At 65.1% G+C, this 45,009-nt stretch carries 43 protein-coding genes and 1 riboswitch (1 of these 44 cut by a window edge); of the genes, 28 read left to right on the forward strand and 15 right to left on the reverse strand.

The annotated features are described in order from the left end of the window. The 6 genes from DSD28_RS05840 to DSD28_RS05865 all read left to right on the forward strand — a co-directional run. A protein-coding gene (locus DSD28_RS05840) for an ABC transporter substrate-binding protein (protein ID WP_119255397.1) crosses the window boundary here: on the forward strand, positions 1-1,303 show its 3' portion. 323 nt of this gene lie to the left of the window's left edge; the window shows 1,303 of its 1,626 coding nt (coding positions 324-1,626); its start codon lies beyond the left edge, outside the window; its stop codon occupies positions 1,301-1,303. Next, a complete protein-coding gene (locus DSD28_RS05845; protein ID WP_119255398.1) occupies positions 1,293-2,237 on the forward strand; it encodes an acetamidase/formamidase family protein in 945 nt (314 codons plus the stop codon). Before DSD28_RS05840 ends, DSD28_RS05845 begins: the two co-directional genes overlap by 11 nt. A gap of 52 nt (positions 2,238-2,289) precedes the next feature. Next, entirely contained in the window at positions 2,290-4,083 is a 1,794-nt protein-coding gene (locus tag DSD28_RS05850; protein WP_119255483.1) for an ABC transporter ATP-binding protein, read from the forward strand. 51 nt (positions 4,084-4,134) lie between these two features. Continuing rightward, positions 4,135-4,383, forward strand: a riboswitch (cobalamin riboswitch). 165 nt (positions 4,384-4,548) lie between these two features. Then, positions 4,549-5,565: an ABC transporter substrate-binding protein gene (locus tag DSD28_RS05855; protein ID WP_119255399.1), complete on the forward strand. Its 1,017-nt coding sequence runs from the start codon at positions 4,549-4,551 to the stop codon at positions 5,563-5,565. After that, positions 5,562-6,602, forward strand: a complete 1,041-nt coding sequence (locus DSD28_RS05860) for a FecCD family ABC transporter permease (RefSeq protein WP_245424757.1) — start codon at positions 5,562-5,564, stop codon at positions 6,600-6,602. Before DSD28_RS05855 ends, DSD28_RS05860 begins: the two co-directional genes overlap by 4 nt. Further along, entirely contained in the window at positions 6,599-7,363 is a 765-nt protein-coding gene (locus DSD28_RS05865) for an ABC transporter ATP-binding protein (protein ID WP_119255400.1), read from the forward strand. The genes DSD28_RS05860 and DSD28_RS05865 overlap by 4 nt, the downstream gene beginning before the upstream one ends. 68 nt (positions 7,364-7,431) lie before the next feature. On the opposite strand, the gene speB is transcribed toward DSD28_RS05865, so the two are convergent. The 6 genes from speB to DSD28_RS05895 all read right to left on the reverse strand — a co-directional run bounded on the left by speB (position 7,432) and on the right by DSD28_RS05895 (position 13,651). Further along, positions 7,432-8,385 carry an agmatinase gene (gene speB, locus DSD28_RS05870; RefSeq protein ID WP_119255401.1) on the reverse strand — a complete coding sequence of 318 codons (954 nt, stop codon included), beginning with the start codon at positions 8,383-8,385 and terminating at the stop codon, positions 7,432-7,434. Between the two features lie 177 nt (positions 8,386-8,562). Further along, the gene (locus DSD28_RS05875) at positions 8,563-9,495 is read right to left on the reverse strand and encodes a phosphatidate cytidylyltransferase (protein WP_119255402.1); all 933 of its coding nucleotides are present in this window, start codon (positions 9,493-9,495) and stop codon (positions 8,563-8,565) included. Further along, positions 9,492-10,148, reverse strand: coding sequence for a lysophospholipid acyltransferase family protein (locus tag DSD28_RS05880; protein ID WP_119255403.1), 657 nt, complete (start codon positions 10,146-10,148; stop codon positions 9,492-9,494). The genes DSD28_RS05875 and DSD28_RS05880 overlap by 4 nt, the downstream gene beginning before the upstream one ends. Further along, complete coding sequence (locus DSD28_RS05885) at positions 10,145-10,576, reverse strand: hypothetical protein (protein WP_119255404.1); 432 nt, start codon at positions 10,574-10,576, stop codon at positions 10,145-10,147. Before DSD28_RS05885 ends, DSD28_RS05880 begins: the two co-directional genes overlap by 4 nt. Further along, positions 10,573-11,907 carry a phosphatase PAP2/dual specificity phosphatase family protein gene (locus DSD28_RS05890; protein WP_119255405.1) on the reverse strand — a complete coding sequence of 445 codons (1,335 nt, stop codon included), beginning with the start codon at positions 11,905-11,907 and terminating at the stop codon, positions 10,573-10,575. Before DSD28_RS05890 ends, DSD28_RS05885 begins: the two co-directional genes overlap by 4 nt. Before the next feature lie 7 nt (positions 11,908-11,914). Beyond that, positions 11,915-13,651: a bifunctional alpha/beta hydrolase/class I SAM-dependent methyltransferase gene (locus tag DSD28_RS05895; RefSeq protein WP_119255406.1), complete on the reverse strand. Its 1,737-nt coding sequence runs from the start codon at positions 13,649-13,651 to the stop codon at positions 11,915-11,917. A 122-nt stretch (positions 13,652-13,773) separates the two neighbouring features. Here DSD28_RS05895 and DSD28_RS05900 point away from each other — a divergent pair, with 122 nt between their 5' ends. After that, positions 13,774-14,370 carry a CDP-alcohol phosphatidyltransferase family protein gene (locus DSD28_RS05900; RefSeq protein ID WP_119255407.1) on the forward strand — a complete coding sequence of 199 codons (597 nt, stop codon included), beginning with the start codon at positions 13,774-13,776 and terminating at the stop codon, positions 14,368-14,370. Positions 14,371-14,374: 4 nt separating this feature from the next. Here the strand turns inward: DSD28_RS05900 and DSD28_RS05905 are convergent, their stop codons facing one another. From DSD28_RS05905 to DSD28_RS05915, 3 genes are all read right to left on the reverse strand, one after another. Continuing rightward, positions 14,375-15,691, reverse strand: coding sequence for a replication-associated recombination protein A (locus DSD28_RS05905; protein WP_119255408.1), 1,317 nt, complete (start codon positions 15,689-15,691; stop codon positions 14,375-14,377). A 139-nt stretch (positions 15,692-15,830) separates the two neighbouring features. Next, a complete protein-coding gene (locus DSD28_RS05910) occupies positions 15,831-16,373 on the reverse strand; it encodes a flavin reductase family protein (RefSeq protein WP_119255409.1) in 543 nt (180 codons plus the stop codon). Positions 16,374-16,511: 138 nt separating this feature from the next. Further along, entirely contained in the window at positions 16,512-16,901 is a 390-nt protein-coding gene (locus tag DSD28_RS05915; protein WP_119255410.1) for a RidA family protein, read from the reverse strand. Positions 16,902-17,064: 163 nt separating this feature from the next. On the opposite strand from DSD28_RS05915, the gene DSD28_RS05920 reads away from it, so the two are divergent. From DSD28_RS05920 to DSD28_RS05940, 5 genes are all read left to right on the forward strand, one after another. Then, positions 17,065-17,694: a hypothetical protein gene (locus DSD28_RS05920; RefSeq protein ID WP_119255411.1), complete on the forward strand. Its 630-nt coding sequence runs from the start codon at positions 17,065-17,067 to the stop codon at positions 17,692-17,694. 263 nt (positions 17,695-17,957) lie between these two features. Next, positions 17,958-19,160 carry a plasmid partitioning protein RepA gene (repA, locus tag DSD28_RS05925; RefSeq protein WP_409529971.1) on the forward strand — a complete coding sequence of 401 codons (1,203 nt, stop codon included), beginning with the start codon at positions 17,958-17,960 and terminating at the stop codon, positions 19,158-19,160. Positions 19,161-19,162: 2 nt separating this feature from the next. Further along, entirely contained in the window at positions 19,163-20,188 is a 1,026-nt protein-coding gene (repB, locus tag DSD28_RS05930; RefSeq protein WP_119255485.1) for a plasmid partitioning protein RepB, read from the forward strand. A gap of 156 nt (positions 20,189-20,344) precedes the next feature. Then, the gene (repC, locus tag DSD28_RS05935; protein WP_119255413.1) at positions 20,345-21,667 is read left to right on the forward strand and encodes a plasmid replication protein RepC; all 1,323 of its coding nucleotides are present in this window, start codon (positions 20,345-20,347) and stop codon (positions 21,665-21,667) included. A gap of 89 nt (positions 21,668-21,756) precedes the next feature. Continuing rightward, positions 21,757-22,044, forward strand: coding sequence for a DUF6074 family protein (locus DSD28_RS05940; protein WP_119255414.1), 288 nt, complete (start codon positions 21,757-21,759; stop codon positions 22,042-22,044). Here the strand turns inward: DSD28_RS05940 and DSD28_RS05945 are convergent, their stop codons facing one another. Further along, positions 22,045-22,626 (reverse strand): LysE family translocator, encoded by a 582-nt coding sequence (locus DSD28_RS05945; RefSeq protein WP_119255415.1) that lies wholly within the window; start codon positions 22,624-22,626, stop codon positions 22,045-22,047. It abuts the gene before it with no gap. 132 nt (positions 22,627-22,758) lie between these two features. On the opposite strand from DSD28_RS05945, the gene DSD28_RS05950 reads away from it, so the two are divergent. Then, positions 22,759-23,259 (forward strand): heme-degrading domain-containing protein, encoded by a 501-nt coding sequence (locus DSD28_RS05950; RefSeq protein ID WP_119255486.1) that lies wholly within the window; start codon positions 22,759-22,761, stop codon positions 23,257-23,259. A 22-nt stretch (positions 23,260-23,281) separates the two neighbouring features. On the opposite strand, the gene DSD28_RS05955 is transcribed toward DSD28_RS05950, so the two are convergent. After that, on the reverse strand, positions 23,282-24,043 hold the full coding sequence (locus tag DSD28_RS05955; RefSeq protein ID WP_119255416.1) for a DeoR/GlpR family DNA-binding transcription regulator: 762 nt from the start codon (positions 24,041-24,043) through the stop codon (positions 23,282-23,284). Between the two features lie 225 nt (positions 24,044-24,268). Between DSD28_RS05955 and DSD28_RS05960 the strand changes: the two genes are divergently transcribed. The 3 genes from DSD28_RS05960 to DSD28_RS05970 all read left to right on the forward strand — a co-directional run bounded on the left by DSD28_RS05960 (position 24,269) and on the right by DSD28_RS05970 (position 29,189). Then, positions 24,269-25,177, forward strand: a complete 909-nt coding sequence (locus DSD28_RS05960) for a choline/ethanolamine kinase family protein (protein WP_119255417.1) — start codon at positions 24,269-24,271, stop codon at positions 25,175-25,177. Next, positions 25,174-27,615: a GcvT family protein gene (locus DSD28_RS05965; protein ID WP_119255418.1), complete on the forward strand. Its 2,442-nt coding sequence runs from the start codon at positions 25,174-25,176 to the stop codon at positions 27,613-27,615. The genes DSD28_RS05960 and DSD28_RS05965 overlap by 4 nt, the downstream gene beginning before the upstream one ends. Positions 27,616-28,061: 446 nt before the next feature. Beyond that, the gene (locus DSD28_RS05970; protein ID WP_119255419.1) at positions 28,062-29,189 is read left to right on the forward strand and encodes an RHE_PE00001 family protein; all 1,128 of its coding nucleotides are present in this window, start codon (positions 28,062-28,064) and stop codon (positions 29,187-29,189) included. Between the two features lie 113 nt (positions 29,190-29,302). Here DSD28_RS05970 and DSD28_RS05975 read toward each other — a convergent pair whose 3' ends face one another. Next, positions 29,303-30,193: a LysR family transcriptional regulator gene (locus DSD28_RS05975; RefSeq protein WP_119255487.1), complete on the reverse strand. Its 891-nt coding sequence runs from the start codon at positions 30,191-30,193 to the stop codon at positions 29,303-29,305. A 120-nt stretch (positions 30,194-30,313) separates the two neighbouring features. Here DSD28_RS05975 and DSD28_RS05980 point away from each other — a divergent pair, with 120 nt between their 5' ends. The 6 genes from DSD28_RS05980 to DSD28_RS06005 all read left to right on the forward strand — a co-directional run bounded on the left by DSD28_RS05980 (position 30,314) and on the right by DSD28_RS06005 (position 35,926). Continuing rightward, positions 30,314-31,054, forward strand: coding sequence for an SDR family oxidoreductase (locus DSD28_RS05980; RefSeq protein ID WP_119255420.1), 741 nt, complete (start codon positions 30,314-30,316; stop codon positions 31,052-31,054). A gap of 399 nt (positions 31,055-31,453) precedes the next feature. Then, on the forward strand, positions 31,454-32,476 hold the full coding sequence (locus DSD28_RS05985; RefSeq protein ID WP_119255421.1) for an ornithine cyclodeaminase family protein: 1,023 nt from the start codon (positions 31,454-31,456) through the stop codon (positions 32,474-32,476). A 317-nt stretch (positions 32,477-32,793) separates the two neighbouring features. Then, positions 32,794-33,153 carry a hypothetical protein gene (locus DSD28_RS05990; RefSeq protein WP_119255422.1) on the forward strand — a complete coding sequence of 120 codons (360 nt, stop codon included), beginning with the start codon at positions 32,794-32,796 and terminating at the stop codon, positions 33,151-33,153. A 183-nt stretch (positions 33,154-33,336) separates the two neighbouring features. Next, the gene (locus DSD28_RS05995; RefSeq protein ID WP_119255423.1) at positions 33,337-33,867 is read left to right on the forward strand and encodes a YcnI family copper-binding membrane protein; all 531 of its coding nucleotides are present in this window, start codon (positions 33,337-33,339) and stop codon (positions 33,865-33,867) included. 57 nt (positions 33,868-33,924) lie between these two features. After that, positions 33,925-35,523 carry a copper resistance CopC/CopD family protein gene (locus tag DSD28_RS06000; RefSeq protein ID WP_245424758.1) on the forward strand — a complete coding sequence of 533 codons (1,599 nt, stop codon included), beginning with the start codon at positions 33,925-33,927 and terminating at the stop codon, positions 35,521-35,523. A 79-nt stretch (positions 35,524-35,602) separates the two neighbouring features. Continuing rightward, the gene (locus DSD28_RS06005) at positions 35,603-35,926 is read left to right on the forward strand and encodes a hypothetical protein (RefSeq protein WP_119255425.1); all 324 of its coding nucleotides are present in this window, start codon (positions 35,603-35,605) and stop codon (positions 35,924-35,926) included. Between the two features lie 21 nt (positions 35,927-35,947). Here DSD28_RS06005 and recX read toward each other — a convergent pair whose 3' ends face one another. Continuing rightward, entirely contained in the window at positions 35,948-36,508 is a 561-nt protein-coding gene (gene recX / locus DSD28_RS06010) for a recombination regulator RecX (protein WP_119255426.1), read from the reverse strand. Between the two features lie 277 nt (positions 36,509-36,785). Between recX and DSD28_RS06015 the strand changes: the two genes are divergently transcribed. The 4 genes from DSD28_RS06015 to DSD28_RS06030 all read left to right on the forward strand — a co-directional run bounded on the left by DSD28_RS06015 (position 36,786) and on the right by DSD28_RS06030 (position 40,860). Continuing rightward, entirely contained in the window at positions 36,786-37,613 is an 828-nt protein-coding gene (locus tag DSD28_RS06015) for a transporter substrate-binding domain-containing protein (protein WP_119255427.1), read from the forward strand. A gap of 65 nt (positions 37,614-37,678) precedes the next feature. Then, on the forward strand, positions 37,679-38,959 hold the full coding sequence (locus DSD28_RS06020; RefSeq protein ID WP_119255428.1) for an NAD(P)/FAD-dependent oxidoreductase: 1,281 nt from the start codon (positions 37,679-37,681) through the stop codon (positions 38,957-38,959). A 52-nt stretch (positions 38,960-39,011) separates the two neighbouring features. Then, complete coding sequence (locus DSD28_RS06025; protein ID WP_119255429.1) at positions 39,012-39,983, forward strand: amino acid ABC transporter permease; 972 nt, start codon at positions 39,012-39,014, stop codon at positions 39,981-39,983. After that, the gene (locus tag DSD28_RS06030; protein ID WP_119255430.1) at positions 39,973-40,860 is read left to right on the forward strand and encodes a DMT family transporter; all 888 of its coding nucleotides are present in this window, start codon (positions 39,973-39,975) and stop codon (positions 40,858-40,860) included. Before DSD28_RS06025 ends, DSD28_RS06030 begins: the two co-directional genes overlap by 11 nt. Before the next feature lie 3 nt (positions 40,861-40,863). Here the strand turns inward: DSD28_RS06030 and DSD28_RS06035 are convergent, their stop codons facing one another. Beyond that, on the reverse strand, positions 40,864-41,691 hold the full coding sequence (locus tag DSD28_RS06035) for a PfkB family carbohydrate kinase (RefSeq protein WP_119255431.1): 828 nt from the start codon (positions 41,689-41,691) through the stop codon (positions 40,864-40,866). A gap of 139 nt (positions 41,692-41,830) precedes the next feature. Next, positions 41,831-42,844, reverse strand: a complete 1,014-nt coding sequence (locus tag DSD28_RS06040) for an SIS domain-containing protein (RefSeq protein ID WP_119255432.1) — start codon at positions 42,842-42,844, stop codon at positions 41,831-41,833. A gap of 196 nt (positions 42,845-43,040) precedes the next feature. Here DSD28_RS06040 and DSD28_RS06045 point away from each other — a divergent pair, with 196 nt between their 5' ends. After that, complete coding sequence (locus tag DSD28_RS06045; protein WP_119255433.1) at positions 43,041-43,772, forward strand: GntR family transcriptional regulator; 732 nt, start codon at positions 43,041-43,043, stop codon at positions 43,770-43,772. A 106-nt stretch (positions 43,773-43,878) separates the two neighbouring features. Then, a complete protein-coding gene (locus DSD28_RS06050) occupies positions 43,879-44,775 on the forward strand; it encodes a CHAD domain-containing protein (RefSeq protein WP_119255434.1) in 897 nt (298 codons plus the stop codon). The last annotated feature ends 234 nt before the right edge of the window (positions 44,776-45,009 follow it).

Raw genomic sequence — 45,009 nt, forward strand, 5'->3', positions numbered from 1 at the left:
GACTGCCGACGACGTCAAGTATTCCATCGAGCGCGTGGTGAACCCGGCGACGCAGAGCCCCGGCGCCGGCTTCTTCGGCTCCATCGCCGGCTTCGAGGAAGCGTCCGCCGGCAAGGCAGACCATCTTTCCGGCATCACCGTGACCGATCCCTACACGATCAAGTTCGAGCTGAGCCGTCCCGACGCGACCTTCCTGCATGTGCTGGCGCTGAACTTCGCCCATGTGGTCCCGAAGGAGGAGGTCGAGAAATACGGCGCCGACTTCGGCAAGCATCCGGTCGGCTCCGGCGCCTTCAAGATGGCCGAATGGACGCTCGGCCAGCGCATCGTCTTCGAGCGCTTCAAGGACTACTACAATCCCGAACTGCCCAAGCTCGACCAGATCACCTTCGAGGTCGGCCAGGAGCCGGTCGTCGCGCTGTTGCGCCTGCAGAACGGCGAGATCGACATTCCCGGCGACGGCATTCCGCCGGCCAAGTTCATCGAGGCGACGCAGGATCCGAAGCTCAAGGAGCTGATCATCCAGGGCGGCCAGCTGCATACCGGCTACGTCACCATGAACGTGAAGATCAAGCCGTTCGACAATGTGAAGGTGCGCCAGGCCGTCAACATGGCCATCAACAAGGACCGCATCGTCCGCATCATCAACGGCCGCGCCCTGCCGGCCAACCAGCCGCTGCCGCGCTCCATGCCGGGCTATGCGGAAGACTACAAGGGCTATCCCTACGATCCGGAAAAGGCCAAGGCGCTGCTTGCCGAGGCCGGCGTTCCGGATGGCTTCGAGACCGAGCTGTTCGTCGCCAACACCGACCCGCAGCCGCGCATCGCACAGGCCATCCAGCAGGACCTCGCCGCCATCGGCATCAAGGCGTCGATCAAGTCGCTGGCGCAGGCCAATGTCATCGCGGCCGGCGGCGAGCCGGACGGCGCACCGATGGTCTGGTCCGGCGGCATGGGCTGGATCGCCGACTTCCCGGACCCGTCCAACTTCTACGGTCCGATCCTCGGCTGCGGCGGCGCGGTCCAGGGCGGCTGGAACTGGTCGTGGTACTGCAACGAGGAGCTCGACAAGAAGGCGCAGGAAGCCGACTCGATGGTCGACCCCGCCAAGAAGGCGGAGCGCGAGGCGCTGTGGCGCGACATCTACCTGAAGATCATGGACGACGCGCCCTGGGCACCGATCTTCAACGAGGAACGCTTCTCCGTGCGCTCCGAGCGCCTCGGCGGCCCGGATGCGATCTTCGTCGATCCCGTTCACATCCCGGTCAATTACGACGAGGTCTATGCAAAAGATGTGCAATAACTGCCAGTACACCATCCATGGCCGGCATCATCACTTCGGCTGGGACAATTCGTTCCAGCCGGCAGAGACGGTGGCTCCGGGCTCGACGCTGAAATTCGAATGCCTCGACAGCGGCGCCGGGCACTATCATCCCGGCAGCACGGTCGCGGACGTGTCGACGATGGATTTCTCCAGGGTCAATCCGGTCAGCGGCCCCATCTTCGTGGATGGGGCCAGGCCCGGCGACGTGCTGAAGGTCACCATCCATCAGTTCGAGCCCTCGGGTTTCGGCTGGACGGCCAACATTCCCGGTTTCGGCCTGCTCGCCGACGACTTCAAGGAGCCGGCGCTGGCGCTGTGGAACTACAATCCCTCAACGCTGGAGCCGGCGCTGTTCGGCCAGCATGCCCGCGTGCCGCTGAAGCCGTTTGCCGGCACCATCGGCGTCGCGCCGGCCGAGAAGGGCCTGCATTCCGTCGTGCCGCCGCGGCGCGTCGGCGGCAATCTCGACATCCGGGACATCGCCGCCGGGACCACGCTCTACCTGCCGGTCGAGGTGGAGGGCGCGCTGTTCTCCATCGGCGACACGCATGCCGCGCAGGGTGACGGCGAGGTCTGCGGCACGGCGATCGAAAGCCAGATGAACGTCGCGCTGACGCTCGACCTCATCCGGGACACGCCGCTGAAGATGCCGCGCTTCACCACGCCCGGCCCCGTGACCCGTCATCTCGATGCCAAGGGCTACGAGGTCACCACCGGCATCGGCCCGGACCTGTGGGACGGCGCGAAGGCGGCCCTCTCCAACATGATCGACCTCCTCTGCCAGACGCAGAACCTCAACCCGGTGGACGCCTACATGCTCTGCTCGGTCTGCGGCGACCTGCGCATCAGCGAGATCGTCGACCAGCCGAACTGGGTCGTATCCTTCTACTTCCCGCGCTCGGTCTTCGAATAGGCATGCGGGGGGCGGCTCCGGCCGCCCCTCCCACAATCCAGAAAGCATGGACATGAATACGGCTTCTCCGCTCTTGCAGGTCAGGGATCTGGTGACGCAGGTCGCAACGCCCGACGGTGCGCGCACCGTCGTCGACCGGCTATCCTTCGACCTCAAACGCGGAGAAACGCTGTGCATCGCGGGGGAAAGCGGCTCGGGCAAGTCGATGACCGTGCTGTCGCTGATGCAATTGCTGCCGAAGAACCTCGCGCGCGTGGCCGGCGGCTCGGCGATCATGAACGGCCGCGATATCCTGAAACTCGACGAAGGACAGATGCGCGGCGTGCGCGGCCGCCATATCGGCATGATCTTCCAGGAGCCGATGACCTCGCTCAATCCCGTCCTGACCATCGGGCGGCAATTGGCCGAGGCCGTCGGGTCGAGGTCGGGTCTTTCGGGCGCGGCGATGGCGCAGCGCTGCAAGGAACTGCTCGACGAGGTCCAGATTTCCGATGCCGCGCGCCGCCTGTTGCAATATCCGCATGAACTGTCGGGCGGCATGCGCCAGCGCGTGATGATCGCGATGGCGCTCGCGCAGAAGCCGGAAATCCTGATCGCGGACGAGCCGACCACCGCGCTCGACGTCACCGTGCAGGCGCAGATCCTCGCCCTCATCCGCAAGCTCCAGGCCGAAAACGGCGTCTCCGTGATCCTCATCACCCACGACATGGGCGTGGTGGCGGAAATGGCCGACCATGTGCTGGTGATGAACAAGGGCAAGGACGTGGAGCACGGCCCGCTGCGCGAGGTCTTCCACCATCCGAAGGACGACTATACGCGCAAGCTGCTCGCCGCCGTGCCGCGGCTCGGCGAGATGACCGGGACGGACAGGCCCAAGCGCGCGCCCGCGCAGGCCAGGGCGGAGGAAGAGGCGGAGAAGGCAGCACCCGTGCTCGAAGTCGACGATCTCGTCGTCCGTTTCGACATCAAGGGCGGCATCCTGCAGCGGCCGGTGCGGCGCGTCCATGCGGTGGAGGGCGTGTCCTTCACCGTCGGGCGCGGCGAGACGCTGTCGCTCGTCGGCGAATCCGGCTGCGGCAAATCCACGACCGGGAAGGCGCTGCTCAACCTCGTTCCGTGGAGCGGCGGCATCCGTATCGGCGGAAAAAGCACGCGAGGGCTCAGCCGCGCGGCCATGCGGCCGGTGCTGCGCGATATCCAGATGATCTTCCAGGATCCCTATGCTTCGCTCGACCCGCGCATGCGGGTGGGCGACCTCGTCGCCGAGCCGCTCGTCATCCACGGCCTCGCCGCCGGCAGCGAGTTGAAGGACCGCGTCGAATATCTCTTCCGCCGCGTCGGCCTGTCCGCCGAGCAGATGCGGCGCTATCCGCACGAATTTTCCGGCGGCCAGCGCCAGCGCATCTGCATCGCCCGCGCCCTGTCGCTGTCGCCGAAGCTGATCGTCGCCGACGAGAGCGTCGCGGCGCTCGACGTCTCCATCCAGGCGCAGGTGCTCGACCTGTTGCAGGACATCCAGAACGAGACCGGCATCTCCTACCTGTTCATCAGCCACGACATGGCGGTGGTGGAACAGATCAGCCATCGCGTCGCGGTGATGTATGCCGGCCGCTTCGTCGAGATGGGCACGCGCGCCCAGGTGTTCGAGAACCCGCAGCACGACTATACGCGCAAGCTGATGGATGCGGTGCCCATTGCCGACGCCGACCGCGAACGCCGCCTTTTCATCCCGAACGAGGGCGAGCTGCCCAGCCCCGTCAAGCCGCTCGACTATGCCCCGCCCCTCTCCATCCGCAGGGACGTCGGGAACGGGCATGTGGTCTGGCACGAGGCGAAGGTCGCCTGAGACCCGGGATCGGGATCGGGCAGGACGCCACTTGACGCCGCGCGGACCGGCGTCCTAATTGAGCCCGACGGTTCCCGGAGGAAGGCTCCGACGGGATTAATAGGGAACACGGTGCGGACGACCCAACAGGGACCAAGACCGTGGCTGCCCCCGCAACTGTAAGCGGATTGCCGATCATCACGGGAAGGGCCGGCAAGGCCTTTTCCGGGCCAAGGGCCATGCCACTGCGGATGTCGCGGGAAGGCAGGTGATCGACAGATATCCGCGAGCCAGGAGACCTGCCGTCGAACACGATCCAATCAGCCGGGCGGGGATGCCTGGAAGGGAGCAGACATGTTTGACCTGAGCCTTCGCCGATATACGGCCTTCATCCGCCTCGATTGGGCTTTTCCCGTCCACGAGGCGTGAGCAATCCGTCGCGCACCGCCGCGCCGTATTGCCGCCCTCCCCGAGATCGAGGCTCCCATGCGCCAGACAATCGCAACCATCACGTTCGCCCTCGGCCTTACCGGCCTTGCCGGCACGGCTTTCGCCGCCACCCAGTATCCGCTGACGCTCGAAAATTGCGGCCGGCAGATCACCTTCGAGAAAGCGCCGAAGAAGATCGTCTCCATCGGCCAGGGCATGACCGAGGTGCTTTTCTCGCTCGGCCTTGCCGACAAGGTCGCGGGAACGGCGGTCTGGGTCGGGCCGGTGCTGCCGCAATATGCCGAGGCCAATAGCAGGATCAAAAGACTGGCGGACAACGATCCGAGCTTCGAGGCCGTGGTCGGGCAGGAACCCGATCTGGTGGCCGCGGAATTCGAATGGCATGTCGGCGCGCAGGGCTCCGTCGGCAAGCGCGAGCAATTCGCCGATCTCGGCATCGAGACCTATATCGCGCCAGCCGATTGCGTCGCCAAGATCAACACGGACGGCGGAGACGGCGTGCGCGAGACGCTGTTCACCATGGACCTGGTCTATCGGGAAATCGCCGAGCTCTCCGAGATCTTCGACGTGAAGGACCGGGGCGATGTGCTGATCACCGAGCTGAAGAAGCGCGAGGCGGATGCCGTGGCGTCCATCGCCGGCGCGGCCGGCAAGAGCCTGCCCGTGGTGTTCTGGTTCTCCAGCAAGGAGGTCAACGGCGATGCCTTCATCGCCGGCAAGAACAGCGCGCCGGCCTATATCCTCAAGACCATCGGCGCGAAGAATGTCGTGACGACCGAGGAGGAATGGCCGCTGGTCGGCTGGGAGACGATCGCGCAGGCAAACCCCGCCGTCATCGTGCTCGCGACCATGGACCGCCGCCGCTATGCCGCGGACGATCCGAAGGTGAAGATCGACTTCCTCGAAAACGACCCCGTCACCAGGGAACTCGACGCCGTCAAGAACAGGCACTTCGTGATGATGGACGCCCAGTCGATGAACCCGACGATCCGCACGATCGACGGCATCGAGACGCTGGCGAACGGCATCAAGGCCTTCGGCCTCGCGCGGTGAGGATTACCGCTTCGTGGCGGTATCGGTGGTGGGTGCTTGCGGCACTTGCCATCGCCGCCAGCCTTCTCCTCACCCTCATGATCGGCCTCGCGGTCTCCATCGGCGAGATCGCGATTCCCGTTTCCACGACCGCAAGGGCCGTGTCGAACCGGCTTTTCGCAACGGCGTTCGAGCTCAATCGCATCCATGAGGGCGTCATCTGGGATTATCGCCTCAGCCGGGCGCTGGTGGCGGCCAGCGCGGGGGCCTCGCTCGCGCTGTGCGGCGCCATCCTCCAGGCATTGCTTCGCAACCCGCTGGCCGAGCCCTATGTGCTCGGCATATCGGCCGGCGCGTCGACCGGCGCCGTCTGCGTGATGATCCTCGGCCTCGGCTACGGCGTCCTCTCGCTTTCCGGCGGCGCCTTCGCCGGCGCGCTGGTCGCCTTCCTGCTGGTGGGCATCCTTGCCTCGGGCACGGGCGGGTCGAGCGAACGGATCATCCTGTGCGGCGTCGCCGGCTCGCAGCTCTTCAATGCGCTGACCTCCTATATCGTCACGACGTCGGCGAATGCGGAACAGGCCCGCGGCGTGCTGTTCTGGCTTCTCGGCTCGATGAGCGGCGTGCGCTGGCCCGATGTCTACCTCTCGGTGCCCATCACGCTTGCCGGGTTTGCCGCCTGCCTGTTCCATGCCCGCGCCCTCGATGCCTTCGCCTTCGGGACGGATGCCGCGGCATCGCTGGGGATCGCCGTGCGCAGGACCCAGATCGTTCTCTTCGCCGTCACGGCGATCATGACCGCGGCCGTCGTCAGCATGGTCGGCTCGGTCGGTTTCGTCGGGCTCGTCATCCCGCATGCCGCCCGCTTCCTCGTCGGGCCCTCGCATGGCCGTCTCCTTCCGGCCACGGCGCTCGGCGGCGCGATCTTCGTGGTCGCCGCCGACATCGTCTCGCGCATCATCATTCCGCAGCAGATCCTGCCCATCGGGGTGGTCACGGCGCTGTTCGGCGCACCGGCCTTCGCCATCATCCTCTATCGCGTCCGGAAAAGCGCATGAGCATCTCCATCGAAGACGTATCCTATTCGGCCGGGAACACCTTGATCATCGACGGGGTCACGCTCTCGGTGACGCAGGGCAAGGTGCTCGGCCTGCTGGGGCCGAACGGATCGGGCAAATCCAGCCTTCTGCGCCTGATCTGCCGCCTGCGCCGCGTCGAGAGCGGGGTGATCCGGCTGGGCGGGGACGACGTCTCCACGCTCTCGCGCGCCGGCCTTGCCCGCCGCGTCGCCTTCGTGGAGCAGCAGTCGACGACCGATATCCCGCTGACGGTGCGCGACATCGTCCAGCTCGGACGCACGCCCCATCGCGGCCTTCTGTCCTCATGGACGCCCGAAGGGGATGCGGCGGTGGACATTGCACTCGAACGGGTCGACATGAGCCACCGGGCCGGCCAGCTCTGGCAGACCCTTTCCGGCGGCGAGCGCCAGCGGGTTCACATCGCAAGGGCGCTTGCGCAGACACCGAGCGAGCTGCTGCTCGACGAGCCGACGAACCACCTCGACATCCAGCACCAGCTCGACATCCTCTCCCTGGTATCGAAGCTCGGCATCACCTGCATCATCGCCATGCACGACCTCAATCTCGCAGCGATGTTCTGCGACAGCCTCGCCGTGCTCGACAAAGGCAGGATCGTCGCTGCGGGAACGCCGCAGGCGGTTTTGACGGAAGAGTTGATCGCGCGCGTCTTCGGCGTCCGGGCCCATATCGAACGGTCGGCGGTCCATGGCCGGTACAATATCCAGTACGCGATGGACTGAAGGACGGCGGCGCTCTTGCGGAGTGCCGACGATCGTTCGGCACTCCGGGTCTTCGGAAGAAGGACGGGCTATCGCCTCTGCACGCCCGGCAGGACGCAGAGCATTTCGAACAGCAGGTTCGCCGCGGTGATCGCCGTGTTGCCGGACGGATCGTAGGGCGGCGAGACCTCGACGAGGTCGCAGCCGACGAGGTTGAGGCCCCAGCAGCCGCGGATGATCTCCAGCGCCTGGATCGTGTTGAGGCCGGCGATTTCCGGCGTGCCGGTGCCGGGCGCGATCGACGGGTCGAGACTGTCGATATCGAAGGAAAGATAGACGGGACGGTCGCCCATCTGTGCGCGCACCTCCTCCATCAGCGGGGTGAGCGACTTGTGCCAGCACTCCTCCACCTGCACGACGCGGAAACCCTGCTCGCGCGGCCAGTCGAAATCGTCCGCCGCATAGCCGGTGCCGCGCACGCCGATCTGGATGCAGCGGCTGGTGTCGAGCACGCCGGCTTCGACGGCGCGGCGGAAGGGCGTGCCATGGGCGATGGGTTCACCGAACATGTGCTCGTTGATATCGGCATGAGCATCGACATGGATGAGGCCGACGGGGCCGTATTTCTCGGCCATGGCGCGCAGGATCGGGTAGGAGAGCGTATGGTCGCCGCCGAGCGTCAGCGGCTTGCAGCCATCCCTGATGATATCGCGATAGGCATCGGTGATGATGTCGACGCATTTCGGCAGGTTGAACGTGTCGATCGCCACATCGCCGATATCGGCGACCTGCAGGCTGTCGAAGGGCGCGGCGCGTGTCGCCATGTTGTAGGGGCGGATCATGCAGCTCTCGGTGCGGATCTGGCGCGGCCCGAAGCGCGTGCCCGGCCGGTTCGAGGTGCCGATATCCATGGGGATGCCGACGAAGCAGGCGTCGAGCCCTTCCGTCGTCGGCTGCGTCGGCAGGCGCATCATGGTGGCGGGACCGCCGAAGCGCGGCATCTCGTTGCCGCCGAGCGGCTGGTTGAAGGTCTTGGTCGTCATCTGTCTTCCTCCGGCGGGGCACCTGTTTCTATTGTTTGCCCCATCCTGAACATCACTTTACGAAACTTGCCCGGGCGCCCGGAATACCCCTTTTCGATTATTCACCGGCTGGGAGAGAATCAGGCAGGCACCGGCGCATTGTGCATCATTCTGCGCATATCCGATGCAGGATACTCGCTACGTCCAGGCATAACGCACGATATGGAAGAAGACCGGCGCGGCGAAGACCAGGCTGTCGGCGCGGTCGAGCATGCCGCCGTGCCCCTCGATCATGTGGCCCCAGTCCTTGACGCCGCGGTCGCGCTTGATCGCCGAGGCGACAAGCCCGCCGAAGAAGCCCATGATGCAGGCAAGGCCGGCCAGAACGCCCGCCTCCAGCGGCGAGAAGGGCGTCAGCCAGTAGAGCCCGGCCCCCAGGAGCGACGCGCTGGCGATGCCACCGATCAGGCCTTCCCAGGTCTTGGAAGGCGAGATATTCGGCGCGACCTTGTGGCGACCGAAGAGCTTGCCGAAGATATATTGCAGCACGTCGCTGCCCTGCACCGTCGCGATCAGGAAGGCGATCAGGAGAAGCCCCCTGCCCTCGTTGCCGGGAATGGGCAGCGTCACCAGCGCCGGCACGTGGCTGATGCAATAGACCGAGAGCATGATGCCCCATTGCTGCTCGCTGACCCGCTCCAGGAAGCGGGACGTGTCGCCGCGGATCGCCGTCAGCGCCGGCATGGCGAGGAAGCAATAGACGGGAACGAAGATCGAATAGAGCCCGTACCAGTCGATCCAGATCAGGTAGTACTGGACCGGGATGACGATCAGGAACATGCCGAGCAGTGTCCAGCGGTCGGCGTGGCGGGTGTTGGTGAGCGTCACATATTCGCGCAGCGCCGCGAAGGAGACGAAGGCGAAGAGCAGGATCACCCCGCCGGGACCGAACAGGAAGGCGGCGCTGATGCCCGCGACCATGATCCACCAGGCCTTGATGCGGGCATTGAGGTTGTCGAGCGTTGCCGGCAGCGGCCGCGTGCTGCGCCAGGAAAGGACGCCGGCAACGAGGCTTGCCGTGGTGAGGACGGCGACGAGGCCGAGGAAGAGGCGCGTGGTGTCGTCGCTCATTGGCGATTTCCATCCTTTCGGGGCGCAAGGGCAAGAAGGGCGGCGCGGGCGCGGTCGAGGAAGACCTTCCGGTCTTCCCCCGCCTCCAGCCTGACGGGTTCGCCGAAGACGACGCGGCAGAGCAGCGGCACCGGCAGCAGCGCGCCCTTCGGCAGGACGCGCGACATGTTCTCGATCCAGCACGGAACGAGCTCGACATCCCGCCGGGCGGCCGCGAGATTGTAGAGGCCGGAGCGGAAGCGCAGCAGCGGTTCCTCCGTCATGTTGCGCGTGCCCTCTGGGAAGAAGATCAGGGATTCGCCCGCATCGAGCGCCGCGAGCATGACGGCAAGGGGATCGGCCGTGCGCTCGACCCAGTTGCGCTCGACGAGCACGGTGCGCAGCAGCTTTTGCGCGATGAAGCGGCGGACGGCATCCGCCTTCCAGTAATCCGCGCCAGCGACCGCGGCCGTTCGGCAGCGCTCGGCGGGATTGAGGCAGGTGGAAACCAGGATGAAATCGCCGTGGCTCGCGTGATTGGCGAAATAGATGCGCTGCGGGCCATTCGGCTTCACGCCCGCCCAGATCGGCCGGACGCCGGTGACGGCGCGCGAAAGGCCCGCCAGCGCCGCGCTCGATGCTTTCTGAAGCAGCGATGCCTTGCCGTATCTCATGTTCCCACCACAGCGTCGAGCAAGAGAACGGCATAGAGCATTACGCCAATGGCGAGCGAAACGCGTTGCAGCCAGAGAAGCCGGCGGCATCCGGCAAGGCGTTCCGGCATGGTGCGCACCACACCGTCCCTCGCGCGAAGCCCCATTCGCGCCAGCACGTCATCCACCGCGGCAAGGCCCATCGCCTCTTCGCCGTAGGAGGCAGCAAGCCCGAAGAGCGCGGCATCGAAGAGAAGATGGACCGAGAAGGCGAGCGGCAGGAGGCAGAAGGCCAGCAGCAGCCACCAGGCAAGCGGCCCTGCAAAGCCCTCGGCCCCCGCGGTCGGCGGCGCGAGCGCAAGGACCAGCAAGGCGATGAGCCCGCCGATGAGGCCATTGCGCCGCAGCCGGCGGCCGGCGCCTTCCGCCATGCTGCTCCACGCGGTCATCGCGCTGCCTCCTCGATGGCCGCATAGGCCCCGACATCCAGACGGACCGGCCGGCCGGATGCCTCGATCTGCGCCACGGCGGCCGCGGCACTTCCCGCATGCCCCGACCGCAGCAGCCAGCAGGCGGCAACCATGGCGCTGCGCTGGAAGCCGAGGGCGCAGCAGATGAGAACGGGGCCGTGCCGGCGGGCCGTCTCGACCGCCAACGCGGCCTCGCGGATGCGCGCGGCGGGGACGGGCAACAGGTCGAGCGAGGGAAAGGCATGCCAGGCAAGGCCGGGCGCCTTCAGGCCCGGCAGTTCCGCCGTCATGTCGACGACCGTAGCACGGGTCGCAAGTTCGCCGCGCGCGGGCATGCGGCCGAGGAGGACGCCGTCGGCGATTTCGGCCGCGGGTGCAAGATGCCGCGTCCACCAGCGGATATTCAGCCGCACCCCGAGCCGGTAGGGCAGGAACAGCCAGCGGCCGGCAAGGCTGATCGCGCCGTCAGCCCCCTTCTGGAAGACTCGTTCCCCGGCCCCGGCATAGCCGGCGGCGACAAGGGCGAGCGCGAGCGCCGGCCAGAGAAGGAGGAGGCCGGTGCCGGAACCGCGCGTTGCCGGAACGGCGAGTGCAAGCAGGATCGCCGCGCCCGAACCGTAGCAGACCGCAAGCCGCCGGGCCTTGACGTCCTTCGTCAGGCGGAAGCCGGCAAGCGGCGAGGATTGCCCGGCCGGAAAGAGCCAGAGCGCGAGGAAGCCGAGCAGCGCGCCCGTCGGAATGTCGACGACATGGTGCTGCCATGTGGTCAGCACCGAGATGCCGATGAGGACGCACCAGACATGCCATGCGGCACGCCATCCCCCGGCAAGCCGCGTGCGCCAATGGTCCCAGATAATCACGAGCAGGGCGATATGCAGGGACGGCGCCTGATTGAACGGCTTGTCGAACCCGCCGAGCACATCGAACATGAAGCCCGGCAGGCCATGCGTTTCCGGCCGCTGGAAGATCGCCTGCAACGGGAAGGCGACGAAGCAGGCGACGGCGACGAGCTGCGCGGTGAGATAGCGGCGCGCGAGGCGCCCGACCTCTTCCGGGCTGTCGTTGACGAAGAGCGAGAGCGCATAGAAGGCATTGATCGACCAATAGGGAACGATGGTCCAGGCGATGAAGGGAATGCGCCCTTCCCAGCCGAAGGCGAGGTTCGGCACATCCGTCCTCAGCGAGGCAAGCCAGTTGGCGGTGCCGTAGGTGAGATAGAAGAACGGCGCGAGGACGACGAGCCACAGCGCCGCCGCCCGGAAAACCGCGCGGCGGCCGCTCGACGGAACGGATGCGATACCCTCCCCCATGCGATCCTCAGATGCGCTTGGCGAGCGACACGGTGAAGATGCCCCACTTGTCGATGCGCTGCTCGATCTTGCGGAAGCCGGCGGCGGCCACGAGCTGGTCCATCTCCTGCTGGGTGCGCCGGCGCATGATCCAGGCCTCGCCGCCGCGATGCGAGGTGAGCGCGCGGGCGATCATCTCGAGCTGCGGATGCCAGGGCTGGCCCGTATAGACGAGCAGCGATCCCGGCTCCATCGCCCGCGCGAGGCCGGCAAGCGAGGCTTCGATCAGGGCGTTATCCGGGAAGAGTTCATAGAGGCCGGAGACGATGGCGAGCGTCGGCTTCGGCGCGATGGCGGCAAGTCCCTCCGTGTCGAAGGCGTCGGCGCGATGGAAGGCGGCGATGTCCTGAAGGCCTCGTTCGGCGATCAGCACTGAGCCTTTCTCCACGTTGATCGGCGAATAATCCTGCAGGCGGATGCTCTCCGGCTTCGCATCCGAGGCCGCGACGGCATCCAGCACGTAGCGGCCGTGACCGGCGGCGATGTCGAGGACGCGCAGCGGCCTTCCTTCCGCCGCAAGGCGCGAAAGCGCCTTTGCGATCAATTCCTCCAGATGGATCTTCCGCTGCCGGATGCCGCGCCAGCCGATGGCCTCGAGGAATTGCCTGTCGACCAGCCGCCCGCCGGGTCCGAGGCCGCGCGGTTCGTTTTCATAGACATAGTCCAGCGTCGAGCCAGAATCGAAGCCGGTGCGAACACCGGTCGCCATCCCCTTGGAAAAGAGGGCGCCCAACCGGATCGAGGCGCGCGTCATCGCCCAGTAGAGGCCGCGCGGGGAGAAGGGCGAAAGCGGCGTTGCCAGACGATCCGCCTCGTCGCGCGTATGGCCGGAAAGGTGAGCCTGCCGGAGATCCGCGACGACCGGCGGCGCAGCGAAGCGGGCGAGGATGAAGGCGCGCAGCTTTTCCAGCGCCTTCGCCCGGTCCCGCTCGCCGAGCGTGTCGTGATAGAAACCGGGCAGCACGTGGCGTTCCTTGATCGTCGAGCCGAGATTTTCGAAGAAGCGGTGCTGCGGCGCGTGGCGCACGACGAAATCGCTGCCCGAAACGAGAAGCTGCGTCGGCACCGTGATCGCGCGGGCATCGGCCACCACGCGGTCCGCCGCCTCGTAGAGTTCCAGCAGGATGTTGGAGGCGATGGGGCGCGTGATCAGCGGATCGGCTTCGAAGGAGGCGATGCGCTCGGGATCATGCGTCAGGAAGCGCGCCTTGACATAGGAGTTGACGAAGAACGTGCCCTTCAGCTTCTGCCAGAGCGCGATGCCCTCCTTCGCGAAGGGCACGTAGAGCTTCACGTCGAAAGCGGGCGAAGCGAGCGCCAGCGCGCGGATACCCGGCGCGTAGTCGTGCACCCAGGTCGCGGCCAGGACGGCGCCGACGCTCTGGGCGACGACGGCGATGTTCTCCATGGCAAAGCCGTCGGTCTCACTTATGTGGCGCACGAAGCAGTCCAGGTCTCGTACCGAATGGGCGAAGGACGGCGAATGGCCCCGTTCGCCGGGCGAACGGCCATGCCCGCGCGCATCCCAGGCATAGAAGGCGAAATCGTCGAGGCCGAGTTCTTCGGCGATATGCGCGACACGTCCGCCATGTTCGTGGCCGCGATGCAGAAGCACGATCGCGCCCCTGGCGGTGCCGGAGCGGGCGGGCCAGACGCGATAGAACAGCTCCACGCCATCATGGCTCGCAAACGCCTTTTCGATCATGCCGTCATCCCCTTGCACTGATATCGTCCTCCCCTATACGGATGAGGCCCCATATTCGCAGTTGATTTCTCGTCGATTGCGCTTTCTTTTCAATCGAAGCAATCGAGCGGATTTTCGCTTTCATGTCGATCTATAAACTGAAATCATCTTTCCAGAGCCTGCTTCGTCCACTGGTGGGACGGCTGGCGGCCATGGGGCTCACCGCCAACCAGGTGACGCTCGTCGCCGCCGTCGTCTCCGTGGGGATCGGCGCGCTTCTGCTTGCCCGGCCCGAACCGGCGCTCTTCGCGCTCGTGCCGGTCTGGATGTTCCTGCGCATGGCGTTCAACGCCATCGACGGCATGCTGGCGCGCGAGCACGGCCAGAAGAGCGCGCTCGGCGGCTATCTCAACGAGATCGCCGATGTCGTTTCCGATGCCGCGCTTTATGTGCCCTTCGCGCTGATCGCCCCCTTCTCGCTGCCCTGGATGGCGGCCATCGTGTTCCTCGCGACCCTGACGGAGTTCGCTGGCGTTCTCGGCGTCGCCCATGGCAGCGGGCGCAACTACGAGGGGCCGATGGGCAAGAGCGACCGTGCACTGCTTTTCGGTGCGCTGGGCGCCCTCGTCGCCGCCTTCGGCACGCTGCCGGCCTGGACATGGCATATCCAGCCGATGGCCTGCGTGCTGCTCGTCTGGACCGTGGTCAACCGCGTGCGCGCGGGCCTTGCCGAAAGCTGAGCCGTCAGCGCTTTTCGCCGAAGCGGCGCGGTGCCGGCCGTCCCGTCACCTGCTCCCAATGCTCGTCCGCCCGCCGCTCGAAGGTGGCGGCATCGCGCGCATCGCTCTGGTAGAAGGCGCCGCGCGGCACGTCCGGCGCATAGACCTGCTCGCTCCAGCCCCGCCCATCGTCATGGGGAAAGGCATAGCCGACATGGCCGAGCGCCGCCGCGCCCTTGTAATGCGCGTCGCGCAGATGCAGCGGCACCGCGGACGGCGCCTCGCTCGCCACATGGGCGAGCGCCAGCGAAATGCCGCGGCAGGCGGAGTTGGACTTGGGGGCGCGGGCGACATGCAGCGCCGCGTGGGCCAGGATGATCTGCGCCTCGGGATAACCGATCTTTTCAACCGCATGAAGCGCGGCGACGGCGGTCTGGAGCGCGGTATTGTCGGCAAGTCCGACATCCTCGGATGCATGGATCATGATCCGCCGGGCGATATAGCGCGGATCCTCGCCGCCGTGGATCAGCCGGGCGAGCCAGTAGAGCGTCGCATCGGGATCCGAGCCGCGCATCGATTTCACGAAGGCCGACACCACGTCGTAATGCGCATCGCCCGAGCGGTCATGGTTGACGGGCGCGGCCGCATAGGCCTCCTCGACCATGGTTTCCGTGATCACGACGGGGTCGCCGGGCGCGTGGCCGACCGCAAGGCTTTCCAGAACGGTCAGCGCCCGGCGGGCGTCGCCGCCGGAACGACCCGCAATGCGGCGCAGCAATGCGGGTTCCAGCTTCACCTCGATGCCGCGCGCGGCAAGGTGATGGAGACCGCGCCGGACCACGTCTTCCATCTCCTCGATGGCGAGCGGCTCAAGCTTCAGGATGGTGGAGCGGGAAATGAGGGCGGGCGTCAGCGTATGATAGGGATTGCCCGTGGTCGCGCCGATGAAATCGGCGACGCCCTCTTCGCAGAGCGCCAGCAGGTGGTCCTGCTGCGTCGCGCTGAAGCGATGCACCTCGTCGGCGAAAAGCAGGGTGGGGCGCATGCGCGCCTCGTCGGCGATCTTGCGGATGTCAGCGACATTGTTGTGGGCGGCATGCAGCGGACGAAAATTCTTGCCGAGCATGTTGCCGATGGCGCGGGCGATCGACGTCTTGCCCAGCCCCGGCGGCCCGTAAAGGATGATGCTGCCGAGCCGTCCGGCAGCGATGCGCCGACGCAGCATGGTGCCGGGGCCGATGACCTTCTCCTGGCCGATCACGTCGTCCAGCGTCGCCGGGCGCAGTTCGGCGGCGAGCGGCATGGAACCGGTGCGCGGTGCGGCATCGAAAAGATCGGTCATGGAACTCCCCGTCGAAAGGCGCTGTCCTTTCCGGCCGGGCATGGGGAAAACCGCATGCGACCGGAAGACGTTCGTCTACCGGTCGGAACGGGCAGGGTCAAAGCCAATCGTGCGCCGCGGGGCCTACGGCCATCAATCCCTAGCGGGGAACGGCGTGATAGCGGCCATCCTGGTAGAGCAGCGAATGGCCGGTGCCAGTGCGGATCGCCTGCACCTTGCCGATGACGATCACGTGGCTGTGCCGCTCGATGGCTTCCTCGACGGTGCAGTCGATGGCGGCGACGGCTCCGAGGAGAAGCGGTGCGCCGCTGACGGCGGTCGTCCATTCGGCGCCGCGATAGCGATCGGGGCCGCGCAGGCCGCCGCGCCCGGCGAACTGGTTGGCAAGTTCCTCATGATCCGCACCGACGATATTGATGCCGAAATGACCATAACGTTCGACGATAGGCCAGGTGGAAGAGGTACGGTTGAGGGAGACGAGCATGCGCGCCGGCTCGACGGAGAGCGCCGTCGCCGATGTGACGGTGGCGCCCGTGCGGTTCTCCCCCTCCCCTGCCGTGATGATGCTGACGCCGCCGCCGAGCGTGCGCAAGGCGGCCTTCAGGCTGTCGGCATCGACGGGCTGCCCGGACGGAGCGGTACCGCCGATGTTGAAAAGCGTGGCTTCGATATGCGCATTCATGCTTCCCGCTCCGCTGAAGGCCTCATTCGGCAAGGGATAGCAGAGAGCAATTGAGCGCAGCAGGCATGGCTTTTCTAAATCTATTATTTTTATAGAAAATATGTAGCCGAATGCCTTTCCCGATGCGTGCGGATATCTCTAGGCGATCCGCCGCGCGGCCATGGCCGTCACCTCAACCTTCATGCCGGGATCGGCAAGGGCGCTGACACCGACGGCGCAGCGGACGGGATAGGGTTTTTTGAAATAGCTGCAATAGACCTCGTTGAAGGCCGGGCGGTCGGCCATGTCCGTGAGGTAGATCGTCAGGTGGATCACGTCGGCGAGCGTGCTGCCCGCCTTCTGCAGCGAAGCCTTGAGGCTTTCCAGCGTCGCGATACTCTGCGTCCGGATGTCGCCCGTCTCGATGGAGCCATCGGCCCGCAGCGGGATATGCGTCGTCATCAGGAGATTGCCGAGGCCGGCGACGTCCGAGGAAATCTCGCTCTCGTCCGTATCCTCGATGAAAAAGGGGGCGGTGCCGTGGGCCATGACTGATTCTCCTTTGCTGTCTTTCGCCAGAGAACCATCGGCTTTGCCGCCTGCCGTCAACTGAAAACCATTCGGCCCCCTCGAAGCGGGTGGCGTTTGCGCCCGCCGGCGGCTAGCCTGTGCTTATAGGAGCACGCCTGCGCTCCAACTCAAGTGCGAAACCATGCCGCTGCAAAACCGCGTCACGCCCTTCGGAGATATCGTCGCCATCGCCCAGCGGGGCCTCTTCACGGGCAATCGCGGCATCCTTCACGATCCGGCGACGAGGACGCTGCTCGGCCGGCGATGGGCCGGCAAGGCCTGGCTGATCTGCGCCTGCGAATTCCAGGGCCGCCGCCGCACGGTGATGGGCGGGCGAAGCTGGACCGAGCTCTTTTTTCTGGACGAGGCCGTAGCCCTCGCTGCCGGCCACAGGCCCTGCTTCTTCTGCCGGAGGGAAGCCGCCGAGCGGTTCCGGACGCTATGGGCATCGGCCGACAGGCAGGCGCTTCCAACGGCCGCCGGCATGGATGCCGTGCTGCACGGCGAACGCCTGGAGCGGCGCAGGAAGCGGCTGCATCCGATCCCCACACCTGTCGCGGACCTACCGGATGGCGCGATGGTCGTCGTCGGAGAGGATGCCTTTACATTGCACGCGGGTCTTGCCCATCGCTGGACGGAGGCGGGATACGATCCGCCCCGCAAGCTTCGGTGCGCCGACTGGCTTCTGACGCCGCCCTCCACGCTCAGGGTTCTTGGCGCCGGATATCGGCCCGTGCTCCATCCCGCGATTCGCACAACAAGCGGTGGGTAAAGCCTTCCAACAGGTGTCTTCAGGCCGCAGAGGGCGATAACCTGTTACAAAGTCCCGTTATACGTCCCGCCATTCCACGACGGGAAATAAGGCAACTTTGTGGGGAATCCCGCGGAAGATCAACGTGGAAGGCGGTTCGTGGCCCGGTGAGGCGCGCTTTCCCGGCGAACATAATGCCTTGCTCTTACATCAGAATCGGTTCTAGATGCGGTTTAATCCCTCATATGGGCTTGAAATCGCACCTTGAGATCCGTGACATGAATATGGCCGCAACGTTTGGACAGGCAATTTCCGAGGTCGATCAGCTGATCATCGGACAGGCCCATGAGCTTTCAGACAAGCTGAAGCAGCACCGGCTGGAAATGTTCCCGCCCGTCGCGCGAAAGGGCCTGCGCCAGTTCCAGCTGAGCGAGGCGGCGCATTTCCTCGGCGTCACCAGCGGCTACCTGCGCAACCTGTCGCTGGAATCCAAGGGCCCCCTGCCGCAGGTCACCCCTTCCGGCCGCCGGTCCTATACGGCCCAGCAGTTGCAGGAGATGCGCGAATATCTCGAGCAGAACAGCCGTGGCCAGCGCTACGTGCCGCGCCGGCGCGGCGCCGAGCATCTGCAGGTCATCGCCGTGGTGAACTTCAAGGGCGGCTCCGGCAAGACGACGACGACCGCGCATCTGGCGCAGCATCTCGCCCTGACCGGCCACCGCGTCCTTGCCGTCGATCTCGACCCGCAGGCGAGCCTTTCGGCCATCCACGGCTTCCAGCCGGAATTCGACGTCGACGAGAACGAGACCCTTTATGGCGCCATCCGCTACGACGACCAGCGCCGGCCGCTGAAGGAGATCATCCGCAAGACCAACTTCCCCGGCCTCGACATCGTGCCGGGCAATCTCGAGTTGATGGAGTTCGAGCACGACACGCCGCGCATCCTCGCGCAGGGCAACAGCGGCGACTACGGCCGCATCTTCTTCGCCCGGCTGGACGAGGCGCTGTCCTCGGTCGCCGACGACTACGACGTGGTGGTGATCGACTGCCCCCCGCAGCTCGGCTTCCTGACGATGAGCGCGATCTGCGGCGCGACGGCGGTGCTGATCACCGTGCATCCCCAGATGCTCGACGTCATGTCCATGTGCCAGTTCCTGCAGATGCTGGGCGAGGTGCTGAACACGCTGAAAAGCGCGGGCGGCAACATGAACCTCGACTGGCTGCGCTATCTCGTCACCCGCTACGATCCGGCCGACGGCCCGCAGACGCAGATGGTCGCCTTCATGCGCTCGCTTTTCAAGCAGCATGTGCTGACCAGCACGATGGTGCGAAGCGTCGCCATCGCCGATGCGGCGCTCACCAACCAGACGCTCTACGAGGTCGAGCGCAGCCAGTTCACACGGGCCACCTACGACCGGGCTCTCGAATCCATGGAAGCGGTCAATTCGGAGATCGTCGATCTCATTCACAAGGCATGGGGGCGTTGATCATGGCGCGCAAGAACGTTCTGTCCAACCTGATGAACCCGTCGGCCGAGCCGGCGGATCCGGTCAATCCGGGACAGGAAGAACAGCGCCCGTCGATCACCTACAAGGGCATCGGCGCGCTGGGGGCGGTCACGCGGAGCATTGATGCGCTCGCGGCCAAGGCCGATGCAGCCAAGGAAATCGAGGCGAAGCTTGCCGCCGGCGAGGTCGTCATCGAGCTTGAGCCCGACCAGATCGAGGAATCCTTCATTTCCGACCGCCTGGTGCATTCCGATCAGGAATTCCAGGAACTCGTCGAGGCCATGCGCGTGCGCGGCCAGGATTCGCCGATCCTCGTGCGCCCGCATCCCACGAAGGACGGCACCTACCAGATCGCCTTCGGTCACCGCCGCGCCAAAGCCGCCCGGCTGCTCGGCCGGCCGGTGCGCGCCATCGTCAAGTCGCTGACCGACCGCGACCATGTCATCGCCCAAGGCCAGGAGAACAGCGCACGCGCGGATCTTTCCTTCCTCGAGCGGGCGACCTTTGCCGGAGAACTGGAGACGCGCGGCTTCGATCGCGAGACGATCATGTCGGCCCTCAGCGCCGACAAGACGACCGTTTCGAAGATGCTTTCGGTCGTGAACCGCATTCCGAAAGGCGTGCGCGCCGGCATCGGCCCTGCCCTTTCCATTGGCCGCGACCGCTGGCACGAGCTGGCGACGCGTTTCGACGATCCTGCCAATGAAGACAAGGCCGGGGAGTTCCTGGCGCGCGAGCGCATCCGGACACGCCCGCCGGAGGAACGCTTCAACCTTCTCAACAGCCATCTCGCGCGCCACGAGACGCCGGCCGCCGCAAAGCCGCCACCGGCCACCTGGCACCGCAAGGATGGCGCTGTGGAAGCCTCGATCAAGACGAACGGCCGGCAATACACGATTGCCCTGAAGGCGGCGGAAGCCGCGGCGTTCGGCGCCTACATCACCCGTAATCTGGATCGCCTCTACGAGGCGTATCGCACGGAAAACAAACAGAAATCAGGAGATTGATCCGCAAAAGAAAAAGGCCCCCTCAACGTTACCGTCGCGGAAGCCCTTCTCATCGTTTAGCAGCCTGAGAATCGCACTTCCCCGAATCACAGTCAAGCCTTTTCGGCACCGGTTTCGGTGATGGGGTCTCTTTTGCCTGCTGAAAGGTGAAGAGACATGGAGATGGACGGCATTACGACGCCTTTCGGGCGGCGGACAATGACGCTCGGCATGTTGGCAAGCCAGGCGATCGCGAAAAAGATCGCGCCGGAAGCCAGCGTCGACAAATGGAAGCTATATCGCTCGCTTTGCGAGGCACGGCCGAAGCTCGGCATCAGCGACCGTTCGCTTTCGGTGCTGAACGCGCTGATGAGCTTTTATCCGAAGACCGATCTTAACGGCAGCGACGGGCTGGTGGTGTTCCCATCGAACGCCCAGCTTTCGCTGCGCACGCATGGCATGGCGGAAACCACGCTGCGCCGGCATCTTGCCGCGCTCGTGGAAGCCGGCCTCCTCTCCCGCAGGGACAGCCCGAACGGCAAGCGCTACGTCCGCCGCGACCGACATGGCATGATCGGCGAAGCATTCGGCTTCTCGCTCGCCCCCCTCCTTGCACGGGCAAGAGAGATCGAAACGCTGGCCGCCGAGGTCACCGCCGAGCGTCTGTTGCTGCAGCGTCTGCGCGAGCGCGTGACACTGGTGCGCCGCGACATCACGAAGCTGATCGGCACGGCTCTGGAAGACGGCCTTGCCGGCGACTGGACGCAATACGAAGCGGAATATCGCCGGCAGGCGGACGCCTTGCCGCGCGTCGCCACGACGGAAATCCTGGAGCCGATCCTCGACGCACTCGAAACCTTGCGGACGGAAATCCTCAAATATCTGGAACAGCAGATTATTTTGCAAAATACGGCTGGCAATGCCGGTCATATTGAGCGGCACAAACAGAATTCACAATCCGAATCTATTTCTGATTCTGAACATCGCTTTGGAAGGACGTGGGAAGACAATTTTGGCGTGGAGCCGTTGCTGTCGCATCAGACAAACGTGAAAGAACCGGCAAAAGCCAGCGAGCGGGAGGCCAGCCGAGAAGGCATGCAGCCAACCAGCCAGCGTGCACCACTCCCAGGCGATTCTGCACGGTTGCAGCCTCCAAAGCCCTTCCCGCTCGGGCTCGTTCTGCAGGCTTGCCCTGAAATCGTGCCGTTCGGACCGGGCGGCAGTATTTCGAGTTGGCGCGATCTGATGACGGCCGCCGTCGTGGTGCGGTCGATGCTGGCGGTCAGCCCCTCTGCCTACGAGGAGGCCTGCCAGGCGCTCGGGCCGGAAAATGCGGCGACCGTGATTGCCTGCATCCTCGAGCGCTCGGGCCATATCAACTCGGCTGGAGGCTATCTTCGCGATCTTACCCGCAAGGCGGAACGGCGGGAATTCTCCCTCGGACCGATGCTGATGGCCCTTCTGCGAACGGGCGGAGTGCCGGCGAAACAGGCGGGCTGATACGGAGTGAGGCGGCAAATCCACTTTGGAAACGGCATGTTAACCATAGGGTTCCTAATCATGGGTGGACGAAAAGGAAGCCCGAATCAATGCCGCCACTCGCCTCGGTCCAGCCGCACCGCCGTTCCATCGCCACCGATACCGTCGTGCCGTTTCCGGCCGAGCGCCGGACAGCCCAGATTCGCCATTGTGCCGGCGAACTGGACGGGCTTCAGGGAGAGGATGCGCGCCTCTACTGGATAAGGGTATGCCGGGAACTGGCGGAAGAACTGCGCAAGCTCGGTTCGAGCGAAAACCAGGCACGCACCGCCGTCCTGGCCTTTCAGGATGAGGTGCAGCAGGAACTCTTCCGCATGCATCACGCCGGGGATGTCTGATCAGAGCATGCCTGACGCGCTGCCGGCAAGCCCGACCGAAAAGGCGACCAGGAAGATGGCCGCCACGCGATAGACGAGGCGCGGCGACACGACCGGTGCCCGTCCGGCGATACTCCCCAATGCCAGGAAGCTCGCTCCCGCGCAAATGACGAGCAGGCTGAAGAGACCGAGTGCCGGCGCGATCTCCATGAGGTTCCCGGACGGCATGATCGCGAGTGCGATGATCGGTGCTTTCGGATTGAGCATCGTCGTCAGGAAAACCTGGCGAACCGTGACTGCAAAAGTCGGCCCTTCAAGCGCTTTTGCCGCTGAAACGCGCCACAGCCGGATCGCCAGAAACAGCACCCAGCATGCAGCGAGAACGCGAAGGCCCATAGCGAGCGGTGGATGCTCGTTGAAAAGAGGCGCGGCAACAGTCGTCAAAGGGATGACGACAGCAAGATAGCCACAGAGCTCGCCAAGAAGAAGAGGAAGGCTCGCACGCCAGCCCCGTGCAGCGGCGCCGACAGTCAGCAGGGTATTGGTTGGCCCCGGCGTAAAGAGCAGCGCGAGGATGGCGGGAACGAAAAGACCGTCGGGCATGGAGGCTCCATGGCTATGCTTTAGCCCCTACTCTATCGTATCCGCGCAAGGCAAGCTTGATCTCCGTCAATACCTCTTCCTCTTGCCGGAAACTCCCGATAGGAATCGTCAGCGTATTCGAAGGAGATGGTCATGACCGAGGCGATTGCAGAGGATATCCGGCGGCTGGAGGAACAGGAACGCCTGCTGCGTTTTACCAGCTTCGGCCCGGCGGACGCATGGGCGCTCGGCAACCGGGTGCGCGAGGTGGCGCTTGCCCGCGGCGCGGGCGTGGCGATCGATATCTCGCTCAGGGACCGGACGCTCTTTCATGTGGCCCTGCCCGGCACCACAACCGACAATGCCGAATGGATCCGCCGCAAGCGCAATACGGTGCTGCGCCTGTGGAACGCTTCCTATCTCGTCGGCCGGCGCCTTGCGCTTTCCGGCCGAGACCAGGTCGAGGCCCGCAATCTCTCCTATGCCGATTTCGCCACCCACGGCGGCAGCGTTCCACTTTTCGTTGCCGAGCTGGGCTGCGTCGGAGCGGTGACCGTCTCGGGGGTGCCGGAGCGCATCGACCATGCGATCGTCGCCGATGCCATGGCATCCTTCCTGAATATCGATCTGGGTGATGCGCGCCTGCCTGAATAAGCTTGCGTTTACGGCGGTAAACTCAGCTCGCGAGAACCACGGTGACGCCGGCCGTTTTGAGCGCCGAACCGATATCGCGTGGCGGTATCCGATCGGTGAAGAGCTCAGTAAGCGCGCCGAATTCGCAGACCCGGACGAGGCCCTGTCGGCCGAATTTGGTATGATCGGTAATGACCACGGCCCGCTTGCCGCGGGAAACGACGGCCCTGGCGAACTCGGCCTCTTCCAGATCGTAATCCATCACGCCTATTTCCGCATCGATCGCGCCCGTCGTTATGACCGCATGGCCCACGGTGAAGTGGCTGATGAATTCGATTGCCGAGACGCCGAAGGCCGCGCCGTTGTCGCTCCGCAGCTCGCCGCCCGCCATATAGACGCGGTTGTCGTTGATGGTGGACAGCGTGCGCGCGATATCCGAGGAATTGGTCACGACGGTCAGGCGGCGGTGGCCGAGCAGTTCGCGGGCGAGGTAACTGGTCGTCGTGCCCGTATCGAGCATGATCGAGTCGCCGTCGCGAATCGTCGCGGCCATGGCGACGGCGATCGCCTTCTTTGCATCGCTGTTCTCCCGCATGCGCTTTTCGAACGGCGCCTCGCCGAGGATGGAGGGCAATGCCACGGCGCCGTGCATCTTCACGACCGTTCCGCTGCTTGTCAGCGGCTTGATATCGCGGCGAACGGTTTCCAGCGAGACATCGAGCCTTCTTGCCAAGTCGGAAATGGACACCGTTCCGTCCTGCTGGAGAAGGCGAAGAATGTCACTGTGACGCTTGGAGTAGTTCATATTCGTGGGATTCCGCAGAGTACGTCTATTTTCATAAGCTTTTACGGACCCGCTGGCAAGAAAAGCCGCATAATCAGTCATAAAAACATAAAAAACCACACGCGCCCGATTGACAGCGGCACACGGAGAGCATGACATTGCGCTAATAAGGCGAGAGAGCCGGCAAGGGACTTCGGTCGCGGTGAGAGGGGCCTCGCAACCAGCCGATCCGCGGGAGGAGTATCGATGGAAGACGACGGGCTCGACCGCGTCGTTGAGGAGCGAATTCGCGCCCTGCCCTGCTGGCGCGGATCCATAGAAATTTCGCCCCTTCCCGGCGGCATCAGCAATGAGAGCTATCTGGTGGCTGATCAGGCACGGCGGCACGTCGTTCGGTTCGGGCGAGACTATCCGTTCCATCATGTCTATCGCGACCGAGAGCTCATGACGGCGCGGGCAGCGCACGTCGCAGGATTTGGACCGGAGATTCTCTATTCCGCACAAGGCGTTATGGTCTCAGCCTATCTGGGCGCTCGTCCGCTCGGCGCCAGTGATGTGGCCAGCGACTATCGCCGGATAGCCGACCTCCTGCGCCGCTTTCATATAGCCATGCCAAGGGAGGTCGAGGGCGCGGCTTTCCTGTTCTGGCCCTTTCATGTGGTGCGGGACTATGCCCGAACGCTGAGGATCGGCGGCAGCCGCATGCTTCGGCAGGTATCGGCCTATCTCGAACTGGCCGAGGAACTGGAGGCGGCACAGCTTCCGCTGCCTATCGTCTTCGGCCACAACGACCTCCTTCCCGCCAATATCCTCGATGATGGGGAGCGTCTTTGGCTGATCGATTTCGAATATGCCGGCTTCTCGACGGCCATGTTCGATCTTGCCGGCGTCACATCCAATGCCGAGTTGCCCGCAGACATCGCCGAGGATTTTCTGACCGTTTATTCCGGCTCTCGGCCTTCCTTCGAAATGCGGCGCGCGCATGCTGCCATGCAATGCGCCTCGCTTCTGCGCGAATCCATGTGGGCCATGGTGTCCGAACTGCATCTTGCCGCGCCTGGTGCGGATTATGCCGGCCATGCGGCAAGCAATCTTGTCCGCCTCGAAAAGGCGCTCGATCACTACCGAACGACCTACGGGAAACGCCTCAAATGACCCTGCCTTCCCATGCCGCTATCGTCATCATTGGTGGCGGCATCATCGGCTGCTCGACGGCCTTTCATCTCGCGCGCGACCATAAGGCGGATGTCATTCTTCTGGAGCAGGAGGCCCTGACCTCCGGCTCCACCTGGCATGCCGCCGGTCTTGTCGGCCAGTTGCGCTCGTCGGCTTCGATCACCCGCGTGCTGAAATATTCGGTCGATCTCTACAAGGATCTCGAACACCAGACCGGCGTTGCGACAGGCTGGAAGATGACGGGCTGCCTTCGGCTCGCGACGAACCGGGATCGCTGGACGGAGTTCCGCCGCCTTGCCACGACGGCGGGAAGCTTCGGCATGGACATGCACCTGCTGTCGCCGGAAGACGTGAAGGCCCTCTGGCCTCTGATGGAGGTCGGCGACCTCGTGGGCGCAAGCTTCCTGCCGACGGACGGGCAGGCGAGCCCATCCGATATCACGCAGTCGCTTGCCAAGGGCGCCCGCATGCATGGCGCGAAGATCTTCGAGCACGTGCGCGTCACCGGCTTCGATCTGCAGGATGGGCGAATCCACAAGGTGCGCACGACGATGGGGGATATTGCCTGCGAGACGGTGGTCAACTGCGCGGGGCAATGGGCAAGGCAGGTCGGGGCGATGGCGGGCGTCAATGTGCCTCTCCAACCGGTGAAGCACCAGTATATCATCACCGAGCGGCTTCCGGGGCTCGCCACGGATGCGCCCACTGTGCGCGATCCGGATCGGCGTACCTATTTCAAGGAGGAAGTCGGCGGCCTGGTCATGGGTGGCTATGAGCCGAACCCACAGGCCTGGACGACCGGCGACGTGCCCGCCGATTGGGCCTTTCGGCTGTTCGATGACGACTACGATCATTTCGAACAGCATATGGTCGAGGCGATCGCCCGGGTGCCGGCGCTGGGGAATGTCGGCGTCAGGCAGATGATCAACGGCGCGGAGAGCTTCACGCCCGACGGCAACTTCATTCTGGGGGCTGCGCCGGAATGCCGGAACATGTTCGTCGGGGCGGGTTTCAACGCCTTCGGCATCGCCTCCGGCGGCGGGGCAGGGTGGGTGCTGGCCCAGTGGATCGTCGACGGGGAGGCGCCGCTCGATCTCTGGTCTGTCGATATCCGCAGGTTCAGCGATCTGCACAGGGATCGGCAATGGGTGCTCGACCGCACGCTGGAAGCCTATGGGAAGCACTATGCGATCGCCTATCCGCATGAGGAATACGAGAGCGGCCGCCCGCGTATCGTCTCGCCGCTCTATGATCGCTTGAGAGGGCAGGGCGCAGTCTTTGGCTCGAAGCTCGGTTGGGAGCGGCCGAACTGGTTTGCGCCGCAGGGAGTGGCGGCGAGGGACGTCTATTCCATGGGCCGGCAGAATTGGTTTACCGCCGTAAACTCGGAGCATCGGCACGTGCGCGAAGCGGTCGGTATTTTCGATCAGTCGTCTTTTGCCAAATATGAGATGAGGGGGCCGGATGCCGTGAAGGCCCTCGACTGGATTTGCGCCAATGACATTTCAAAGCCGGCAGGCGGCATCACCTATACGCAGCTTCTCAACAGCCGCGGCGGCATTGCCGCGGACCTGACGGTCGCGCGGCTGTCGGACGATGCATTCTATATCGTGACGGGCACCGGCTTTCGCACGCATGACCTTGGATGGATAGCGGACCATATTCCGGCAGGCTCCGATGTCACGCTCCATGATGTGACGGAAGAGTATGGCGTGCTCTCACTGATGGGGCCGAAGGCGCGGACGGTGCTTGCGGCGGTTACGGATGCGGATGTGTCCAACGCCGGTTTTCCCTTCGGCCATGTGCGGGAAATTGCGATAGCCGGTCATACCGTCCGCGCATTGCGCGTCACCTATGTCGGGGAACTCGGATGGGAGTTGCACATGCCGATGGACGCTTTGAGCGATGTCTTCGACGTGCTGATGAAGACGGGGACGTCATCCGATATCCGGCCTGTCGGCTATCGCGCGCTTGAATCGCTTCGTCTCGAAAAGGGATATCGGGCTTGGGGAGCGGATATCACGCCGAACGATACGCCCTTCGAGGCCGGTCTCGGCTGGGCGGTGAAGTTGCGCGAGAAGGGAGACTTTCTCGGCCGCTCTGCGCTGGAGGCCGCAAAGGATCAACCGCAAAGAAAGGCCTTCGTCGGCTTTACGGTTGACGACCCGAACATCGTCCTTCTCGGCCGCGAGACGATCCTGCGAAACGGTGAGCCGGTGGGATATCTCACAAGTGGGGGATATGGCGACACGATCCGCAAGGGCATCGGCTACGGCTATGTCTGCCGCTCGGAAGGCGTGGACGATGCCTTCCTGAAAGACGGCGTTTACGAGCTCGTCGTCGCGATGGAGCGCACACCTGCGACCATTCACTTGGAGCCGCTGTACGATCCGCTGGGCCTGCGGGTGAGAGGTTGAGGATGATGAATGGCCGTTTGTTGCAGGCGGCCAGATCTGTCTTTCCGGTGGCATGACGAGCAGGAGAGGGCAGTAACCGTTGGCGGTAGCGCTACCGCTGATCATCCTTGCTCGCTACTATAGAAAGCAACTGGACTATTCAGTGCTTTGCCTCTGGTGGCGAACCGATAGCGCTCCATGAGGTGCCTGATGGCCGGGCATATCGACGATCTCGCAAACCCTTATATGGACGGAAGTCTATCAATCGTTCGTAAACGTCTCTATGGTGTCATTAGCGGAACGAGGTGAGTCGGAGCGTGTGAATTTACACGGTCTCACCGACGGGAACGGCCACTGCACGCCGAGATCCGAGTATCCCCTCTCATTATTCCTGGTCCTCTTCTCAGCGAAACCTCATGTGGTGAACGTTATCGCCCACATAGCGTTCGCTTGGAAAATCGTTTACCATGAATTCAATGCGTTACGATCTTGCGAAATTGCCTATCCAACGCCTGCTTCAGCCGCTTTCTGACGCGGAAGTGGCGCTGGCGCGCCTCGATGAGCGAGTTGCCCGCTCCCCGGTCGGTCAGGGATGGATCGAGCGCATGCATTTCACGGATGCCTGCGCATCGCTCTGGGTCGATGGTGAACTCGTCCATCTCGAGGATCTCGTCCTGCATGATGCGGCGCATGACGTTCGCGCTCCCACCCATGAATTGACCATCGCATCCGACGTCCTCAGAACCCGGCGCCGTATCGCCGCGCAGCCGGCCGATTGGGCCTTGTCGGCGCAAGGCCTGAACAACCTTTGCAGGGCAGGTGCCGCCGATGGAGGCCAGCCAGTCCGTGATGGCGGGGGAGGGGCGGCGGATGTTGTAGCGGTGGCGCAAGGGAATGACGATGTCGGCGAGGATATGTCGGATCCGTTGGCCCGCGAGCTTGCGGCGATCGATGCCTTGCTGGCGCGGTCGGAGGCGATGATGGCGGAGACGAAGGCTTCCGGTCGCGTGCGTGAGCGGGAGGCGCTCGTCTACGAGGCGGATTGGGATGAGGATGCGCGTCTGGAGGAATGGCGCGCCGTGCTGGCCGAGATCGGCAATTTGCCGCCGGTGCTGCAGGCGGTGCTCGCCCTCGATGCGTGGAATGTTCTCGGCGTCCTGCAGCATGGGGCCTGGCTCGGCCGGCAGCTTGCCGGCAGCATATTGCGCCAAGCCGCACTTACCACCGGCGCCCATCTCGCGGCCTTCAATCTCGGCCTGAAGAGCATTCCTGTCGATCGGCGCCGGCACGCCGATCGCGACATCAGGATTTCGGCCATGCTGCATGCCCTTGGCGCGGCCGCGGAACTGGGGCTGAAGGAGCATGACCGGTTGACGCTGGCGCGCACCATGATGGAGCGCAAGCTCGTCGGGCGGCGGACGTCTTCGAACCTGCCCGGCCTCATCGATCTGGTCCTGGCACGGCCGATGATTTCGGCCGGCATGGTCGCCGGGGCGCTCGACGTCACCCCGCAGGCGGCCTTGCGCATCATCCGCGAACTCGGGCTGCGCGAGATGACGGGCAGGGGGCGTTTTCGCGCCTGGGGTGTCGTCTAGGTGCGCGGCCGTATTGCACGATACGGCAGATACGGTGCTGGACAGAGAGGTTACCGGCTCTCCCGTCGTTCATGCGGGTGGTCTCGGTAGAGACGATTTGTGATGCGTTCTTTTCAACCGCGCTGCTTGAAGAGAGAGACGATCCAGTCAACAAACACGCGCACGCGCGGCGAAAGCTGCCGGTTGCGCGGGTAGAGGAGCGAGACCGGCGTGCTCGTGGGCGGAAAGTCCGCAAGCACTTCGACGAGATCTCCCGCCGTAATCGCCACCTCCGCATGATAGCGGGGAATCTGGATCAGGCCGAGACCAAGCCTGGCGGCGGCGACATAGCTTTCGGCCGCATTTACCGAAACGGTGGCGGGCAGGACGATCTCCCGCAAGCCTCCACCCACGATGAACTCGAGCGGCAGCACGCTGCCTGTGGCGCTGGAGCGAAAGCCGATCATCTGGTGGCCGTCGAGCGCATCGGGATGCTGCGGCGTGCCGTGGCGGGCGATATAGGCCGGGGCGGCCAGCGTGACCTCGTCGAGCATGGCGACCGTTCGTCCCACCATGTCGCTATCCTGCGGCGCGCCGACCCGCAGGACGCAGTCGATGCCTTCGCGGACGAGATCGACCAGGCGATCCCCCTCGCTCATATAGATTTCGATGTCGGGATATCGGATGAGGAAGTCGGGCAGGTTCGGCAAGACGAAGTGGCGCGCGAGCGTGCCGTGGACATCGACGCGCAGCAGCCCCTTCGGCTTTGCGCCGGCAAACGCGCCCTCCGCATCCTCGATATCGGAAAGGATCGCGAGGCAACGGCGGTAATAGGCCTCCCCGTCCAGCGTCGGACTGACATGGCGCGTCGTGCGCTGGAGGAGCTGAACGCCGAGGCGTGCTTCCAGATCCTTCACTGCATCGCTCACCGTCGATCGCGGCAGTCCCGTATCTTCCGCTGCAAGGGTGAAGCTGCGGCGCTCGACGACGCGGGTGAAGACCCGCATGGCTTCCAGCTTGTCCATTTCCATTGTTCTCTTACTTCGGAAAGTGAAGCCGGATAATGGCCGATTATCCGCATTTCAGAAAGTGGCAATGTCTCCTTCATCGAACACACGCGTTGCGAAAAACCGAAGGAGAAGAGCATGTCCACGAACCAGAACAAGGTTGCCCTCGTCACCGGGGCATCGCGCGGGATCGGCGCGGCCATTGCCGAGCGGCTCGGCAGGGACGGCTTCAGCGTCATCGTCAACTATGCCGGCAATGCGAGCGCCGCCGAAGGCGTCGTGCGCAGGATCGAGCAGGCCGGCGGCAAGGCCGTCATCGCGCAGGGCGACGTTTCCGATGCGCAGGCCGTGCGCCGCCTTTTCGACAGCGCCGAAGCCGCCTATGTCGGTGTCGACGTGCTGGTGAACAATGCCGGCGTCATGATGCTCTCGCCGCTGGCCGACGCGGATGATGCCCATTTTACCCGTCAGATCGATGTCAACCTCAAGGGCACCTTCAACACGCTGCGCGAGGCGGCAAGGCGTCTGCGCAACGGTGGACGCGTCGTCAATTTCTCGACCAGCGTCGTCGGCCTGAAGCTTGAGACCTATGGTGTCTATGCGGCGACCAAGGCGGCGGTGGAAACCTTGACCGCGATCATGGCCAAGGAGATGCGCAGCCGCGGCATCACCGTCAATGCCATCGCACCTGGCCCGACGGCCACCGACCTCTTTCTCAACGGCAAGTCGGACGAGCTGGTCGAACGCATGGCGAAGATGAACCCGTTGGAGCGCCTCGGCACGCCGGAGGACATCGCCGCCGCCGTCGCCTTCCTCGCCGGGCCGGACGGTGGCTGGATCAACGGCCAGACACTCCGCGCCAATGGCGGCATGATCTGACCGTCGCACGGCGGCTGGCGTTGCCGGCCGCCACCGGCGCCGATTTCTGCGAGGGCATCAATGCCGTGGGCTTCTTGCGTTAGGCTCGCGTACCACTGTAACTTTAATACGTATCCTTGTTTTGCATACGATGATTTTGAGCATGCTAGCCTGACTCAGGCTTCTTGCCATTTCAGAATCTCCCGTAACTTTGCAGGCCATACTCCCTTGGTTCGCTGGAATTACCGCTGCCAGAACCACTCTCGGTGGAGAAATTTGGTATCAAGCTTCGGCTTATATGTAATCAAATCACAATTGACATTGCATACAATATGGCCGTAGCGTGTCATCGCGAAGGGCGGAGGAGCCCTTCTTGCATGATACGAATTCCCGACATCACCCGAGCCAGCGAGAACGCCGATGGAAGCCGCTAACAGAACCGATCCGCGCACGACCCTCGTGCTTTCCCGGTCCGAGATCGAAGGGCTGGTCACCATGGCGGAGGTCATCGAGGCGGTGGAAGCGGCTCACGCCGACATGTCCAGCGGCAAGGCTGCGCAGCCGGCGGCCGTCGCGATGAAGCTTCCCTCCGGCAGCGGGGCCTTCCTGGCAATGCCTGCGCTTGCCGACCGGCAGGGGCTTGCCGTGGTCAAGCTGCTCGCCGACATTCCCGACAATCCGGGCCGCAGCCTTCCCATGCAGCGCTCGGTCGCGCTGCTCGTCTCGCAGGCGACCGGCGCGCCGGTGGCGATCTTCCATGGCCAGATTCCCACCCGCATCCGGACGGCCGCCGCGAGCGCTGTCGCCACGCGCCACCTGTCTCGTCCCGACAGCCGCGTGCTCGGGCTGATCGGTGCGGGCGACCTTGCCGTCGAGCATGTTCGCGCCATCCGGGAGGTGCGCGGGATCGAGCGCGTCGTGGTCTGGTCGCGCTCGGCCGCCACCGTCGCCCGCTTCATCGAACGCGTCGGCCGCGATTGTCCCGAACTCGTGCTGGAGGGCGCCGCTTCGCCGGAGAATGTCTTCGCCGAGGCCGATATCGTCTGCACGCTGACCCCTTCCCGCGAGCCGCATGTGAAGGGCGCCTGGTTCAAGCCGGGCCAGCACATCAATGCCGTGGGCGCGCCGCCGCGCCCGGATCATCGCGAGATCGATTCCGCCGGCATGGCGAGGGGCCGCGTCTTCCTCGACAGCGTCCCGATGGCGATGCACGATTCCGGCGACCTGCTCCTTGCCATCGCCGACGGTGCGATCACCGCGGAACAGGCCGCGACCGAGATCGGCGACGTCATCACCGGTGCTGCTTTGGGCCGGACTTCGGCCGAAGAGATCACGCTGTTCAATTCCGTCGGCCTTGCCGTGCAGGACCTGGCGATCGGCGACCTGATCGTGGCAAGAGCCCGCGAAAAGGGCATCGGCATGGAAATCGACCTTACGGCCTGAAGTCGGGATCGGCCCCGCTCTCGAAAGAGCCGGCCGATTTCCACCGCTCGCTGCCTATACTTCGGCCTTCCCGCCAACAACCTGACGGATCTTCTAACGATTCCGCCCTGCAGATCGCGCTGGTCCATTGCGTCGTTGAGGCGATGAACCTGGAGGCTCATTCTCGGGCGAAAGAATCCGCAGCATCGTTGTTCCCGTCCCTTGCCCGGTGCGACAACGAGGACCGGTTCCCGTATCTGTTCACGCCCCGGCGGGGCTGATATGACTGCCGGGGTGAGGGCAAGATGAGAAAACGCGGGCAACGAGGCAGATCGGGCATGGTGGCAGTCGCTGTCGCCATCCTTCTCGCGTTGCAGGCTCTTCTCGGCTCCGCGGCCCTTGCCGCCCACGCCGCTACGCCCGCGCTGGACAGCTTCGGAAATCCGCTCTGCATCACCGGTATCGAAGGCCATGCGCCCGAGCCGGGGCAGGACAGGGACCGTTCGCCGCTTCCCGATTGCTGCACGATCGCCTGCACGATGGCGCTTGGCTTCGTGCCGACGGACAGGGCTGCGGCGATCTTTTTCAATCCGCTCGTTCAGCCCTCGCAGCGCATCGTCGCAAGGAAGGTGCTGCATCTGCGGTCCATGCTGGACCGCCTGCCGGGCAATCCGCGCGCGCCGCCGCTCGCCGCCTGATCGCCGAGCCACCACCGTCTTCTCCAGTCGCATGATCGATTCCGCCCGACGCGAAAGCGCCGGCAATCGGCGCGGCACGCGGAGGGCCATCGCCCTTCGGGCCCGAAGACGGCGCGTTCTTTCAGGAAAACATCCTTATTCCATTCCTTGCCGGCAGAGTGACCGGCAGCATCGGAGACCGAAATGTTGAAACAGACCCTTGCCGCGACGGCTCTTCTCGTTCTCGGCGCATCCACCGCCCTTGCGCATGTCTCGCTGCAAGTGCGGGAAGCGCCGGTGGGCTCGACCTACCGGGCGATTTTCCAGGTGCCGCATGGCTGCGAAGGCAAGCCGACCCATGTCGTCCGCGTCAAGATTCCTGAAGGGGTCATTGCCGTGAAGCCGCAGCCCAAGGCAGGATGGACCCTGGAGAAGGTCAAGGGCGCCTATGACAAGTCCTACGATTACTACGGCACCCCGACGAGCGAGGGCGTGAAGGAGATCGTTTGGAGCGGCGGCAGCCTCGGCGACGACGAATATGACGAGTTCGTGCTGCGCGTCTATCTCACGAAGGATTTGAAGGCGGGCGAAGCGCTCTATTTCCCCGTCGTGCAGGAATGCGGCGATGGCCTTGCCGAGCGCTGGATCGAAATCCCGGCGGAAGGCCAGTCGGCCGACGACCTGGAACTGCCGGCGCCCGAGGTCAAGCTGCTGGAAGCGGTGGGCGGTCACTAAGCGATGCGGGCTGGCGCCGCCGGGCGCCGGCCCGAACCGGAAATTCGGAGGTTGACCGTGCGAAACCGCAGTCTTTGCCGATCCGCCGTGCTGGGGCTGCTGGCCGGCTGGTTCTGGTGCTGCCTGACGGCGGCGGCCATGGCGCATGCCGCCCTGACGGGCGCCTCGCCGGCTGACAATGCCGTGCTCGATGCCGCGCCGAAGACGCTCTCGCTGTCGTTCAGCGAGCCGGTCTCCCCGCTGGTGTTGCGGCTGGTCCTGCTCAGCGGCGTTGCCTCGCCGCTCCGTGATTTCGCGCTGCGTGACCGTACCCTGGAGATCACCCCGCCCGCGGGGCTCGAGAACGGCACTTATGTCCTCACCTGGCGCGTCGTTTCCGAGGACGGTCATCCCGTCTCGGGATCGACCATCTTCTCGATCGGCACGCCGAGCGCATCCCCGCCCTCGGCGGGGGATGGTGTCGACTGGCTTGTCCGCGCAGCGCTCTGGCTGGCACGGACGGGGCTCTATATCGGCCTCTTCCTCGGCGTCGGCGGCACCTTTGTCATCCGCTGGCTGATCCCGGCGGGGCAGGGCGGACGGCGGATCGCCGGCGCGGCGATGGCGATCGGTCTTGTTGCGACGCTCGTCTCCGCCGGCCTGCAGGGCCTCGACGCCCTCGGCCGGCCGCTTTCGAATATCATCGACCCCTCCGTCTGGCGGGCTGGACTGGGGACGAGCTTCGGCTGGACGGTCGCCGTCCTGAGCGCCGCCTTCCTCGTCGCGCTGGCGGGCTTGCGGTGGAATGCCGCCGGGCGCACGGCGTCGGCGGTCGCGCTCGTCGCCGGCAGCGCTGCCCTGGCGCTGAGCGGCCATGCAAGCGCGGCAAGCCCGCAATGGATGATGCGTCCCGCCGTGTTCCTGCACACGCTGACGATCGCCCTCTGGGCTGGCTCTCTCGTTCCGCTCGTCTGCGCCTTGCGGGAAGGGGCGGATGCGGGGCGCAGGGCGCTGGACCGGTTTGCCCGGCTCGTTCCCTGTGCCGTGGCCGTGCTCGTCGTCGCGGGCGTCCTGCTCGCCGTCGTGCAGGTCGAGCATCCGGCGGCGCTTCTCTCCACGGCCTATGGCAAGGTGCTGCTCGTCAAGCTGGCGCTGGTGCTGGTGCTGTTCGCTATCGTGGCGGTCAATCGCTGGGTCCTGACCGGGCCTGCCCATGCAGGGGAAGCGCGCGCGATGCGCCGGCTGTCCCGCGTGGTCCTGCTGGAAACGCTGGTGGTGCTCGCGATCCTCGCGGTCGCGGCGACGTGGCGGTTCACGCCTCCGCCGCGCGCGCTTGCCGTCGCCGCTACGCCGCCGGTCTCCATCCACATCCATTCGGCCAAGGCGATGGCGGAAGTGACGATCGATCCGGCGCGTGCCGGTCCGGTCGATGTCTCGGCCGTGATCCTCGCGCCGGACTTTTCGCCCATGGAGGCGAAGGAAGTGACCTTCGTCTTCTCCAAGCCGAATGCTGGCGTCGAGCCGCTGCGGCGCAAGGCCTCCCTGTCGCCTGACGGCCTGTGGCGGGCCGAGACCACCGTCCTGCCGCTGCCGGGGCAATGGCGGCTGCGGGTGGATGTCCTGATCAGTGATTTCGAACTGGTGCGGCTGCAGGACGTCGTCGAGATCGCACCATAGGGGGCGCTGCCTTCAAAATGTCAGGCGGCCGTCTTAAAGGCGCGGGCGACCGGGTGGTCGCTCAGCCGCGGAGATGGCGATGTCTGCAAACAACAAGCGCTCCGGCGTTTCCCTTTCCCATCATATCCTGCCGACCTCGGGAACGATGATCGGCATATGCATGACCTTGATCGGCCTCGTGAAATTGAACGAGAATCGCGGCGGGATGAGCCATGTGGACGAGTATGCCGCTCTTTCGGCGCTGGTCTTTCTCGCAAGCGCGGTGACGTCCTATCTTTCGCTGCGATACGAGGACAACGAGGCGCTCAGCCGTCGCCTCGAGAATTTTGCCGATCAATGTTTCTTGATCGGGCTGGTCGCCATCGTCATCATCGGCGTCCTCTTCGCCTATGCGGTCATCTGATGCGGGATGACTTGCGGCCGCTCAGGCCATGAGGCTGCCGCCCGCGCCGAGCCTTTCCTCGGCCTCGTCCCGCGACATGGAAAGCACCTGCCGCGTGACGTCGAAGCCGAAGCCGCCGCGCGTGAAGGCGGAGAATTCCTTGGCTTTCCGCTTCTCGTCGAGCTCCACCTTGCGGAAGGGGCCGAAGGCGCGTTTGCGGGCAAGGACCAGCGCGGCAAGAAGATCGTCGATTTCGGCCGCCGCGGCCGTCGCGGTGTCGCCGGCGATGCCCTTCTGGGAAAGCTTGCGGGCGACGGCCCGCCGCGACCTGCCGCTTCGCATGCCAGAACGGCTGGCCGCCTCGGCATAGGCGTTGTCGTCCAGCGCCTTGTTGTCATAGGCGAATTTCACCGCGAAATCCGCAAGCGCCCGGACCTGCCCGTCGCTGATGCCCTCGAACTTCTCACGCGCCTTGCGGGCGATCGCGTCGAAGAGCTGCCTTTCCGTGTGCATGCGCCGCTCGATGCGGTAGATCGTCGAGTTGCGCGCCCAGGAGAGCATGCGCGGGCTCGGCGCGTCGTCGTTGGTCGTCTCTTCCTGCAAAGTCAGCCTTGCCTGCCGGGATGAAGTTCATCCGGTTCGAAGACCACATGGCGGGCGTTTCGGCAAGCCGTCCGCGCAAATTCCCGTGGAGTCTGAGGGCCGGCATCTCCGTTGTTCGCCGGTAAAGCGTCATCCCTCACCGACATGCCTTCATCCGATTATTTCATGGGTCGCACGCTCAGCCCGCTTGACTCGGGGAAGGAGGTCTTGCCACACTCAGTTGTCAGACATCTTACATAAATGGGGATCCCGGCTGACGGATCACAAGGAGGACCACATGAAAAAGCTCTTCATGCGACTGGCCGTAGGCGCCGCATTCGTCGCAGCCGCCGTCTCGGCCCATGCCGGCCAGACCCTGGACCGCGTGATGGAAAAGAAGGCGATGGTCGTCGCCACCAACAGCGGCTGGCCGCCCCAGAGCTACCTCGACGACAACAACGAGATGGTCGGCTTCGACATCGACGTCTCCCGCGAGATCGCCAAGCGCCTCGGCGTCGAGGTGAGCTTCGAGACGCCCGACTGGCAGACGCTGACCGGCGGCCGCTGGCAGGGCCGCTACGATCTCGGCGTCGGCTCGGTGACGCCCACCAAGGCCCGCGCCCAGGTGATCGACTTCGTCGGCATCTACTACTACAGCCCCTATGTCTACGTCGTCCACAAGGACAGCGACGCCAAGACCGTCACGGACCTCAACGGCAAGGTCATCGGCGTCGAGACGGCGACGACCTCCGAGGACTTCATCAACCGCCGCCTCGAGATCGACGCGCCGGGCCTGCCGCCCATCGAGTACAAGCTCGAGCCGGGCGAGGTTCGCACCTTCGCCGATTCCATGCTGCCCTTCGACGACCTGCGCCTCGGCAACGGCGTGCGCCTCGATGCGGTGATCGCGCCCGAACAGACCGCGATGAACGCCATCAAGAACGGCTATCCGGTCAAGGTCCTCGAAGGCGAATATGCCTTCCGCGAGCCGCTCGTCGTGATCGCCGAGAAAGTCGATCCGGAATGGACCGCCAAGGTCGGCGGCATCATCGAGGAGATGAAGAAGGACGGCACGCTCGGAACGCTCACCACCAAGTGGTACGGCAAGGACTACAGCGCCGACTGAGCGAACTGAACCGACGGCGCGGGCGGCATCGCCCGCGCCCTTCATGCCTGAGGGGGAGCGTGATCATGGCCTATCCGGACACCTATTACAAAAGAACCATGGCGGACCAGACGGCGCGGACGGCCCTTTCGGGCACGGTCGAATGCGACGTCGCGGTCGTCGGCGGCGGCCTTGCCGGCCTTTCCGCGGCGCTGCAGCTTGCCCGCGCCGGCAAGCGCGTCGTCGTGCTGGAGGCCGAAAGCGTCGGCTTCGGCGCCTCCGGCCGCAATGGCGGTTTCGTCAGCCCCGGCTATGCCACGGGCGGCGAGGAGATCGCCCGCGTTGCCGGCAAGGACAAGGCACGCCAGCTCCACCTGCTTTCCATGGAAGGCGTCGAGTTCATCCGCGACAATATAAGCACGCTCGGCATCGACGATGCCAAGCCGCAGCCGGGCATCATGAGCGTGCTGCGCTATGACGACGGCGCCAGCCTCAAGGCCTATGCGCAGCAGTCCCTGAAGGAATACGACTACCGTCTGGAATACATGGACCGCGACGAAGTTCGCGCGGTGCTGAAGTCGGAGCGCTATTTCCAGGCGCTGCGCAATCCCAATGCCTTCCACATGCACCCGCTCAACTATCTGCGTGGCATCGCCCGAGAGATCGAGCGCCTCGGCGGCCGCATCTGCGAGCAGTCGCCGGTGACGTCTTCCGATCTCGGCGGCGCGGAAAAGCGGCTGAAGACGGCCGGCGGCGAGGTGAAGGCGCGCCACGTGCTCTTCACGACGGGCGGCTATACGGGCGCGCTGAACGGGCGGCTGAAGCGCTCCTTCCTGCCGATCGCCACCTATGTCATGGTCAGCGAGGAGGCTCCGGAGCTGATCGCCTCGGCCATCGCGACTTCCAATGCCATCGGCGACAACCGCCGCGCGGGCGACTACTACCGTGTCGTCGATGACGGCCGCCGGCTGCTGTGGGGCGGCCGCATCACCACCCATGCCGCCTCGACGGCCGGCCTCGTGCGCGAGCTGCGCGCCGAGATGGTCGGCACCTATCCGCAGCTCGCCGGCCTGAAGACGGAACTCGCCTGGTCGGGCCTCATGTCCTATGCGCGCCACCTGATGCCCCAGATCGGGCGCATGGCCCCCGGTGTCTGGTACTGCACCGCCTTCGGCGGGCACGGCCTCAACACGACGGCGATCGGCGGCAAGGTCATCGCCGAGGGCATCCTCGGCGAAAGCGAACGCTACCGGCTCTACGAGCCCTTCGGCCTCGTCTGGGCCGGCGGGATCGCGGGCCTGGCGGTGGCGCAGCTCACCTACTGGAAGCTCCAGGCGCAGGACTGGTGGCGCGAGCGCGCCGCCTGAGGCAGATTGCGCAGACGTCAGGAACGGAAAACGAAGCAGGAGAGGGCGGACCATGATCGGCCGACTGATACTTACCTATCCCGAAGCCTCGCGCAGGGCGGGCGGGCTGCTGATCCTCGCCATCGTCGTGGCGGTGCTCTATTCCCTCGGCATCAGCTCCGCCTGGATCGGCCATGTCCTGCCGTCCTCGGCAAACTGGCTCGGGGAAAACCCGACCGCCGGCCGGCTCGTCTCCGCCCTGCTGATCGCGCTCATCGTCGCGGCCAACTGGAAGGCGCTGCGCCAGCTCTCCCGGCGCCAGCAGGTGATTGGCGTCTGGATCGAGCTCTTCGCGCTCCTGATGCTGTTCTTCTATTCCTTCGATCTCTCCTTCGCCTTCATCGCCAAGAAGATCGGCTTCCTCATCACCCAGGGCGTGACGACGACGCTCTACATTTCCGCGATCTCCATCGTCATCGCCACGGTGATCGCTCTGGCGGGCGCCATCGCCAAGCTGTCGAGCAACGGCGTCATCTACGGCCTTGCGACCTTCTACACCTCGCTCTTCCGGGGCCTGCCGCTCCTGATGCAGATCTACATCATCTATCTCGGCCTGCCGCAGGTGGGCTATGTGATCAGCGCGGTGCCGGCCGGCATTCTCGCGCTGTCGCTCTGCTACGGCGCCTATATGACGGAAATCTTCCGCGCCGGCATCCAGAGCATCAATCGCGGCCAGACCGAGGGCGCGACGGCGCTCGGCCTCAGCCCGAGCCAGACCATGGCGCTCGTCATCCTGCCGCAGGCCATGCGGGTGATCATTCCGCCGACCGGCAACCAGTTCATCGCGATGCTGAAGGATTCCTCGCTCGTCTCCGTCGTCGGCGTCTGGGAAATCATGTATCTCGCCCGCACCCAGGGCCAGACCGAGTTCCGCCACATCGAGATGCTGATCACCGCCTCGATGATCTACTGGGTCCTGTCGATCTGCCTGGAATACGCCCAGTCCCGCATCGAGGAACGCTTCGGCCGCTTCAATGTCCGTTGACATTCCCGCAGGTGAAGGCGACGGCGCACCGCTGGTGCCGTCGAACGGCCGCGGCGCACTGCTCGTGCTCGCGGCCTTCGCCATATTCTCGGCGACCGATGCCATCGTGAAGATCATGGCCGTGGCGATCCCCGCGCCGCAGGTGACGTTCCTCGTCACCGCCGCAGCCCTCGTGCTGCTCCTTCTCCATGCGCTCGCCACCGGCCGCACGCGCCGCCTCGTGCCGCGCCAGCCGGCGCTCGCCTTCTGGCGGGCGCTCCTGCTCGCGCTCGATACGCTGCTGATCCACTATTCCTTTGCGCGCCTGCCGCTGGCGGAAGCCTATCTCATCGCCTTCCTGACGCCGATCCTCGTCGCGGTGCTGGGTTTCTTCCTGCTGCGCGAACGGCTTTCCGCCATCGGCTGGGTCGGCGTGCTGGTCGGCTTCGCCGGCGTCGTGGTGGCGCTGAAGCCGGGCGTCGCGCCGCTCAATCTCGGCCATGCGGCAGCCTTCGGCTCGGCGGTCTTCTTCGCCTTCTCGCTGATCCTGCTGCGCCGTGCCAAGCTGGCCGAGACGGACGAGGCGCTCGTCGCCAGCGTGCTCGTGGTGATGGCGCCCGTCGCCCTCGCCGTGGCGCTTGTCTCAGGCGGCCTGGTGGCGGTCGGCAGTCCGGCCCTTGCCTATGCGGCGGCCGGTGGCGCGATGATGCTGGGCGGCCATGCGCTGCTGGTGCGCGCCTTCCGCGTCGGCGAAGCCTCGGTGGTCGCGCCGTTCCAGTACAGCCAGATCATCTGGGGCTGCCTTTACGGCGTGTTCCTCTTCGCGACGCCGGTGGAGATGCACACGCTCTTCGGCGCGGCGATCATCATCGTCTCGGGCTGGCTCGTCCTGAAATGACGGTCAGAACGGCTGCGGTTCCTGCGGGAACCCGCCGACATGGGTGCAGGTCAGCGCCGCCCGGTCGCGGCCGGCTGCAAGGCACGCGGCAAGCGGCAGGCCGCCGATGCGCGCGGCGAGAAAACCGGCGATGAAGCTGTCGCCCGCGCCGGTCGTGTCGACCACGCCGACCGTCCGGATGCCCGCCTCGACGCGGGTCCTGCCGTCGCTTGCGACCGAGCCCTTGCCACCACGGGTGACGACGGCGAGCGGCACGCATTCGTCGAGAAGGCGCTTCAGCAGAGCTTCGCAAACGTCGTCGTCGTCGCCTGCCGAAGCGAAGGCGATGGAAAGGCCGCCGGTGCCGAGATTGGCCGGATCGGCATTGACGGAAATATCCTGCGAGACGCTGACGCCGGCTTCCGCAAGCGTCCGGCGGAGCGCCCCGCCATCGTCCATCCAGCCGATATGCACATGGTCCATCGTCCTGAGGACGGCAATGTCGTCGGCATCCGGCCGGTAGCCGGCGCAAACCCCGAAATCCTCATGGACGAAGACGCGGTCGCCGGAGGCAAGGGTCTCGATATCCGTATAGGCTGTCACCCCGGGACGCACCTGAAGATGCGTGACGTCCACGCCGTTTTCCGAAAGAAGGCGCCGCGTATGCCGCCCGGCCCCGTCCGGCCCGACCGCGCCGAAATAGAAGGAGACCTGATCGAGACGGGCAAGCTGCACGGCGACATTCACCGCATTGCCGCCCACGAACGACTGGCTGCCGGAGGCCTGCGGACCGGACGGGCGGAAGCGGTCGATGCAATTGTCGCCGACGGCGGCGAAGCGGAAGGTCGTCATGCTGGTCTCTTCCAAGGCAATGTCAGTGAGGGTACGGCCGAAGCTTTCCCGCGATAACGGGAAACGCCAGGGACGGTAAAGCCGCGAATGCGCTGTCCTGCATTCGCGGCTTCGGATGGCCGGGCGCCGGGCCGCTATATCAGTAGGCGACGCGCTTGTAGTAGCGGCGCGTGGTCAGCGGATGGTTGCGCATGACCTCCAGATGGGCGCTGATGCGCTCGAGCACGGTCGCGAGCAGCACCGGCGAGACGAACCCGCGCACCTCCGGGGAGACGCCCGGCAGGTCGAATTCGGCGGTGTCGAGCACGGTCAGCTTGTCGGTATAGCTTGGCGCGAAGTTCTGCACGCGCTCGGCGAGCGGGCGCAGGGCATCCTCGCCCTTGAAGAGGATGACGCTGACGCCCTTTTCCACCAGCTCCAGCGTGCCGTGGAAGAAGTCGGAGGCGTGCACGGGGCGGGTGCGGATCCACTGCATCTCTTCCAGGATGCACATGCCGTAGTAGAAGGCCTCCGGCCAGACATTCCCGGCGCCGGTGACGATGTGGTAGTCGGAGCCCGCCAGCACCTTCGCGAAGGCTTCCGCCTTCGGCTCGTAGGCGCGCTTCACCTCCAGCAGCAGTTCCGGCATGCGGGCGAGCTCGGCGACGATCTCGTCGTGGTTCTCGATCTCGCCGCGATGCTTCAGGACGGCGAGCGCGATGAAGAGGGACTGCAGGTAGAAGGATTCGCAGGACGTGTCGTCCTCGGCGAAGTTCACGAAGACATGGTCCCCACCCTTGCCGAGAGGCGTTTCCTCATGGCCGACCAGCGTGAGGACGGTCGCGCCGGTTTCCTTGAGCATGGCGAGGAGGGCGACGCTCTCCTTCGTCGTGCCGGAGAGCGAGGGCATGACGACGATCGACTTTTCCGTCAGGTTCGCCGAGCCGGTGAGGGCGAGTTCCGCCGGCATGTCGATGAAGGCGGGAAAGCGCGAGCGGCGCTGCAGAAGCTGGGCCGCCGGCTGCATCAGGATCGCCGCGCCGCCGGTGCCGAGGAAGAAGATATTCTCCGCACCCGCGGCAAGGCAGGACGCGGTCACCGTCTCCAGCCGCTTCTGCAGCCCGACGGCGCCCGACTGGATGCGAAGGAACCTCTGTTCGTCAAAATTCAGCATGTCTGCCCCCGAATAGGAATGAAAGATAGTTGTAAGACAACTGACATCATGGAGAGACCGTGTCAAGCCGGGTCGCGGAGGGGAAATGCCGGAAGAGCACCATATTGCGCAGGCATGCCGGGAAGCGCTTAGCGCTTGACCACCCAGGATTTGTCAGACAAGAAAAGCGAAGAACAATCAATCAACGAGGCATGCGGTGGACGAACCCCTTCGCGATTCGCGCACGCTCGCCGTCCAGCTCAGGGACCGGATCGCCGATCTCATCCGCGAGGAGGGGCTGAAGCCGGGCGACAAGCTGCCGACCGAGGCGCAGCTCACTCAGCGCTTCCACATTTCGCGGCCGGCGCTGCGCGAGGCGCTGAAGCTTCTCGAGCAGGACGACGTGATCTATGTCGAGCATGGCCGCGGCCGCTTCGTCTCGGCGCTCGCCGCCGTCCAGGTCGACCGGCCGATCACCGTCTTCGAGAGCGTCACCGACATGGCGCGCCATTACGGCTACCGCACGCTCAACAAGGTGCTCTCCATCGCCGAGGAAGCGCCGGACAAGCGGGTCGCGGAAAGCCTGCGGCTCGGGCCGGCCGACCGCGTGATCCGCATCGAGCGCATCCGCCTGCATGAGGACGAGCCGATCCTCTACTGCATCGACTACGTGCCGCGCAGCATCGTTGCCGGCCGCCTCTACGACATCGACTGGAGCGGCTCGCTGATGGCGCTTCTGGAGGAGCACGGCAACCGCCCGCGCATGTCGGCGGCGAGCGTTTCCTCCGTGATGCTGCCGGACGACGTGGTCGAGCGCCACGACCTGCGCGATTTCGGCCCGGCGCTGCTCATCACCGAGACCTGTTTCAACGCGGCGGGCGAGCCGGTGAACTATGCCATCGATTATCACCGCGGCAGCCATTTCTCGTTCAGCCTGACGCGGAAATGAGACCATAGGCCCTTGCCGGTTCCGTGCGGCTTTCGACTTCAGGAAGCATCCCGGCAGGAAACATGCTATCGGCGAAGCGAACCGATATTTGCCGAAAGACGCCCGCATGATCATTCGTCTCGATCCTTCCATGCTGTCGGCCGCGCAGTTGCGCGGCGGCGCTGAAAAGGCGCTGGACGATATCGTCGTCCTCCTCACCGAGCAGCCGGGCGGCCTGCACCATGCCGTGCACGAGGCCCGGCGGGCCCTCAAGCGCCTTCGCGCCTTCCACCGCCTTTTCGCGGAGGGCGACCGTGCCTTCTTCCGCCACCAGAATGCGCGCCTGCGCGATGCCGCCCGCCTCCTCGCCGAAGGGCGCGAGGTCGTCGCGCTTGCCGAGACGGGGGAGTGGCTGGTGACGGAGGCGCGCAAGCCCCAGGAGGCGGCGCTCTTCAAGCGGGTGGCCGCCGTTCTCGCCGCCCGGCGCGAGGCCATGGATCAGACCGCGCTCGAGGCCCATGTCGCGCAGGTCATCGCTGCCTGCCGCAAGATGCGGGATGCCCTTACGGATTTCGACCTGCCGGACGGCCGGCGCAAGCTGGCGAAGATCGTGGCGCATGGCTGGAAGCGCATCCTCACGCGGGGCAACGGGGTGGTCCTGTCGGTTGCCGGCGGCGGCAAGGGCTTTCACGAATTGCGCAAGAGCGCCCAGACCCTCAATGCCTGCCTCATTCTCCTAAGGCCGCTGTGGCCGCAGGCGATGCTCGCCCGCCAGGAAATGCTGCGCCCGATCATCGCGGCGCTCGGCCGCGAAAACGACCTTGCGGGCCTCGCCCTGCTGATGGAGCGCTCCCCGCAGGATTTCGGCGAGCCTATCGAGCAGGTCGTCCTGCAGCGGCTCATTGCGCAGCGGCGCGAGGCGCTCCAGCGCACGGCCCTGCAGCAGGCCGAAAGCGTCTTCGCCATCAATGCGAAAGAGGATGCGAGCCGCATCGCGCTTCTCTGGGAAACGCTGTCCCGCTGAGGCGAGCCGGGCTGCATGTCGCATGACGAACACGAATATTCCCGGCCGCGGCATGCGCCCGCGGCGCGAACCTGTTATGGAAGGCTGCGCGTCGCGCATGAATTTCCATGAATGACCAGAACGGAGCTGACGATGGTTTCCACTTCCGATCTCAAGGCAGGCCTCAGCGCCGTCACCGCCGCCGATGCGCCGGCGGCCATCGGGCCCTATTCGCAGGCGATCGCCGTGAACGGC

The organism is Shinella zoogloeoides (genome assembly GCF_003574625.1).
Classification (GTDB): Bacteria; Pseudomonadota; Alphaproteobacteria; order Rhizobiales; family Rhizobiaceae; genus Shinella; species Shinella zoogloeoides_A.

What these genes read in the sequence shown, in the direction of transcription:
- repC (WP_119255413.1), top strand. Translation starts at nt 20,345, where the DNA reads ATGGAGATGGACGGCATTACGACGCCTTTCGGGCGGCGGACAATGACG.
- DSD28_RS06025 (WP_119255429.1), top strand. Translation starts at nt 39,012, where the DNA reads ATGATCGGCCGACTGATACTTACCTATCCCGAAGCCTCGCGCAGGGCG.
- speB (WP_119255401.1), bottom strand. Translation starts at nt 8,385, where the DNA reads ATGACGACCAAGACCTTCAACCAGCCGCTCGGCGGCAACGAGATGCCG.
- DSD28_RS05885 (WP_119255404.1), bottom strand. Translation starts at nt 10,576, where the DNA reads ATGACCGCGTGGAGCAGCATGGCGGAAGGCGCCGGCCGCCGGCTGCGG.
- DSD28_RS05940 (WP_119255414.1), top strand. Translation starts at nt 21,757, where the DNA reads ATGCCGCCACTCGCCTCGGTCCAGCCGCACCGCCGTTCCATCGCCACC.
- DSD28_RS05895 (WP_119255406.1), bottom strand. Translation starts at nt 13,651, where the DNA reads ATGATCGAAAAGGCGTTTGCGAGCCATGATGGCGTGGAGCTGTTCTAT.
- DSD28_RS06020 (WP_119255428.1), top strand. Translation starts at nt 37,679, where the DNA reads ATGGCCTATCCGGACACCTATTACAAAAGAACCATGGCGGACCAGACG.
- DSD28_RS06035 (WP_119255431.1), bottom strand. Translation starts at nt 41,691, where the DNA reads ATGACGACCTTCCGCTTCGCCGCCGTCGGCGACAATTGCATCGACCGC.
- DSD28_RS05850 (WP_119255483.1), top strand. Translation starts at nt 2,290, where the DNA reads ATGAATACGGCTTCTCCGCTCTTGCAGGTCAGGGATCTGGTGACGCAG.
- DSD28_RS05980 (WP_119255420.1), top strand. Translation starts at nt 30,314, where the DNA reads ATGTCCACGAACCAGAACAAGGTTGCCCTCGTCACCGGGGCATCGCGC.
- DSD28_RS05990 (WP_119255422.1), top strand. Translation starts at nt 32,794, where the DNA reads ATGGTGGCAGTCGCTGTCGCCATCCTTCTCGCGTTGCAGGCTCTTCTC.
- DSD28_RS05875 (WP_119255402.1), bottom strand. Translation starts at nt 9,495, where the DNA reads ATGAGCGACGACACCACGCGCCTCTTCCTCGGCCTCGTCGCCGTCCTC.
- DSD28_RS06015 (WP_119255427.1), top strand. Translation starts at nt 36,786, where the DNA reads ATGAAAAAGCTCTTCATGCGACTGGCCGTAGGCGCCGCATTCGTCGCA.
- DSD28_RS06005 (WP_119255425.1), top strand. Translation starts at nt 35,603, where the DNA reads ATGTCTGCAAACAACAAGCGCTCCGGCGTTTCCCTTTCCCATCATATC.
- DSD28_RS05955 (WP_119255416.1), bottom strand. Translation starts at nt 24,043, where the DNA reads ATGAACTACTCCAAGCGTCACAGTGACATTCTTCGCCTTCTCCAGCAG.
- DSD28_RS05905 (WP_119255408.1), bottom strand. Translation starts at nt 15,691, where the DNA reads ATGACCGATCTTTTCGATGCCGCACCGCGCACCGGTTCCATGCCGCTC.
- repA (WP_409529971.1), top strand. Translation starts at nt 17,958, where the DNA reads ATGGCCGCAACGTTTGGACAGGCAATTTCCGAGGTCGATCAGCTGATC.
- DSD28_RS05920 (WP_119255411.1), top strand. Translation starts at nt 17,065, where the DNA reads ATGCCGCTGCAAAACCGCGTCACGCCCTTCGGAGATATCGTCGCCATC.
- DSD28_RS06040 (WP_119255432.1), bottom strand. Translation starts at nt 42,844, where the DNA reads ATGCTGAATTTTGACGAACAGAGGTTCCTTCGCATCCAGTCGGGCGCC.
- DSD28_RS05965 (WP_119255418.1), top strand. Translation starts at nt 25,174, where the DNA reads ATGACCCTGCCTTCCCATGCCGCTATCGTCATCATTGGTGGCGGCATC.
- DSD28_RS05890 (WP_119255405.1), bottom strand. Translation starts at nt 11,907, where the DNA reads ATGGGGGAGGGTATCGCATCCGTTCCGTCGAGCGGCCGCCGCGCGGTT.
- DSD28_RS05865 (WP_119255400.1), top strand. Translation starts at nt 6,599, where the DNA reads ATGAGCATCTCCATCGAAGACGTATCCTATTCGGCCGGGAACACCTTG.
- DSD28_RS05960 (WP_119255417.1), top strand. Translation starts at nt 24,269, where the DNA reads ATGGAAGACGACGGGCTCGACCGCGTCGTTGAGGAGCGAATTCGCGCC.
- DSD28_RS05855 (WP_119255399.1), top strand. Translation starts at nt 4,549, where the DNA reads ATGCGCCAGACAATCGCAACCATCACGTTCGCCCTCGGCCTTACCGGC.
- DSD28_RS05880 (WP_119255403.1), bottom strand. Translation starts at nt 10,148, where the DNA reads ATGAGATACGGCAAGGCATCGCTGCTTCAGAAAGCATCGAGCGCGGCG.
- DSD28_RS05915 (WP_119255410.1), bottom strand. Translation starts at nt 16,901, where the DNA reads ATGGCCCACGGCACCGCCCCCTTTTTCATCGAGGATACGGACGAGAGC.
- DSD28_RS05845 (WP_119255398.1), top strand. Translation starts at nt 1,293, where the DNA reads ATGTGCAATAACTGCCAGTACACCATCCATGGCCGGCATCATCACTTC.
- repB (WP_119255485.1), top strand. Translation starts at nt 19,163, where the DNA reads ATGGCGCGCAAGAACGTTCTGTCCAACCTGATGAACCCGTCGGCCGAG.
- DSD28_RS05950 (WP_119255486.1), top strand. Translation starts at nt 22,759, where the DNA reads ATGACCGAGGCGATTGCAGAGGATATCCGGCGGCTGGAGGAACAGGAA.
- DSD28_RS05910 (WP_119255409.1), bottom strand. Translation starts at nt 16,373, where the DNA reads ATGAATGCGCATATCGAAGCCACGCTTTTCAACATCGGCGGTACCGCT.
- DSD28_RS05995 (WP_119255423.1), top strand. Translation starts at nt 33,337, where the DNA reads ATGTTGAAACAGACCCTTGCCGCGACGGCTCTTCTCGTTCTCGGCGCA.
- DSD28_RS05970 (WP_119255419.1), top strand. Translation starts at nt 28,062, where the DNA reads ATGAATTCAATGCGTTACGATCTTGCGAAATTGCCTATCCAACGCCTG.
- DSD28_RS05945 (WP_119255415.1), bottom strand. Translation starts at nt 22,626, where the DNA reads ATGCCCGACGGTCTTTTCGTTCCCGCCATCCTCGCGCTGCTCTTTACG.
- DSD28_RS05975 (WP_119255487.1), bottom strand. Translation starts at nt 30,193, where the DNA reads ATGGACAAGCTGGAAGCCATGCGGGTCTTCACCCGCGTCGTCGAGCGC.
- DSD28_RS05985 (WP_119255421.1), top strand. Translation starts at nt 31,454, where the DNA reads ATGGAAGCCGCTAACAGAACCGATCCGCGCACGACCCTCGTGCTTTCC.
- DSD28_RS06050 (WP_119255434.1), top strand. Translation starts at nt 43,879, where the DNA reads ATGATCATTCGTCTCGATCCTTCCATGCTGTCGGCCGCGCAGTTGCGC.
- DSD28_RS06030 (WP_119255430.1), top strand. Translation starts at nt 39,973, where the DNA reads ATGTCCGTTGACATTCCCGCAGGTGAAGGCGACGGCGCACCGCTGGTG.
- DSD28_RS05900 (WP_119255407.1), top strand. Translation starts at nt 13,774, where the DNA reads ATGTCGATCTATAAACTGAAATCATCTTTCCAGAGCCTGCTTCGTCCA.